Source organism: Streptomyces sp. SM18 (genome assembly GCF_002910775.2).
Taxonomy (GTDB): Bacteria; Actinomycetota; Actinomycetes; order Streptomycetales; family Streptomycetaceae; genus Streptomyces; species Streptomyces halstedii.
Genome location: NZ_CP029342.1, coordinates 4737033 through 4793889 on the forward strand (window position 1 = coordinate 4737033; position 56857 = coordinate 4793889).

The window sequence follows — 56857 nt, forward strand, 5'->3', positions numbered from 1 at the left end:
ACGGTCTTCGGCGGCGAGGCCGACGACCACCGGGGCCGCACGGTCGACGACTATCTGGCCCGCCCCGAGGCCGACCGGCTCTCGGCCACGCTCAAGCGCGTCCTGGACACGGGCGACTCCGTCACCGACCTCCAGCTCACCGGCACCACGCCCGGCTCCCTCGGCCGGCGCCACTGGTCCATGAACCTCTACCGGGTGCACAGCGGCTCCGGCCGGCCCGTCGGCGTCGCCGGGCTCGCCACCGACGTCACCCAACGGCACATCGCCGCCCGCGAGGCGGCCAGCGCCCGGCGCAACCTCGCCCTGCTCAACGAGGCCAGCGCACGCATCGGCAACTCCCTCGACCTGGAGACCACCGCCCGCGAACTGCTCGACGTCGCCGTCCCCGGCTTCTGCGACCTGGCCTCCGTCGACCTGTACGAGGGCCTGCTCACCGGCGACGAGGCCGCGCCCGGCAGCTGGGGCCGCCGCCACCGGGAATCCGGCAGCGGGTCGGCCGAGCTGCGGCGGGTGGCCCACGCCAGTGCCGTGTCCGACGTGCTGCCCGGCATGGTGGCGGGGGACGCCGCCCGGGGCGGGGACATGGGAGGGCCCGCGCTCGGGTCCGTACACCGCTACCCGTTCCGCTCGCCGTGCGCGGTGGCCCTGCGGGAGGGCCGGGTGACGGACGTGCCCGGCGACGAGCCGGGTTTCGTCCACTCCACCCTCGCCGTGCCGATGGTCGCGCACGACATCGTCGTCGGCCTCGTCCAGTTCTCCCGCACCAAGGGCAGCGAACCCTTCGGCGAGCGGGACCGCGTCCTGGCCACCGAGCTGGCGGGGCGCGCCGCCGTCTGTATCGACAACGCCCGCCTCTACCGCCGTGAGCACGAGCGGGCGCTGATCCTCCAGCGCAGCCTGCTGCCGCCCGGCGACCCGGAGGCCGCGGGCCTTGACATCGCCTGCCGCTACCTCCCCGGCAACACCGCCACCGAGGTGGGCGGCGACTGGTTCGACGTGATCGAACTCCCCGGCCACCGCACGGCGCTGGTCGTCGGCGACGTGATGGGCCGCGGACTGCGGGCGGCCGTCGCCATGGGCGAACTGCGCACCGCCGTCCGCACCCTGGCCCTGCTGGACCTGGAACCCGGCGAGGTGCTCGCCGCCCTGGACGAGGTCGCCCGCGGCCTCGGCACCCCGGGCGGCGGCGACCGTGGCGACGGCTTCGGCGGCGGCGTCCAGTGGCCGGGCCGGGCCGCGCACAAGTCCCGCGAGGCGGACCTCTCCGAGGTCTATCTGGCGACCTGCGTCTACGCCGTCTACGACCCCGTCACCCGGCGCTGCACCTTCGCCAACGCCGGGCACCTCCCGCCCGTCGTGGTCGAGCCCGGCGAACCGGCCCTGCTGCTCGACGTGCCCCCCGGCATGCCGCTCGGCGTGGGCGGCGAGCCCTTCGAGGAGGTCGAGGTGGAGCTGAAGGAGGGTGCCCTCCTCGCGCTGTACACCGACGGACTCGTGGAGTCCCGTGACCACCCGCTCGACGAGGGACTGGACTCACTGCGCCGCTCCCTGGCCGAACCGTCACAGCCCCTCGAAGACGTCTGCGACCACCTGCTGAGCACGCTCGACACCCGGCACGGTGAGGACGACATCGCGCTGCTGATGGCCCGTGTCCAGGGGCTGCCCGCGGAGGCCGTGGGCGACTGGGTGCTGCCGCGCAACCCCCGCTCGGTGGCCCGCGCCCGCGAACTGGCCAGGAGCCGGCTCCTGGAGTGGGGCCTGGGCGACCTGGTGGACACCACGGAACTGCTCGTCAGCGAACTCGTCACCAACGCCCTCCGCTACGGCGAGGGGGAGGTCCGGCTCCGGCTGCTGCGCGACCGCACCCTCGTCTGCGAGGTCTGGGACGCGGGCCTGGTCCAGCCCCGGCGGCGGCGGGCCCGCGACACCGACGAGGGCGGGCGCGGGCTGCAACTGGTCGGACTGCTCAGCGCCGCCTGGGGCTCTCGTCGCACCCCGCGCGGCAAGACGGTCTGGTTCGAACTCGCGCTGCCGGACGGCGAGCCGGGCCGCGAACTCTCCGTCGAGCAACTGCTGAGCATGTACTGATGGACCCTCAGGAACACACCTGCCCCGCAACCAGGAGCCGTTGATGGCCGTTCGCCGTGTCGTACCCAACTTCCGTACCCAGGCTCCGCCGGAGAACCGGGAGTTCTACGGTCTGCTGGGCTTCGACCAGGTCATGGACCTGGGATGGATCTCGACCGTCGCCTCCCCGGCCGAGCCGGCCGCACAGGTCAGCTTCATCACCGAGGACGCGACCGCGCCCGTCCACGCCGACCTGAGCGTCGAGGTGGACGACGTGGACGCGGTCTACGCGGCCGTGCGGGACAGCGGGGCGGAGATCGTGCACTCCCTGCGGGACGAGGAGTGGGGGGTGCGGAGGTTTTTCGTACGCGACCCCGAGGGCCGGGTCGTCAACGTGCTGACCCACGTGACCCACTGACCCACCGCTGACGCACGGGCGGGGCACGGTTGACCCACCGCTGACCCACCGCCGGCCGTCGCCGGCCCGGCCCCTCGGCGGCGCGGGGCCCGGGACGCCGGGCCCGAGAGCGCTGATCCGTGTCCCGGCCCCGGCGGCGGTTCGGCTCCGGCCCCGCCACCCGGCCGACGCTCAGACCCGCCCGCCGCCCCGCCGCCCACGGGTCGCGCCGCCGCCGAAGCTGCCCGGTCCGCCGGGGAACCCTCCCGCGCCGGGGCCCCCGCCCAGCTCACCGCCGTGGCCGCCCGCCCCCTCGCCGAACACACCGCCCAGGACGATGCCGCCCAGCACGGCTCCGCCCACCCCGCCCCCGATCCCCGGATCGCCGGGCCCCCGCCGTTCCTGGTACGCGCGCACGTCCCGCTCGGCCAGGTCCAGCGCCCGCACCGCCAGCGCCTCCGCCTGCCGGGCCTCGGGCAGCGCCCCCCGGGGGTCGTCCGCCGCCGCACGCTCCAGGGCCCGCTCCCAGTGGCGCCCCGCTTCCGCCAGCCGCGTACGGGCCTGGTCGCCGACCGCCCCCCGGTGCGTGCCCACGAAGTCCGTGGCGACGCCGAGCGCCGAGCGCGCGGTGAGCGACGACTGTTCCAGGAGTGCCCGCGTCCGCTCGTCGCCGCGCTCGGGCCCCCGTATCCCCGCGAGCACCCCGTCCAGCGCGGCACCCGCCTCCACCACCTCGTGGAGGGCGTCGATCGGGTCCGACGGGCCGGACGCCGTGTTCGCGCGGACCTCCCCGAGCGCCTCCTCGGCCCGCGCGACCCCGCCCGGCACGTCGTCCGCGGACCCCTTCAGCAGCGCTCCGGCGTCGGTCAGGTCCGTCTCCGCCCCGGTGAGCGCGTCCGGCAGCCGCTCCGCCGCCTCGGCCAGCTCGGCGGCCCTCCGCTCCACCCCGTCCACCAGGACGCGCGCCTGCGTGACGGCCCCTTCGGCGGCCCGCAGGTGGACCGCGGCCTCGGGGTGGCGGCCGGCGTCCACCGCCTGACGCGCCTGGTTGAGGCTCGACGTCGCGAAGACCAGCCGGTCCTGGGCCTGCCCGATGCTCCCGGCCACGGGCGCGTACGCGGACGGGGCGTACCGCTCGCGCATGCCGTCGAGCGCCGCCTCCGCCGCGGGCATCCGGTCGAGGAGGTCACGGAACGCGGCCTCGGCCCCGGCCACCGCCTCGGGCGCCTCTCGTTCCAGGGCGCGCAGCCGGTCGAAGTCACCGGAGACGGCGTCCAGGCGCGCGTTCGCGTCGGCGCAGCGGCGGATGATCTCGTCCAGCACACGGCGGCCCTCCGCCCCGTCCTCCGGGAAGGCGTCGTCCAGCCGCTGACGCGACCGGAAGGCTTTGGCCAGCTCGGCCCTGGCGTACGCGACCGCCTCGGTGAAGGGGGCCGCCGCCTGTCCGTGCCGGGCGACTGCGAAGTCCAGCTCCTCCTCGCTGGTACGGACGGCGTCGTCGGTGTCCACGAGGTCCGCCCGGGACCTGGCGTCGAGCGCGGGCGACATCCCCGGCTCGGCCGCTCCGGGGTGGGGGCCGCCCCACACGGTCACCGCCGGGGTGGTGCGGGTCGTCGTACGCCGCCTGCGGCGGGCCCAGGTGAACGCGGCCACCGCGAGGACGACGGCCACCACGGCCAGCGGTACGGCCAGGTTGTCGGTGCCACCGCTGACGGAACCGTCGGCCGGCCCCGGATCCCCGGCCCGCGCACCGTACGCCGTGGACAGGGCGAGCCCGTACCACGCCACGGGCCCGGCCAGGAGGAACCTGCCGGGCGTCGAGGGCCGACAGGACCGGTCACGGCTCGCGGGCGCTGTCACATGGGGGAGGGTATGTCCGCCCCGCCCGGTGCGCGACCGCGCGGGCCGAATCCGTTGCGCGGGACGACCGGGCGGGGCGGGCCCGAGGTGCGGGGCGCGCGGGTGAGGCGGGGCACGACCCGGTCCGGACACGTGTACGGGAGCCGCCGCCCCGTCAGGTGGCGGCGGCTCCCGTACCGGAGGGAGCGGTCAGGTGCTCCCGGTCCTGGGGGCCCGGCTCAGCGGGACGTGCGGGGCAGTTCGCGGGAGCGGCCCAGGGAGCCGAGCCACCGCGCGGAGGGCCGGGCGGTCCGCTCGAACGTCTCCCGGTCCACGGCGATCAGGCCGAAGGTTGGGGCGAACGAGCCCCACTCGTAGTTGTCCAGGGCGCTCCACGCCAGGTAGCCCTGGACGTTCAGGCCGTCCTGGATCGCGGCGGCGACCTCGTCGAGCGCGCCGGTGTAGTAGTCGACACGGCGGGTGTCGTCGGCGGTGGCGATGCCGTTCTCCGTGACGATCAGCGGCATGTCCGGGCCGATGACCTCGGCGGTGTGGCGCAGCGCGTGGCCCACCGCCGCCGGGTAGTACTCCCACTGCGTCAGGGTCCGCTCGACGCCCTCGGCCGCCGGGACCGGGCCGTCGGGGCCGATCTCGGTGCGGGTGTAGGACTGCACACCGATCCAGTCGTCGCCCCGGGCGGCCTCGATGAAGACGTCCTCGCGCGGCTGCCGGTAGGCGGCGGTGACGGCCTCGGCGCCGGGGCGTGCCTGGTAGACCTGGTTGGCGATGGTCCAGCCGACCTGGATACCGGCGTCCAGGGCCCGGATCTCCTTGACGGCCGCGTGGTGGGCGGCGATGACCGCCTGGGTGGTCTCGTCGTCCGGGGTGGGCAGCCCGGCGGGCGGGAAGCCGATGTCGCCGCGCTTGGCCTGGCCGGCCATGACCGCGATCATGTTCGGCTCGTTGATCGTGCAGACGTGGCTGACGCCTTCGGAGATCACGGGCGCGCAGGCCGCGACGTACCGGGCGAACAGCTCGGTGGCGCCCTCGGCGGTCCAGCCGCCGCGCTCCTCGAACCACTGCGGCACCGTGAAGTGGTGCAGGGTGACCATGGGGCGCAGGCCGCGGGCGATCGCGCCCTCGACCATCCGGCGGTAGTGCGCCAGCTCCGCCCGGGAGAATCGGCCCTCGACCGGCTCGACGCGCGCCCACTCGACGGAGAAGCGGTAGTCGGTGAAGCCGAGCCCGGCCAGCAGGTCCATGTCCTCGCGCCAGCGGTGGTAGCTGTCGCAGGCGTCGAGGCTGGGCTCCTGGATGTGGGTGCCGGCCGTGTGCTCCTTCACCCACCAGTCGGAGTCGGTGTTGTTGCCCTCGATCTGGTGGGCGGCCGTGGAGGCCCCCCACAGGAAGCCGTCGGGGAACGGGACCGGGGTGTGCGTCATCGCGGAATGTCTCTCTTCGTGCGGGGGTGGGGTGCGGCCGCGGGTGGGGTGCGGCCCGTGCGGTGCGAAGGGCGGGCGGGGCGGGCTACTTCATGCCCGCCGTGGCGATGCCCTGGGTGAAGTGCCGCTGCAGGGCGATGAAGAGGACCAGCACCGGCAGGACGACCAGGAAGGCCCCGGCCATCAGCATGCCGTTGGAGCCGCCCGCCTTGTTCGGGTCGGTGGCGAAGGTCGCCAGGGCGACCGGCAGCGTGTACTTGTCCGGGTCGTTGGTCGCGATGAGCGGCCAGACGAAGTTGTTCCAGGAACCGAGGAAGGTGAAGATCGACAGCGTCGCGAGCGCGGGCTTGACCAGCGGCATGACGATGCGCCAGAAGATGTACCACTCGCCGGCGCCGTCCATCCGGGCCGCCTCCAGCAGCTCGTCGGGGATGGACTGCATGAACTGCCGCATCAGGAAGACCCCGAAGGCCCCGGCGGCGAAGGGCAGCACCAGACCGGCGTACGAGTCGATCAGGTGGAGCTTGCTCATCAGGACGAACAGCGGCAGCAGCATCAGGTTCCCGGGCACCATCAGGGCGCCCAGGACCAGCCCGAAGATCTTGTCGCGGCCGACGAACCTCAGCTTGGCCAGCGCGTAGCCGAGCATGGAGCAGAACACCAGGTTCGAGACGGTGACCAGCACCGCCACGATCACGGAGTTCATGAAGTAGAGCGGCAGGTCCAGCTTGCCCAGCAGGTCCCGGAAGTTGTCCAGGGTCCATTCGGTGGGGAGCCACACCGGCGGACTGGCCGCGAGGTCGCTCGGCGTCTTGAAGGACGACAGGGCCATCCAGAGGAAGGGCGCCGACATGATCAGCAGGCCCAGCGAGAGCAGGACGTAGACCAGAGGGCGTTTCAGGTCACGGGAGTTCGCCGGCGCTTCGGCACCGGGTGCTCGGCCGACGGTCATTTCGTGTTGTCCTTCAGCAGTCGGAGCTGGAGCACCGTGATGCCCATGATCACCACGAAGAGGACGTAGGCCATGGCACTCGCGTAGCCCATGTGGAAGAAGTTGAAGCCCTCGCGGTACATGTTCAGCGAGACGGTCAGGGTGGAGTCCGAGGGGCCGCCCTGGGTCATCACGAACGGTTCCTCGAACACGTTGAGGTAGCCGATGGTGGTGATGACGGTGGCGTAGAGCAGGGTCGGCCGCAGCAGCGGGACGGTGATGCCCCGGAACTCCTGCCACATACCGGCACCGTCGAGCCGCGCGGCCTCCCGGACCTCGGTCGGGACAGCCTGGAGCCCGGCGATGAAGAGCACCATGACCGTGCCGACGTTGCGCCACACCGCCATCGCGATCATCGAGGGCATGGCCAGCGCCTCCGAACCGAGGAAGTCCGGTGCGGTCAGGCCCACTTCGGAGAAGAGGCCCGCGACGAGCCCGTCGCTCGGGTCGAGCACGAAGCGCCACACCACGGCGACGGCCACGATGGTGGTGACCACCGGGGCGTAGAAACCGACCCGGAAGAAGGTCCTGGCCCGGTCGATGCCGTTGTTCAGCAGGACGGCGACGACCAGCCCGAGGGCGATGGTCAGCGGGACGCCGACCACGACGAAGTACGCGGTGTTGAAAAGCGACTTCAGGAACTTCTCGTCGCCGAACAGCTGGACGTAGTTGTCGAAGCCGATGAAGCGCGCTTCCCAGGGACGCGTGACGTTGCGCAGCCCGAAGTCCGTGAAGCTCATCAGCAGCGTGGCGAGGATCGGGAACGCCATGAAGACGGTGAACAGGACGAGGAAGGGGGTGGAGAACAGCCACCCCGCCGCGTTCTGCACGCCCAGCTTCCCGCGGCGCGGCCGGCTCAGGGAGGGCCCGGGGCCGCCCCGCGTCGAGTCCGGCCGCGCCGGTGGCCGAGAGGTCGTGGTGCTCATGGCTCCTACTTCACGAGGCCTTCGATCTCGGACTGCGCGGTCTTCAGCGCGTCCTGGGCGGAGGCCTTGCCCTGTGTCACCTTCGCTATGGCCTGGTCGACCTTGTCGGTGATCTCCGTCCACTTGGCCAGGGACGGCGAGGACTGGGCGGTGTCCATCTGCTGCTTGAACACCTGGAGGTCCGCGTCGTCGGCGAGCTTGCCGGAGTCCCAGGCCGCGGTGTTCGCGGGGAGGTCCTTGGTGCGCTCGTACCAGTCGGCCTGGCCCTCGGTGCCGGTGAGGTAGCTGATGAACTCCGTCGCGGCGGCCTTGTGTTCGCTGTCCTTGGAGACCACCAGGGAGGAGCCGCCCGCCATGGAGGCGGAGGTCTTGTCGGCGGGGACCGGGGCCACGGCCCACTTGCCCTTGATCTGCGGCTGGCCCTCGTTCAGCAGGGTGACGTGCCAGGGGCCGCCGAAGAACATCGGGACCCGGCCGTTGCCGAAGTCCTTGACGACGTCGTAACCGGGCGGCACGGACTTGTTGGCGAGGCCCTTGTCGAAGTACGAGCCGTACTCCTCCAGCGCCCGGACGGCCTCGGGGCTGTCGATGACGGCCTCGCCCTTGTCGTCGACGATCGCGCCGCCGGCCGAGTAGAGGAAGGAGTAGAAGTTCTGCACCGTGTCCAGGCCGCTGGGCTGGATCGACAGGCCCCACTTGGTGCCCGCCTCCTTCTGGTACGCGGTGGCCAGCTCCCGCATCTCCTTCCAGTCGGTGGGCGCCTTGTCGACGCCCGCCTTCTCCGCGAGGTCGGTGCGGTAGTAGAGGACCCGGGTGTCGACGTACCACGGCACGCCGTACGCGGTGCCGTCCACCTCGCCCTGCTTCCAGCCGGCCGGGAAGAAGTCCTTCTCGTCGAACCGCCCGGTGTCGACCGGCTCCAGGACGCCGAGCTCGGCGAACTCGCCCATGTAGCTCCCGCCCATCTGCGCCACGTCCGGCAGGGTGCCGGCCGCCGCGGCGGAGACCAGCTTCTGGTGCGCGACGTCCCAGCCGACCGGGGTCACCTTCACGGTGATGTGGGGGTGGTCCTTCTCGTACTCCTTCGCCACATCCGCGAGCTTCTCGCCCTCGGCCCCCATGGCCCAGACGGTGAGCGTCTGCTTCGCGTCCGCGGCGACGTCGTCGCCCCCGGAGCCGCCACAGGCCGAGAGGCCGAGGGCGAGCGCGACCGCGACGGCGGAAGAGACGGTTCTGGCGGTGCGGGACATGGAGGGCTCCTCCTTGAGCAATCCGGATGTATGCGCTGCCTGTAAGCGCATACATCACTGTGGAGCAGCCTCCCGGTCATCCGCAAGGGGGTGCTGGGTCACACTCGTGCAACGTGCCCGACATCGGGGGATGCGCTCGTCGCACCGTAAGCACGCCGTTTGCGTATTTGAAGTGGATGTGACCGATTCCGCTTGTCCGGGGCGGTCGGCGAGCGGTCCGGCGCGACCGGCGAGCCCGTTACTGTCCTGCCATGACGCCGCGTTCCCCCGCCACGCCCGGCCCCCTCGCCCACGATTTCCCCTTCGACCCGGCCCACGGCTACGGGCTCGACGGGCTGCTGCGGATACCGGCGCCCGCCGCGCCCGAGGACTTCGCGGACTTCTGGTCCGCCCGGTACGCCGAGGCCAGGGCGGTCGACACCGCGCCGGAGATCGGCCCGGCGGAGGACGAGCGGGACGGGGTCCGGCTGCACGGCGTGTCCTTCACCTCCGTGGGCGGCGTACGCCTCGGCGGCTGGCTGGCGCTGCCCGTGGACGGCCCCGCCGAACACGGCTTCGTCATCGGCCACGGCTACGGCGGGCGGGACGCCGCGGCGCCCGAACTCCCGCTGCCGCTGCCCCGTTCCGCCGCGATCCTGCCCTGCGTCCGCGGCATGGGGACACGCGGTTCGCTGCCCGATGTCCCGGGCGACGCGGCCTCACACGTCCTGCACGGCATCACCTCGCGCGACACCTATGTCATCGGCGGATGCGTGGCCGACCTGTGGTGCGCGGCCTCCGCGCTCGGTGAACTGCTGCCGCAGGTGGCCGGAGCGGGCCTCGGATATCTGGGGGAGAGCTTCGGGGGCGGTCTCGGCGCGCTCGCCCTGCCCTGGGACGGGCGCTTCGCCGCCGCCCAGCTCACCGTCCCCACCTTCGGCAACCACCCGCTGCGGCTCACCCTGCCCTGCACGGGCAGCGGGGAGTCGGTCCGGGCGTACCACAGGGGGCACCCGGCGGTCACGGACGTCCTGCGCTACTTCGACGCCGCCACGGCCGCGGCCCGGCTGGAGCTGCCGACACTGGTGGCCGCCGCGCTCTTCGACCCCTCGGTGCCGCCGCCGGGGCAGTTCGCCGTGTACAACGCGCTGCCCGGCCCGCGTGAACTCCAGGTGCTGCGCGCGGGTCACTTCCGGTACGCGGACGAGGCCGAGGAGTCGGCGGAGCTGCGCGGGCGCCGGGAACGCTTCTTCGGGCAGTGGCTCCGGGCGTGACGGCGGCCCCTCTTCGCGGGTGCTGAGCGGGGGAGCGCGGACCTCGCCGGGCCTGGGTCAGGGGGCCTGGCCGCAGCCGCAGCTCGCCCGGCGGGCCAGGGAGACGGGAAGCTCCAGCGACACGGGAGGCCGGTTGCCGTCGGCGAGGCGTTGCACCAGCAATTCGACGGCCTGCTCGCCCAGGTGCCGTATCGGCTGCCGCACGGTCGTCAGCGAGGGCCGCACGATCCGGCTCAGCGGGATCCCGTCGAAGCCGGTCACGGCGATGTCCTCCGGCACCCGCACCCCGCGCCGCTCCAGCGCCCGCAGCGCGCCCACCGCCATCTGGTCGTTGGCGAAGAGCATCGCGTCCGGGCGCCCGGGGCCCCGGTCCAGCAGGGTCTCGGCGGCGCGCGCGCCCTCGGCCTGGGTCATCATCGCCGTCCGTAGGTCCGGCGCGTCCGGAACCGGGAGTCCGGCGTCCTGGCAGGCCTGGCGGAACCCCCGGAACCGGGCCTCGGCGTCCGGGGACTCCGGGTCGCCGCCGACGAAGGCGAGATCGCGCAGCCCGTGGTCCTCGATCAGATGGCGGGCCAGCTCGCGCTCCCCGGCGGCGTTGGCGACGACCACGTGGTCGAGATGGTCGATCTCGCGCGGACCGGCGAGCATCACCACCGGCAGCCGGCGCGATATCACCTCCAGGTCCCGCGTCGGCACGGTCTGCGCCAGTACGGCGAAGCCGTCCACCCGCCCCGCCACCTTCGCGACGAGACTCTCCGGCCCGCCCTCCAGGGAGGCGGCGATCAGGAGCGCGTACCCGTGCCGGCGTGCCGCCCGCTCCATGCCCCGGATGATCTGGTCGGAGTAGAGCATCGCGGCGTCGTCGGCGTCGCTGTCGGCCTCCGCGTCGGCCTCGGCGTCCGGGTCGGCGTAGTCGGGGAAGCAGAGGCCCAGCACGCCGGTGGTCCGGCTGGCCAGGCCCCGGGCGTTCCCGCTCGGTACGTAGCCCAGCTCGCGGGCCGCCTCCAGGACGCGTTCGCGCGTGCGGTCGCGTACGGAGGCGGGGTTGCGGTACACGCGGGAGACCGTGGCGATGGAGACGCCCGACCGCTCCGCGACGTCGTACACCGTGGGCGCGCTCACGTGAGGGACCGTCCGCTTCTTCGTCCGTACCGGGATGCCCGCCGGTATCGGCATTCACCTGTTCTGAAAGCGCATTCACCCTAGAGCGCGCGCCCGCGGGCGGGCAAGGCGGGCCGGTGCGGGGCGTGGCGCGGACGTGCGTGTACCGGAGACGGGCGAGGGGCGCCGACGGTGTGCCGTGACCCGAGAACAGACAGGCAACCTTGCAAGGTGTACTGGCCATCTTTATCGTGGGCCGTATGAGCGCCGCACCACAGCACCCCCAGCAGCCGACGCCGGACGATCCGGCCGCCGAGCGGGTGGCCGCCGAGCTGGCGGCCGTGGTCGGCCGGCTGTCGCGGCGGATGCGGACCGTGCGGCCGGCCGGGCCGCTCACACCGTCCCAGCGGTCGGTGCTGGCCCGGCTGGACGAGAGCGGCCCGGCCACCACGGCGGCGCTGGCCCGCGCCGAGTTCGTACGCCCGCAGTCGATGCGGCTGACCCTCGGGGCGCTGGAGGAACGGGGTCTGGTGGCCCGTGCCCCCGACCCGTCCGACGGCCGCAAGTCCCTCGTGTCGGCCACGGACGAGGGCCTCGTCGCGCTGGCCGGGGCACGGGCGGTCACCCGGGGCTGGCTGGCGGAGGCGATCGCCGGCGAACTGGACGGGCGGGAGCGCCGCACCGTCGCCGAGGCCGTGGCGCTGATCAGCCGCCTGGCCGAGGAGTGACCCGGCGCGGGCCGGAATCGCCTGCTCCCACCCGCGCGGGCCGCGACCGCCGGCCCCGCCCGGCGCGGGCCGGAACCTCCGCCCGCCCCCCACACCACCAGCCCCCGCACCGCACCGGCGCCCGCCCGCCCCCGCAGCCCGCCCCGACCACCGCGCCCCGCGCGCCCGTACCTGGAACACCGCACCCGCGAGGAGTACCCGTATGACCGCCACCACCCTGGACCCGACGACCGCCCTGATCGTCGTCGACCTCCAGAAGGGCATCGTGGGCCTGCCCACGGTCCACCCCGCCGCCGACGTCGTCGCCAACGCCGCGACCCTCGCCGGCGCCTTCCGCGCCAGGGGTCTCCCGGTCGTCCTCGTCCGGGTGACCGGCGGCGCCCCCGGCCGTACGGAGGCCGGGCGGGCCGGGTCCGGCGGGCAGCCGCCGGCCGACTGGGCGGACCTCGCGCCCGAGCTGGGCCACCACGAGGACGACATCGTCGTCACCAAGCAGCGGTGGGGGGCCTTCCACGGCACCGACCTCGACCGGCGGCTGCGCCGGCTGGGCGTCACCCAGGTCGTCCTGGCCGGTATCGCCACCTCCATCGGCGTCGAGTCCACGGCCCGAGCCGCCTACGCGCACGGCTACCACGTCACCGTCGCCACCGACGCCGTCACCGACAGGGACCCCGACACCCACCGCGTCAGCGTCGAGAAGATCTTCCCGAGGCTCGGCGAGACCGACACCACGGCGGCGATCCTCGCCCTGCTCGGCTGAGTACCCCGGCCCGGCACGACCGGGTACGACCGCCGGGGCCGCACGGGTGACACACAGGCCCGTACCGGCCGCGCCTGCGCCCCCTCGCGCGTGATGGTGAGTTCAGTGGATCAACACATCAGTGTGATCAGCTGCAAATGCCACCAAAACGTTCGTCATCCGGTCCATTCCGGTACGGGTGGGCCGGGCCGGCCCCGGAGGTTTCAGCCATGGCCCACCTCGGCGTCCCGCGCGGGACGGCCCGACAGCGCCGCTCGGTCGCACTCCTGGCGACGGGCGTGCTCACCATCCCCGCGCTGGCGGGCTGCTCCTCGGACAGCGGCGGCCGCGTGCCGGTGGCCATGGGACAGGACATCGCGCCCGCCGCCCGCGACCGGCTGGCCGACGGCTCCACGCTCACCTGGGCGATCGACGCCGTACCCGCCACCCTCAACGCCTTCCAGGCCGACGCCGACGGTGCGACCACCCGGATCACGGGCGCCCTGCTGCCGACCCTCTTCCCGCTGGACGAGCGCGGCGAGCCCCGGCTCGACCCCGACTACCTGGAGTCCGCGAAGGTCATCGAGCGGGAACCCAGACAGGTCGTGCTCTACAAGCTCAACCAGCGGGCCGTGTGGAGCGACGGCCGGGAGATCGGGGCGCCCGACTTCGTCGCCCAGTGGCGGGCGCTGAGCGGCAAGGACTCCGCGTTCTGGACCGCCCGCAACGCGGGCTACGAACGGATCGAGAAGATCGAGCGCGGCAAGGACGACCTCCAGGTCCGCGTCACCTTCTCCAAGCCGTACGCGGACTGGCGCGGGCTCTTCTCGCCGCTGTACCCGAAGGAGGTGACCGGCGCCGCCGGCACCTTCAACGACGGTGCGCGCACCACGCTCAAGAACACCGCGGGACCGTTCCGGCTGGGAAGCGTGGACAAGGACAAGGGGACCGTCACCCTCGTCCGCGACCCGCGCTGGTGGGGGGACCTGCCCAAGCTCGACTCGCTCGTCTTCCGGGCCGTGAAGCCCGAGGACCGGGCCGCCGCCCTCACCGAGGGCAGCGTGGACGTCGCGGACGTGGACCCGGCGGCGGCGAGCAGCGTCGCCCGGGCCGCCCGTTACCGCACCGGCAACGGACAGCCCGCCCACGGCCCCGGGGCCGACATCACCCCGGCGGCGGCCCTGCGCTCCTGGGCGGTGGCGCACGGGTCGGACGAGAAGGCGGCCGCGGCCGCCCAGGCCGCGCGCGCCGAGAACCGGGAGGCGGTCGCGGCGTACGCGGCCGAGCAGAAGGCCCTGAACCGCTTCGCCGTACGCAAGTCGCTGGAGCCCGCCTACACCCAGCTGGCGCTGAACGGCGAGTCCGGGCCGCTCTCCGACGACCGGGTCCGCCGGGCGGTCGCCCGCGCCCTGGACCGCCAGGAGCTGGCCGACGCCGTGCTGAAGCCGCTGGGCCTGGCCGCGAAGCCGCCCGGCAGCCACCTGGCGCTGGCCGGGCAGCCGGTGTACAAGGATGCCAGCGGGGCGCTGGGCGACCAGGACGCCAAGGAGGCGCGGGCGCTGCTGGCGGACGCGGGCTGGACGACCGGCGGCGCGGTCCAGAAGCCCGGGGACACCAAGGCGGGCAGCGAGGCCGACAAGAAGGCCGAGGAGAAGGCCGGCGAGAAGACGGACGGGGACGCGGAGGACGCCGGGAAGAAGCCCGCCGACGAGGCGAGCGGCAAGGCCACGGACGAGGACAAGGACAAGGACGCGACGGCGGACAAGGCCGGCAAGGACACCGACGCGACTGCGGACAAGGCCGCGGACAAGGCCGCGGACAAGGACGAGAAGGACGACAAGGCCTCCCGCGACGAGGGCCTGTACATCGTCGGGGACGAGAAGCCGGGCGACCGGGACCCCGCTCCCCGGGCCCTCGCCACCGCCCCGGCCGCCGCCGCCCAGAGCGCCGCCGTGCTGCGCCAGGTCGCGGCCGTCACCGGCGAGGGCACCACCCGGGCCGGCACCCAGGACAAGCAGCCCGGCGGAGCGCCCGGCGCCTACGCGCCCCAGGGCACGGCCGCCCCGGCCCCCGCCCCGGCCAGCAACCGCCTCGGCAAGGACGGCAAGCCGCTCACCCTGCGCTTCGTCCTGCCCTCCGGCCCCGGCTCGCAGTCGTTGCGCGGCGTCGGTGAGAAGATCGTCGCGATGCTGGACGCGGTCGGCATCGGGGCCCAGATCACCAAGGTCTCCGACGAGAGCTACTTCAAGGACCACATCGCCTCCGGCGACTACGACATGGCGTTGTACTCCTGGCCCGCCACCGCCTATCCGGCGACCGACGGACGCCCGCTCTTCGCCAAGCCGGAACCCGCCACGGACGGATCCCTGCTCGTCGAGCAGAACTACACCCGGATCGGTTCCGACCACATCGACCAGCTCTTCGACCGCGCGGTCTCCGAGCTCGACGCCAAGACCTCGGGGGACCTGCTGAAGCAGGCGGACGCACGGATCTGGGCGGCCGCGGGATCGATTCCGCTGTACCAGCGGCCGCAGCTCGTCGCGGTCGACAAGAAGCTCCGCAACGTCGGCGCCTTCGGCTTCGCCTCGCCCCGCTACCAGGACATCGGTTTCCTCAGGGGCCAAGCGGCCGGTTCCACCGCTTCCCCCGCCAAGGGGACGAAGTAGCAGGTCACAGCGCGATCCGAAGCTCAGATCCCGCTCAATTCCCTTGCCCGCCGGCGTGCCGGCGGGCAAGGTGGCGTCTGCCTGGACCCGGGCTCCGCGCTCTCCCCACCCCCTTTGCCGTCCGCCCTCGTCACCCGCCGGACGATGCCGTGGCGACGGCTGAACGCGGGCTGAACACTGCCCGGCGAACGCCTTCGCGGACCGGGCAGGGAAGCCCTGGGCGCGTCGTGCCCGTACCATTGGACCAGCCGTGGCGTGTCCGCCCGGCGGGGCGTACGAGGACCGAGACCGACAAAGACGCCTGATCCCACGATCGAGAGAAGCGCAAGCCACCCATGCCCACGCGCCACGACATCCGTAACGTAGCCATTGTTGCCCACGTCGACCACGGCAAGACCACCCTGGTCGACGCCATGCTCAGGCAGGCGGGCGCGTTCGCGGCCCACGCCGCCGAGAACCTCGACGAACGCATGATGGACTCGAACGACCTGGAGCGTGAGAAGGGCATCACGATCCTCGCCAAGAACACGGCGGTGAAGTACCACCCCAAGGACGGCGGGGACCCGATCACGATCAACATCATCGACACCCCCGGCCACGCCGACTTCGGCGGCGAGGTCGAGCGCGGTCTGTCGATGGTCGACGCGGTCGTCCTGCTCGTCGACTCCTCGGAAGGCCCGCTCCCGCAGACCCGGTTCGTGCTGCGCAAGGCGCTCACGGCCAAGCTGCCGGTGATCCTCTGCATCAACAAGACGGACCGCCCGGACGCCCGTATCGCCGAGGTCATCGACGAGACGTACGACCTCTTCCTCGACCTGGACGCCGACGAGGACCAGATCGAGTTCCCGATCGTCTACGCCTGCGCGCGTGACGGCGTCGCCTCGCTGACCAAGCCCGAGGACGGCAGCGTCCCGCCGGACAGCGAGAACCTGGAGCCGTTCTTCAACACGATCCTCTCCACGGTCCCGGCCCCCGAGTACGACGAGGAGGCCCCGCTCCAGGCGCACGTCACCAACCTCGACGCCGACAACTTCCTCGGCCGTATCGCGCTCTGCCGTGTCGAGCAGGGCGAGCTGCGCAAGGGCCAGACGGTCACCTGGATCAAGCGCGACGGCACCATGTCCAACGTGCGCATCACCGAGCTGCTGATGACGGAGGCGCTCACCCGCCAGCCCGCCGAGAAGGCCGGTCCGGGCGACATCTGCGCCATCGCCGGTATCCCGGACATCATGATCGGTGAGACCCTGGCCGACCCCGAGAACCCGATCGCGCTGCCGCTGATCATGGTCGACGAGCCGGCCATCTCGATGACCATCGGCACGAACACCTCGCCGCTGGTCGGCAAGGGCGGCAAGGGCCACAAGGTCACCGCGCGCCAGGTGAAGGACCGCCTGGACCGCGAGCTGATCGGTAACGTCTCGCTCCGCGTCCTGGACACCGAGCGCCCCGACGCCTGGGAGGTCCAGGGCCGCGGTGAGCTCGCTCTGGCGATCCTCGTCGAGCAGATGCGCCGTGAGGGCTTCGAGCTGACCGTCGGCAAGCCGGAGGTCGTCACCAAGCAGATCGACGGCAAGACGCACGAGCCGGTCGAGCGTATGACGATCGACTCCCCGGAGGAGCACCTCGGCGCCATCACGCAGCTGATGGCCAGCCGCAAGGGCCGTATGGAGACGATGACGAACCACGGTTCGGGCTGGGTCCGCATGGAGTGGATCGTCCCCTCCCGCGGCCTCATCGGCTTCCGTACGGAGTTCCTGACCCAGACCCGCGGCACCGGCATCGCGCACTCCATCTTCGAGGGCCACGAGCCGTGGTTCGGCGAGCTGCGCACCCGTCACAACGGCTCCCTGGTCGCGGACCGCGCGGGCGCGGTGACGCCGTTCGCGATGGTCAACCTCCAGGAGCGCGGTGTGATCTTCACCGAGGCCGGCACCGAGGTCTACGAGGGCATGATCATCGGCGAGAACTCCCGCGCCGACGACATGGACGTGAACATCACCAAGGAGAAGAAGCTCACCAACATGCGTGCGGCTTCCGCGGACACCACGGAGAACGTGGTGCCCGCCCGCAAGCTCTCGCTGGAGCAGTCCCTGGAGTTCTGCCGCGACGACGAGTGCATCGAGGTGACCCCGGAGACGGTCCGCATCCGCAAGGTCGTCCTGGACCAGAAGCAGCGCGGCCGCTCGGCCTCGCGCGCCAAGCACGGCTGATCCGGCCGGGGGCGCCGGCCTCCGCCGGCGAACCGTCGGAATGAGCCATTGACATGAGACCCGGGCCTCCACAGAAACTGTGGGGGCCCGGGTCTTTCGTCAACCCGTTTATCCGACCGAGGTGTCCGCATATCGTGCGTCGCTCTCCGGAACATGTGTTAACGGTCCGTTTCGGGGGTGTCTGTCTGGGATCGCTTTGTCCGGATTTCGGTCTTCCGGGTGATCTCGATGTTGTCAAACCGAGACCCTTTAAGTGTGGTTTACAGCCCGGTGTTCCTTAATAGTTGGCTCCATTGAGCTCGGGTCAATGGGTCAGCGCACTGTGGGGAGTGCCGACTCACGAGCACACTCGGGGCACTGAAACGATCGCCGTCAGGGGTGTCGGTGGATCTCTCCAGTGCCCCTCTTGTAGTCAAAAGTGGACTCATGAGGAGGAAACCCATGCGCGGTGCCAAGAGCGCCAAGTGGGTCGCGGGAGCGGCAATCATCGCCCTGGCCGCGACCGCCTGTGGTGGCGGCGACAGCGACGGCGGAGGCAAGAGCGCCAAGGGCGCCGTCGACGCGGACGGCATATTCTCCGTCGAGGTCGGTGAGCCGCAGAACCCGCTGCAGCCGGCCAACACGATGGAGTCGAACGGCAGCATCGTCACCGACGCCATCTTCTCGCAGCTCGTCGACTACGACCCCGACGGCAAGCTTGAGATGATCAACGCCGAGTCCGTCGAGACGACCGACAGCAAGCTGTGGACGGTCAAGCTCAAGAAGGACTGGAAGTTCCACGACGGCACCCCCGTCACCGCCGACTCCTACGTCAAGGCCTGGAACTGGGCCGCGAACATCGAGAACGCGCAGACCAACGCCTCGTGGTTCGCCGACATCAAGGGCTTCGCGGACGTCCACCCCGACGGTGAGGGCGCCAAGCCCAAGTCGGACGCCATGTCCGGCCTGAAGAAGGTGGACGACTACACCTTCACCATCGAGCTCAGCGACCCGCTGCCGTACTTCTCGTACAAGCTCGGCTACACGGTCTTCTCGCCGCTGCCCGAGTCCTTCTACGCGGACCCGAAGGCCGCCGGTGAGAAGCCGGTCGGCAACGGCGCGTACAAGTTCGTCAGCTGGGACCACAAGAAGCAGATCAAGGTCGAGCGCAACGACGACTACAAGGGCCCGGACAAGGCGAAGAACGGTGGTGTGATCTTCAAGAACTACACCACCCTGGAGACCGCCTACGAGGACCTCAAGTCCGGCAACGTCGACGTGCTCCGCCAGATCGGCCCGAAGGACCTCCCGGTCTACCGTGCCGACCTCGGTGACCGCGCCGTGGACCAGGCGTACTCCGCCATCCAGACGCTCGGTGTCGCCATGTACACCGACCAGTGGAAGAACACGGACCCGAAGGTCCTCCAGGGCCTCTCGATGGCCATCGACCGGGACACCATCACCAAGACGGTGCTCCAGGGCACCCGCGAGCCGGCCACGGGCTGGGTCGCCAAGGGCGTTCTCGGTTACCAGGAGAACGTCGCCGGCGACGTGACCAAGTACGACCCGGCCAAGGCCAAGGCCCTCATCAAGGAGGGTGGCGGTGTTCCGGGCAACGAGGTCTTCATCCAGTTCAACGCCGACGGCGGCCACAAGGAATGGGTCGAGGCTGTCTGCAACAGCATCACCCAGGCCACCGGCGTCAAGTGCACCGGCGACTCGAAGGCCGACTTCCAGGCCGACCTGAACGCCCGTGACGCCAAGCAGGTCAAGTCGTTCTACCGCGGCGGCTGGGTGCTCGACTACCCGGTCAACGCCAACTTCATCAGCGACCTGTTCCGCACGGGCGCGGCCGGTAACAACGGCTTCTTCTCCAACAAGGACCTCGACGCCAAGATCAAGGCCGCGGACACCGCTCCGAGCCTCGACGAGTCGGTCAAGGGGTACCAGGAGGTCGAGAAGGAGCTGGTCAACTACATGCCGACCATCCCGCTCTGGTACTACAAGGTCAACGCCGGTTACTCGGAGAAGGTCCAGAACGTGAAGTACGCGCAGGACGGCGACCCGATCCTGACCGAAGTCCAGGTCACCAAGTAACGACCGACGTAGTCCGTGGGCCGGTGCGGGACCGACACTCACATCGGTTCGCACCAGTCCGCAGCCGTGGCCGGGGGGCCCTTCCGTACCGCTGACCGTCCTGAGGGACGTCCGCGGTGCGGGAGGGCCCGTCGGCTGCCGCTTGCCTATTACATGGAGGCATGATGGGGCGCTATGTCGCACGACGACTGCTCCAGATGATCCCGGTCTTCCTCGGGACAACTCTGCTGATCTTCCTGATGGTCTACACGCTGCCCGGTGACCCCGTGCGGGGACTTTTCGGGGACAAGGGCGCCGACCCGGCCACTCTCGAAGCGATGCGGCACAAGCTGGGCCTCGACCAGCCGATCCTGGTGCAGTACTGGGAGTACATGAAGGGCATCGTCTTCCACTTCGACTTCGGCACGCAGATAGCCAGCGGACGCCCCGTCACCGACGTGCTCGGCGACGCGTTCCCGGTCACCCTGCGGCTCGCCGGTATGGCCTTCGTACTCGAGATCGTCGTCGGTATCTCCCTGGGCGTGTACGCCGGTCTGCGTGCGGGACGGCTGAGCGACAACATCGTTCTGGTCTTCACCCTGCTGATCATCTCGATCCCGGTGTTCGTCCTCGGCTTCATCGTCAAGTCGGTCTTCGCCTTCCAGCTCGGCTGGATCTCGCCCAACGTCTCGAACGACGCGACGTGGAGCGAACTCATAGCCCCGGCCGTCGTGCTCGGCTCCCTGTCGCTCGCGTACGTGGCCCGGCTGACCCGTACGACGATGGCGGAGAACCTGCGCGCCGACTACATGCGTACAGCTGTGGCCAAGGGGCTGCCCAGGCGCCGCATCGTGGGTGTGCACCTGATGCGCAACTCGCTGATCCCGGTCGTCACCTTCCTCGGCACCGACCTCGGCGCCCTGATGGGCGGCGCGATCGTCACCGAGGGCCTGTTCAACGTGAAGGGCATCGGCGGCACCATCTTCGAGTCGATCACCCGGCGTGAGGGCACGACCCTCGTCGGGCTGGTCACCGTTCTGGTGATCGTCTACCTCTTCATGAGCCTTATCGTCGACCTGCTGTACGCGGTCCTGGACCCGAGGATCCGGTATGCCTGATGTGACCAAGACCGCTCCCGCTCCCGAGAAGGCCGAAGCGCCTCTCGCCGGACCGCAGGTCGACGTCAGCGCGGAGAAGGCCCGCAGCCTGTGGGGCGACGCCTGGCAGGACCTCCGCCGGAACTGGTACTTCATCATCTCGGCCGCGCTGATCGTGCTGCTGCTGGTGATCGCGGCGGTCCCGGGCCTGTTCACCAGCGCCTCGCCCACCGTGGGTGACCTGGCGCACCACTTCCTGAGCAAGCCGGAGCTGGGCAAGGTCGGTTCGCCCGAGTGGCTCGGCTACGACGGTCAGGGCCGCAGTGTCTACGCGCGTGTCATCTACGGCACCCGCGCCTCGGTGATCGTCGGTATCTCGGTGACGCTCCTGGTGACCCTGTTCGGTGGTCTGATCGGCATGCTGGCCGGCTACTTCGGCGGCTGGGTCGACGCGGTGCTCTCCGGATTCACCAACGTCTTCCTCGGGCTGCCCTTCCTCCTCGGCGCCATGGTCGTGCTCCAGGCCTTCACCGACCGCACGGTCCTGGTGGTCATCTTCGCCCTCGCCTTCCTCGGCTGGACGCAGATCGCGCGTGTCATGCGCGGTGCCGTGATCACCGTCAAGCAGGCCGACTTCGTCCAGGCGGCCAGAGCGCTGGGCGCCGGTACGAGCCGGATCCTCTTCCGGCACATCCTGCCGAACGTCCTGGCCCCGGTCATCGTCGTCGCGACCATCTCGCTCGGTGTGTACATCTCCGCCGAGGCGACCCTGTCCTACCTCGGTCTCGGCCTGGCCTCGCCGACCGTCTCCTGGGGTATGGACATCTCCGGTGGAGCGAGCCAGATCCGGGTGGCCCAGCACATCCTGATCTACCCGTCGATCATGCTCAGCATCACCGTTCTGGCGTTCATCATGCTCGGCGAAGCCGTCCGTAACGCCCTCGACCCGAAGACGCGATAAGGAGGGCGCACGTGACCACCATCGACAAGACCGCAACAGTCCCGTCCGCGCGCTCGGGAGACGACCACGTCGGCCCGCTGCTCGAAGTCCGCGACCTGCACGTGGAGTTCCACACCCGCGACGGCATCGCCAAGGCCGTCAACGGCGTCAACTACAGCGTGGACGCGGGTGAGACGCTCGCCGTCCTCGGTGAGTCCGGCTCGGGCAAGTCCGTGACCGCCCAGGCGATCATGGGCATCCTCGACATGCCGCCCGGAAAGATCCCGCAGGGCGAGATCCTCTTCCGCGGCCAGGACATGCTCAAGATGTCGGCCGAGGAGCGCCGGGGCATCCGTGGCCGGAAGATCGCGATGATCTTCCAGGACGCGCTGTCCTCGCTGAACCCGGTCCTCACCGTCGGCTACCAGCTCGGTGAGATGTTCCGGGTCCACCAGGGCCTGTCCAAGAAGGAGGCCAAGGCCAAGGCCATCGGCCTCATGGACCAGGTGAAGATCCCGGCCGCCGCGGCCCGTGTCTCGGACTACCCGCACCAGTTCTCCGGCGGTATGCGCCAGCGCATCATGATCGCCATGGCGCTGGCCCTGGAGCCGGACCTGATCATCGCGGACGAGCCCACCACGGCGCTCGACGTGACGGTCCAGGCCCAGGTGATGGACCTGCTCGCGGAGCTCCAGCGCGAGTACAACATGGGGCTCATCCTCATCACGCACGACCTCGGTGTCGTCGCGGACGTGGCCGACAAGATCGCGGTGATGTACGCGGGGCGGATCGTCGAGACGTCTCCCGTCCGCGAGATCTACGAGGCGCCCGCGCACCCGTACACCAAGGGTCTGCTGGCCTCGATCCCGCGCCTGGACCAGAAGGGCCAGGAGCTCTTCGCGATCAAGGGCCTGCCGCCCAACCTGCTGCACGTCCCCTCGGGTTGCGCCTTCAACCCGCGCTGCACGATGGCGCAGGACATCTGCCGTGCCGACATCCCGCCGCTGCTGCCGGTGACGGGCACGGACGGCACCGAACTGGTCGGCCGCCACAGCGCCTGCCATTTCTGGAAGGAGACGCTCCATGGCTGACATCCGCAAGGAGCCCGCCGACGCCACCCCCAACGTCACCGAGGTGGCCACGGTCGACGCGGCCACCGAGGAGGCGGCGGTCGCCGCCATCGACGCCCCGGTGTCCCAGGGCGAGCCGATCCTCCAGGTGCGCAACCTCGTCAAGCACTTCCCCCTGACCCAGGGCATCCTGTTCAAGAAGCAGGTCGGCGCGGTCAAGGCGGTCGACGGCATCTCGTTCGACCTGTACGCGGGGGAGACCCTCGGCATCGTCGGCGAGTCCGGCTGCGGCAAGTCCACGGTCGCCAAGCTGCTGATGACCCTGGAGCGGGCCACCGCCGGTGAGGTCTTCTACAAGGGCCAGGACATCACCAAGCTGTCCGGCCGGGCGCTGAAGGCCGTACGCCGCAACATCCAGATGGTGTTCCAGGACCCGTACACCTCGCTGAACCCGCGTATGACGGTCGGCGACATCATCGGGGAGACCTTCGAGATCCACCCCGAGGTGGCCCCGAAGGGCGACCGGCGCCGCAAGGTGCAGGACCTCCTGGACGTCGTCGGGCTGAACCCGGAGTACATCAACCGGTACCCGCACCAGTTCTCCGGCGGTCAGCGCCAGCGCATCGGCATCGCCCGCGGTCTCGCGCTCAACCCGGAGATCATCATCTGCGACGAGCCGGTCTCCGCGCTCGACGTGTCGGTGCAGGCGCAGGTCATCAACCTGATGGCGAAGCTCCAGGACGAGTTCAACCTCTCCTACCTCTTCATCGCGCACGACCTGTCGATCGTCCGGCACATCTCGGACCGTGTCGGCGTCATGTACCTCGGCAAGATGGCCGAGATCGGGACGGACGTCCAGATCTACGACCACCCGACGCACCCCTACACCCAGGCGCTGCTGTCGGCCGTCCCGGTACCGGACCCGTCCGTCCGTGACAACCGCGAGCGGATCATCCTCTCCGGGGACGTTCCCTCGCCGGCCAACCCGCCGTCCGGCTGCCGCTTCCGCACGCGGTGCTGGAAGGCGCAGGACAAGTGCTCCACCGAGATCCCGCTGCTGGCGATCCCGGAGCGCTTCAAGGGCGGCGAGACGCCCGCCTCGCACGAGTCGGCCTGTCACTTCGCCGAGGAGAAGGACGTCGTGCACGCGGCCTAGCCCGCGACACGCCGAACGAAAGGCGCCCGGCCCCCTTCGAGGGGCCGGGCGCCTTCGTGTGTTCCGGGAGCCCGTACGGAGGACATGAACATGCGTCATACCGGCATATGGAGTGATATGGGGCATTGAGCTACTCAAGGGAACCCTAGGAGGCACTCCATGCGCGGAGCCACACGAGTCAGGTGGGCCGCCTGCGCCGTCGCCGTCGCCCTGGCGGCGACGGCCTGCGGTGGCGGGGGCGGCAGTGGGGGCGGCAGTGGCGCCAACGGAATCGTCAGCTCCTCCTGGGGAGACCCGCAGAACCCGCTGGAGCCCGCGAACACCAACGAGGTGCAGGGCGGCAAGGTCCTCGACATGGTCTTCCGGGGACTCGTCCGGTACGACCCGAAGACCGGCGAGGCCAAGAACGAGATCGCCCAGTCGATCGAGTCGAAGGACTCCCAGAACTTCACCGTGAAGATCAAGGACAACTGGACCTTCAGCAACGGCGAGAAGGTCACCGCCACGTCCTTCGTGGATGCCTGGAACTACGGCGCCGCGCTGAAGAACAACCAGAAGAACGCCTACTTCTTCGGTTACATCGACGGTTACGACAAGGTCCACCCCGACACCGGCAGCGCGTCCGCCACCACCCTCTCCGGGCTCAAGGTGGTCGACGACACCACCTTCACCGTCAAGCTCGCGCAGAAGTTCTCGCTCTGGCCCGACACCCTCGGCTACGCGGCCTTCGTACCGCTGCCCAAGGCCTTCTACACCGACCACGCCGCCTGGCTCTCCAAGCCGATCGGCAACGGCCCGTACACCATCGAGAAGTACGCCAAGGGCTCCTCGATGAGCCTGCGCAAGTGGAACGACTACCCCGGCACGGACAAGGCGCAGAACGGCGGCATCGACCTCAAGGTCTACACGGACAACAACACCGCCTACACGGACCTGACGGCGGGCAACCTCGACCTCGTCGACGACGTCCCCGCCTCCCAGCTCAAGAACGTCAAGGCGGACCTGGGCGGCCGGTACATCAACACCCCGGCCGGCATCATCCAGACCCTCGCCTTCCCGTTCTACGTGCAGGCCTGGGACACCCCCGACGCGGCCAAGGTGCGCCAAGGCCTGTCGATGGCGATCAACCGTGATCAGATCACCAACCAGATCTTCCAGAAGACGCGCACCCCGGCCACCGACTGGACCTCACCGGTCCTCGGGGCGGACGGCGGCTTCAAGAAGGGCCTGTGCGGCTCCCCGTGCGAGTACGACAAGGCCGCGGCCAAGAAGCTGATCGACGAGGGCGGCGGCATCCCCGGCGGCCAGCTCAAGATCTCGTACAACGCGGACACCGGCTCCCACAAGGAGTGGGTCGACGCGGTCTGCAACAGCATCAACAACGTCATGGGCAACAACAAGGCCTGCGTCGGCGCCCCCATCGGCACCTTCGCCGACTTCCGCAGCCAGGTCTCCAGCCAGAAGCTCACCGGGGCCTGGCGGGCCGGCTGGCAGATGGACTACCCGCTGATCCAGAACTTCCTCCAGCCGCTCTACTACACCAACGCCTCCTCCAACGACGGCAAGTGGAGCGACAAGAAGTTCGACGACCTGGTGGACAAGGCCAACGCCGAGAGCGACAAGGCCAAGGCCGTCGGCACCTTCCAGGACGCGGAGAAGGTGCTCGCCGACCAGATGCCGGTCATCCCGCTCTGGTACCAGAACGGCAGCGCCGGCTACTCGGACCGGGTGGAGAACGTCACGCTGAACCCCTTCAGCGTCCCCGTCTACAACCAGATCAAGGTCAAGTGACCAGGGTCTCCCGCCCGCCAGGGCCCTGACCGAGGCCGGGTGGCCGGTGCGCCCTCCGCGCACCGGCCACCCGGCCTCCGTATCCCGCCCCGCCCGTTCGCCCCGACCCCCCGGAGCCCTGCATGGGACGTTATGTGATCCGGCGGCTGCTGCAGATGATCCCCGTCTTCTTCGGCACCACGCTGCTGATCTTCCTCATGGTGAACGTGATGGGTGACCCCATCGCGGGCCTCTGCGGCGACCGTCAGTGCGACCCCGCGACCGCCGCCCAGTTGCGCACCGAGTTCGGCCTCGACAAGCCCGTCTGGCAGCAGTACGCGACCTACATGGGCAACATCTTCACCGGCGACTTCGGCACCGCGTTCAACGGGCAGAAGGTCACGGAACTGATGGGCACCGCCTTCCCCATCACCATCCGGCTCACCGTCATCGCGATCGTCTTCGAGATCGTCATCGGCATCAGCCTCGGCGTGGTCACCGGGCTGCGACGCGGGCGGCCCGTCGACACGGTGGTGCTCATCCTCACGCTCGTCGTCATCGCCGTGCCGACCTTCGTCACCGGCCTGCTGCTCCAGCTCCTCCTCGGGGTCCAGTGGGGCGTCATCAAGCCCTCCGTCTCCCCGGAGGCGCCGTTCGACGAACTCCTCGTGCCCGGACTCGTCCTGGCCTCCGTCTCGCTCGCCTACGTCACCCGGCTCACCCGGACGTCGATCGCGGAGAACTCCCGGGCGGACTACGTGCGTACCGCCGTGGCCAAGGGGCTGCCCCGGCGCCGCGTGGTCGTGCGACACCTGCTGCGCAACTCCCTCATCCCCGTCGTCACCTTCATCGGGACGGACGTGGGGGCCCTGATGGGCGGGGCCATCGTCACCGAGCGGATCTTCAACATCCACGGAGTCGGCTACCAGCTGTACCAGGGGATCCTGCGCCAGAACTCCCAGACGGTCGTCGGGTTCGTCACCGTCCTGGTCCTCGTCTTCCTGGCGGCGAACCTGATCGTCGACCTCCTGTACGCCGTACTCGACCCGAGGATCCGCTATGCCTGAGCAGCAGCCGTGGGAAGACCCCAGCGGGGCGGTCGCGGGGACCGGGGCCGGCGGGGCCACCGACCTCGCGATGGAAGAGGGCGGCAGCCTGGAGAAGCCCCCCGGGGGCGACGAGGGCGGACCGGCCGGCAAGCCGCGCAGCCTGTGGTCCGACGCCTGGCGCGACCTGCGCCGCAACCCGGTCTTCATCATCTCCGGGCTGATCATCCTCTTCCTGGTCGTCATCTCGATCTGGCCTTCGCTGATCGCCTCCCAGGACCCGCTCAGCTGCGACCTGGGCAAGGCCCAGGAGGGCTCCCAGCCCGGACACCCCTTCGGCTTCGACGGGCAGGGCTGCGACGTCTACACCCGTACCGTGTACGGCGCGCGGACCTCGGTCACCGTCGGCGTCTGCGCCACCCTCGGCGTCTCGCTCCTGGGCAGTGTGCTGGGCGGCCTGGCGGGGTTCTTCGGGGGCGCCTGGGACGCGGTCCTCTCCCGCATCACGGACGTCTTCTTCGGCATCCCGGTGGTCCTCGGCGGCCTGGTCTTCCTCTCCGTCGTGACCAGCTCCACCGTCTGGCCGGTGATCGGTTTCATCGTGCTGCTGGGCTGGCCGCAGATCGCCCGTATCGCCCGCGGCTCCGTCATCACCGCCAAACAGAACGACTACGTCCAGGCGGCGCGGGCCCTGGGGGCCTCCAACACCCGGATGCTGCTGCGGCACATCACCCCCAACGCGATCGCGCCGGTGATCGTCGTCGCGACCATCGCCCTGGGGACGTACATCTCGCTGGAGGCGACCCTGTCGTTCCTCGGGGTGGGCCTGAAGCCGCCGGCGGTCTCCTGGGGGATCGACATCTCCGCCGCCTCGCAGTACATCCGCAACGCGCCGCACATGCTGCTCTGGCCCGCCGGAGCCCTGGCGATCACGGTGCTCGCCTTCATCATGCTCGGCGACGCGGTGCGCGACGCCCTCGACCCCAAACTGCGCTGAGGAGCCCGCTGCCATGTTGCTCGAAGTGCGCGATCTGCACGTGGAGTTCCACACCCGCGACGGGGTGGCCAAGGCCGTCAACGGGGTCGACTACAGCGTGGACGCGGGGGAGACGCTCGCCGTCCTCGGTGAGTCCGGTTCGGGCAAGTCCGTCACCGCGCAGGCGATCATGGGCATCCTCGACACGCCTCCCGGGAAGATCAGCGGCGGGGAGATCCTCTTCAAGGACCGCGACCTGCTGACGCTCAGACCCGAACAGCGCCGGCGGATCCGCGGCCAGGAGATGGCCATGATCTTCCAGGACGCGCTGTCCTCGCTGAACCCGGTGCTCAGCGTGGGCGAGCAGCTCGGTGAGATGTTCGTCGTGCACCGGGGGATGTCCCGGTCCGACGCCAAGGTCAAGGCGATCGAGCTGATGGACCGGGTGCGCATCCCGGCGGCCCGGCAGCGGGTGGGCAACTTCCCGCACCAGTTCTCCGGCGGTATGCGCCAGCGCATCATGATCGCCATGGCGCTGGCCCTGGAGCCGGACCTGATCATCGCGGACGAGCCCACCACGGCGCTCGACGTGACGGTCCAGGCCCAGGTGATGGAGCTGCTCGCGGAGCTCCAGCGGGAGCTGAACATGGGGCTCATCCTCATCACCCACGACCTGGGGGTGGTGGCCGACGTCGCCGACAAGATCGCGGTGATGTACGCGGGGCGGATCGTCGAGACGTCTCCGGTCCACGACATCTACCGGGCGCCCGCGCACCCGTACACCAAGGGTCTCCTGCGGTCGATCCCGCGCCTGGACCAGAAGGGCCAGGAGCTGTACGCGATCAAGGGTCTGCCACCCAACCTGCTGCACATCCCGCCCGGTTGCGCCTTCCACCCGCGCTGCCCGATGGCCCAGCCGGTGTGCCGTACGGACATCCCGCCGCTCTACACCGTGGACGAGCACCGCAGGAGTGCCTGTCACTTCTGGAAGGAGACGCTCGATGCGCGCTGACGGGACGGGCCGCGGGGGCGGCGGCTCCACGCTCCAGGCCGAGGCGCCGGTGCCCCCGCTCGCCGGGGGCGAACCGATTCTCCAGGTGCGCGGCCTGGTCAAGCACTACCCCCTGACCCAGGGCATCCTCTTCAAGAAGCAGATCGGCGCGGTGAAGGCCGTCGACGGCGTCGACTTCGACCTGGCGGCCGGTGAGACGCTCGGCATCGTGGGGGAGTCCGGCTGCGGCAAGTCGACCGTCGCCAAGATGCTGGTGCACCTGGAGCCGCCGACCGAGGGCGCCATCCTCTACAAGGGCCAGGACGTCACCAAGCTGTCCGGCCGGGCGCTGAAGGCCGTGCGCCGCAACATCCAGATGGTGTTCCAGGACCCGTACACCTCGCTGAACCCGCGGATGACGGTCGGCGACATCATCGGGGAGCCGTACGAGATCCACCCCGAGGTGGCGCCCAAGGGAAGCCGCCGGCAGCGGGTGCGGGACCTGCTCGACGTGGTCGGGCTGAACCCGGAGTACATCAACCGCTACCCGCACCAGTTCTCCGGCGGTCAGCGCCAGCGCATCGGCATCGCCCGCGGCCTCGCGCTCAACCCGGAGATCATCGTCGCGGACGAACCCGTCTCGGCCCTCGACGTCTCCGTGCAGGCGCAGGTGGTCAACCTGCTGGACCGGTTGCAGGCGGAGTTCGACCTGAGCTTCGTGTTCATCGCGCACGACCTGTCGATCGTCCGGCACATCTCGGACCGGGTCGGCGTCATGTACCTCGGCCGGATCATGGAGATCGGTACCGACGCGGAGATCTACGACCACCCCACGCACCCGTACACCCAGGCCCTGCTGTCGGCCGTGCCCGTGCCGGACCCGACGGCCCGCGACCACCGTGAGCGGATCATCCTGCACGGCGACGTGCCCTCGCCCGCGAACATCCCGTCCGGCTGCCGCTTCCGTACCCGCTGCTGGAAGGCGCAGGAGCGGTGCGAGCTGGAGGTGCCGCTGCTGGCGGTGCCCGCGGTGTTCCGGGACACGGCGACGCCCGCCCGGCACGACTCGGCCTGCCACTTCGCCGAGGAGAAGCGGGTGGTGCCGCCGGAGGGGCTGCTGGAGACCCCGGAGCCCGCGGACGCGCCGCCGCCGCGGGGCGAGGGCGAGAGTCAGGGACGGGGCGAGAGTGAGGGGCGGGACGGGCCGGAGTGACGGGCCGGATCCGTTGACACGCGGGTAATCCGGCTGTCGCCGCACCGACACACGCCCGCCCCATCATGGACGTCGTACGGCCGTGCGGGTGCCGTGGGCCGGCCGGGGCGGCGTGTCACGTCGCCCCGGCCGTTCGCCCGTGCGCCGCGCCCCTGGGCGGGGCTCCACGGCTCTGCCCCGACGGGTTCCCCGGTGACCTTCCGGGGCCCCGGCACGGCCTACGGGCGGGGCAGCCCCAGCGAACGCCGCAGGAAGTCCACCTGGAGCAGGAGCAGGTTCTCCGCCACCTGTTCCTGCGGTGTCATGTGCGTCACCCCGCTCAGCGGCAGCACCTCGTGCGGCCGGCCCGCCGCCAGCAGCGCCGAGGAGAGCCGCAGGGCGTGGGCGACCACCACGTTGTCGTCCGCGAGGCCGTGGACGATCATCATCGGCCGTACCTCGTCCGTGGCGTGGGAGAGCGCACCGTCCACCACCAGGGAGTTGGACGCGTACACCTCCGGCCGCGCGGTCGGGTCCCCGAGGTAGCGCTCGGTGTAGTGGGTGTCGTACAGCCGCCAGTCCGTCACCGGGGCGCCCACCACGGCCGCGTGGAAGACGTCGGGGCGGCGCAACACGGCGAGGGCGGAGAGGTAGCCGCCGTAGGACCAGCCGCGCATGGCGACCTTCGACAGGTCCAGCGGGAAGCGTCCGGCCAGCGCGTGCAGGGCCTCCACCTGGTCGTCCAGGGTGAGCGGGAAGTCGTCCCTGATCGCCTTCTCCCAGCCGGGCGAACGCCCCGGGGTGCCCCGGCCGTCCGCGGTGATCACGGCGAAGCCCTGGTCGGCGAACCACTGGGACGTGAGATGCGCGTTGTGCGCGGCGACGACCCGGCGGCCGTGGGGGCCGCCGTAGGGGTCCATCAGGACCGGAAGGGGACCGTCCGATTCCTTGTATCCGGCCGGGAGCAGCACGGCGCACGGAATTCGCTGTGCGCCCCCCTCCGTGAGCCGCACTCCGGCCGACAGGACGGGTGTCTCGGAGTGGTTGGCCACGGTGGCGACGCTCGTGCCGTCCCGTAGCACCCGCACGGTCGTTCCCGGGTGGTCGAGGGAGGAGGAGACCATGACCGTCACCCCGCCGGCGCGGACCGCCGAGTGCACTCCGACGCCCTCGCTGAGGCGCTCGACGCCCAGTTCGGCGACCCGGTACACATGCGTCTCGCCGGTCTCCGGCCGCTCCGCCAGCTCGCCCGCGGTGGCGGACACCAGGATGTCCGACTCGCCGATGTCCAGCACCGCCTGGATGTGCAACTGGCCCCCGGTCAGCGGCCGGTCGCCGACCGAGAGCACCCGCGCGCCGCCCTCGTCGGCGATGCGCACGAGCCGCCCGTCCGGCGCCCAGGCGGGCACTCCGTCGAAAAGATCCAGCCAGATCTCGTCCTCGTCCACATGGACCGTGCGGGTCGCCCCACTCTCGGTGTCCACCGCCAGATACCGCTGACTGCGCTGGTCACGGGCCTGCACCAGAAGCAGCGGGGCCCCGTGGGAGGACCAGTGGACCCGGGCCAGATACGGGAACAGGGTCCGGTCCCAGACAACTTCCGTACGGGCACCGTCGAGGTCCGTCAGGAAGAGCCGCACCTCCGCGTTGGGCGTCCCGGCGGCCGGGTAACCGATCTCGGAAGGGGCGCTGTCCGGGTTCGCCGGGTCCGCGATCCACCACCGCCGCACGGCGCTGTCGTCGGCGCGGGCGACCAGCAGCCGGTCCGACTCCGGCGACCACCAGAAGCCGCGGTGGCGGGCCATCTCCTCGGCCGCCACGAACTCCGCGAGGCCGTACGTGGTGTGCTCGTCCTCCGGCTCGGCGACGGCGCGGTCACCCTCGCCGTCCGCTCCCACGACCCGCAGCGCGCCCCGGGTGACGTAGGCGACGTGCCGGCCGTCGGGCGAGGGGCGCGGGTCGAGCACCGGTCCCGGCACCGGCAGCGCGCGCGCCGTGTCCGCCCTCAACTCGGCCACGTACACCTTCCCGGAGAGCGCGAACGCCGCCAACTCGGCCGCCGCGTCCACCGCGTAGCCGACGATGCCCGCGGAGCCCTCCCGGGCGCGTTCCCGGCGGGCCCGCTCCTGCGGGGACAGCTTCTCCCCCGAACCGCCCAGCAGGGCCCGGGGATCGGCGGCGACCCGCTCCTCGCCGGTGCGCGTGTCCAGCACATGGAGGCGGTTCGTCCGGTCCGTGCCGGAGCCGGACCTGAGGAAGATCACCCTCGTCCCATCCGGTGAGACGGTGAAGGCCCGGGGTGCGCCGAGAGTGAACCGCTGGGTCCGGGCGTGCTGGCGGGGAAAAGACAACTTGTGCGAGGTCATGGCAGTGAACCTAGTCGCGTGGACCCGTTCCGTGCGCCCCTCGTGCTGCTGTGCCCCGATCAATGCGTCGGCACGGATAGTTATGATCCGTAGCGCTCGGTGGGTATGAACCTGCTGGCTCCATGTGTGCTGCCCGTCCCGACCGTACTGATGGAGGTGAACCGCCGTGGCACTCTCGATTTCGGCGGTGGTGCTGCTGGCGATCGTCGTCTTCCTGCTGATCCGGAAATCCGGACTGAAGGGCGGACACGCGGTGGTCTGCATGTTGCTCGGGTTCTATCTCGCGAGCTCGTCGATCGCCCCGACCATCTCGGAGGTGACTTCGAACGTGGCGGGCATGATCGGGGGGATCAAGTTCTGATCCGGGTACCCGCGCCGGGCCCCTTCATGCCCGCCGGCCCCGTGGGGCGGTCGGGCCGGAGGGCGGGCGGCTCGTAGGCTGGTCCCATGAAGGACCTTCCCGCCCGCCGTCTGCTCCTGGTGCACGCGCACCCGGACGACGAGTCGATCAACAACGGCGCCACCATGGCCAGGTACGCGGCCGAGGGCGCCCACGTCACCCTCGTGACGTGCACACTCGGCGAAGAGGGCGAGGTGATCCCGCCGGACCTGGCCCACCTCGCCGCCGACCGGGACGACACCCTGGGCGCCCACCGCGTCGGTGAACTGGCCGCCGCGATGCGGGAGCTGGGGGTCACCGACCACCGCTTCCTGGGCGGCCCCGGACGGTACCGCGACTCCGGGATGATGGGCACCGGGCAGAACCACCGCCCCGGTGCCTTCTGGGACGCCGACCTGGACGAGGCGGCCGGACACCTGGTCGAGGTGATCCGCTCGGTGCGCCCCCAGGTCCTCGTCACCTACGACCCCGACGGGGGCTACGGCCACCCGGACCACATCCAGGCCCACCGGGTCGCGACGCGGGCGGCCGAGCTGGCCGCCGACCCCGCGTACGACGCGTGTCCCCAAGACCCGCACACGATCGCGAAGACCTACTGGAACCGGGTGCCCCGCACGGTGGCCGAGGAGGCCTTCGCCCGGCTGCGGGAGAGCGCCCCGGACGCCTTCGGCGGGATCGCCGCCGTGGACGACGTGCCGGGGGTGGTGGACGACGGGCGGATCACCGCGGAGATCGACGGCTCGGCCCACGCGGCGGCGAAGACCGCCGCCATGCGGGCGCACGCCACCCAGATCGCGGTGGACGGCCCGTTCTTCGCTCTTTCGAACGACCTCGGCCAGCCCGTCTTCACCACCGAGTACTACGAGTTGGTACGCGGCACCCCGGGCGGCGGCCCTGGTGCCAGGGAGTACGACCTCTTCGCGGGCGTGCCGGACGCGGCCGCCGCACCGGGAGCACGGACATGAGCAGCAGGCAGCAGAGGCAGCGCGCCGCGTCGCGGGCGCCGCGCACCAACGCCCCGCCCAGGGCCCCGGAGCCCACCGGGCTCGCCGCCCGGCCGAACCCCGCCAGGATCGCCGTGTACACCGGCCTCGCGGTCCTGGGCGCCGCCGTGGGGGTCGCCGGGACCCTCGTGCAAGCGGCCCTGTTCCCGGGCGGGTTGATCCTCGCGCTGGTGGCGTCGGCCGGGCTCTTCTACGGTGGCAGGGTCCTCACCGGCACGCAGCTCGGCGCCCTGGCGCCGGCGGTGGGCTGGTTCGTCGTGGTGGTGCTGCTGCTCGGTGGGCGGTCCGAGGGCGACTACGTCTTCGGTGACGAGATCGGTCTGGCGCTCTTCATGCTCGGCTCGATGGCCGTCGCTGTGATGTGTGCCACCATGGCACGCCTGCCCGATCCGGCCAACGACAGCCGCCCACCCGGCGCGTGATGTGCTGTGTCCGCCGCCGGACCGCCGCTCGGGGCGAGGCGGGGTACGCCGTCGTCACCCCCGTGGGCGGAGAGTGCCGGGGCGGCGGCCAGTAAGGTAGTGCGCGCGCCGAGCCGTCCCCTGGCCTGCGGCATGGGGGAAGTACGGGCGGCGGAGCCAATCGGGAGAACCTGCTTTGAGTCGTGAAACTGACAGTTCGTCCTCCGGGCCCCAGAGGCGCGGCGGAGCCGCGTACCCGTCGGGTACGCCGCCGTACGGATCACGCCAGTATCCGTCGCTGCACCCGTCCGAGGCAGGGCCGGGAGAGGCTCCGGAGCCTGCCGACCCGCCCCGGCCCGAGGAGCCCAGAACAGAGACGACGCTGACGACCCGTATCCGGATCAACATCCCGGGTTCGCGTCCGATTCCGCCGGTCGTCATGCGTACGCCGATGAGCGACACCGAGCCCTCCGGGGCCGGTGCGGACGCCGAGCGCACCGCCACGGTCCCGAGGCCGGGCGCGCCCGGGTCCCCGGCGACCGGCGCGGGCGAGCGCGGCGCCGCGGGGCCCCAGGCGCGTGACGGCGGCCAGGACGCGGACGACGCCCCCGCCGAGAAGCCGGCCAAGGAGAAGAGCGCCAGCGACTGGTTCGCCCCGCGCAAGCCGGTGGCGCCCACCCTGGCGGTACCGGCGGGCGACGGCACCGGGCCGGACTCCGGCCCGGGTCCGGGTGCCGGTCCGGACTCCGGTTCGAGTTCCGGTCCGGGTTCCGGTCCGGCCTTCGGCTCCGGTGCGGGCACGGGTTCCGGTCCGGGCGGTCCGGCCCCCGGTGACGGTTCCGCTTCGGGGCCGCCGCGCGCCGATCTGCCGTACCGCTCCGACGGGGAGGCGCCCCGCAGCGCCCTCGACGCCCTCGACGTCTTCGGGGACGGCCCCGGCGGCCGGGGAGGCTCGCCCGCGTCCGGGGGGTCCGCCTCGGCGCCGTCCGGTCCCACCGGTCCCACCACGGGGCCGGTCACCGGGAGTTCGTCCCTGACCCCGGACCTCGACAAGCTCACCGGCAGGACCGGCGGCTCCGGCGGACCCCGCCCCGGCCCCGGTGGCCCCGGTGGCCCCGGTGCGGCGGGTCCCGGTGGTCCGGGCGCGTCCGGCCCCGGCGGCCCTGGCGGTCCCGGCGTGCCCGGTGGCGTACCGCCGCGGCTGTCCGACGACACGGCGATCCTCACACCGCAGGCCCCCGGTCCCGCGCGCGGGCAGGGCGGCCATGTCTCCGGCGACACCCTCACCAGCGGCATCCCCGTCGTGCCCCCCGGAGCGCGCCAGGGGTTCCCGGGCGGCCCCGGCGAGCCGGGCGGGCGTCCGGGCGACGGTCCCGGGGGCAGGGGCCCCGCGGGTACCGCCGCGGCACCCGCGCCCCGTCCCGAGCCGAAGGCCGCGCCGCCCGCCAAGAAGGGCCGCTCCAAGCTGGTCCTGCTCTGCGTCGGCCTCGTCGCGCTGCTCGGTATCGCCTACGGCGCCGGACTGGTGATGAACCACTCCGAGGTGCCCAAGGGCACCACCGTCCTCGGTGTGGACATCGGCGGCGGCACCAAGGAGGAGGCCGTCACCAAGCTGGACGCCGCCTTCGGGAAGCGGGCCCAGGCCCCCCTGACGCTGTCGGTGGACGGCAAGGAGGAGAAGCTCGACCCGGAGAAGGCCGGACTCACCCTGGACAGCCAGGAGACCGTGCGGGCCGCCGCGGGCAGCGACTACAACCCGGTCTCCGTGATCGGCTCGCTGTTCGGCGGAGCGCGCCCGGCCGACCCGGCGATCCCGGTCGACGAGGAGAAGCTCGGCCTCGCGCTGAGCGAACTGGCGGGGGTCTCGGGCTCCGCCAACGACGGCACCATCACGTTCGAGCCGAACCGGGCCGTGCCGGTCAAGGGCAAGTCGGGCAAGGCGCTCGACGTCAACCGCTCGATGATCTCGGTCCGCGACGCCTACCGCGCGCAGGTCGAGACCGGGAAGGCCGCCGTCGTCGAACTCCCCGTCGCCACCACGGAACCCACCATCGACCAGGCCGAACTGGACCGGGCGATGAAGGAGTTCGCCGAACCGGCGATGTCGGGCCTGATCACCGTCAAGGCGGGCCCCAAGCAGATCGACTTCGGTCCCGCGAAGTCCCTGCCGCAGATCCTCTCCATGAAGCCGGTCGACGGCCGCCTGGTCGAGGTCTACGACACGAAGGCGATCGACACCCTGCTGGACGGGGTCTTCGACGGTGTCATGATCACCAAGGAGGACGGCACCCAGCACGAGGTCGGCGCCGACGACGTGGCCAAGGCCATGGGAAGCGCACTGCTCGGCAAGACCCCCGCCGAGCGCACCGTCACCATCGACCTCGGAGGCAACGGCTGACCGTCCGCCTCACGCCCCGGCCGGGCCCGCGAAGCCCCGCCGGCGCGTGAACGGCACGGCGCGTCCGCGAAGGCCCGCCGCACACGCCCCGTCGGCGCGTGCGGCGGGCCTTCGCCCGTGACCGCCCCCGTCCGGACCCCGGGCGGGGGCGGTGTCATGTCGCGCGTATGACATCCGTCATGCCGGGATCACGACGGGCGGCACTGCCGGAGGGGCACCCCCGGCGGCCAGGCTGTACGCATGACAACGACAGCCGCCGGACCCACCGCCGGACCCACCGCCGCCCCGGACACCGCCGTGGTGAGCTTCGAAGACGTCAGCAAGTCCTACGGCGACGTACGCGCCGTCGAAGGGCTCACCCTGTCCCTGCACCCGGGCGAGACGGTGGCCCTGCTCGGCCCGAACGGCGCCGGCAAGTCCTCCACCCTCGATCTGCTCCTCGGCCTGCGGCACCCCGACTCCGGCCGCGTCCGGCTCTTCGGCACCAGCCCCCGGGAGGCCGTCGTGGCCGGCAGGATCGGCGCGATGCTCCAGTCCGGCGGCCTCATGGAGGACGTCACGGTCGCCGAACTGGTCGGCCTGGTCGTCTCCCTGCACCCCCGTCCGTATCCGGTGGGTGAGGTGCTGGCCCGCGCCGGGGTCACCCAGATCGCCGACCGCATGGTCAACAAGCTCTCCGGAGGCCAGGAACAGCGCGTGCGCTTCGCGCTCGCCACGGCCGGCGCCAACGACCTGATCGTGCTGGACGAGCCGACCACCGGCATGGACGTCACCGCCCGCCAGGCCTTCTGGGCCACCATGCGCGAACAGGCCGACGCGGGCCGCACGGTGCTGTTCGCCACCCACTACCTCGAAGAGGCCGACGCCATCGCCGACCGCGTCCTCGTCCTCCACAAGGGCCGGCTGCTCGCCGACGGGACCGCCGCCGAGATCAAGGCCAGGGCGGGCGCCCGCCACGTCTCCTTCGAGCTGGCGGACGCCGCCGACGCGGCCCCGCTGCGCGAACTCCCCCTCCTGACCTCGCTGGAGATCACCGGGGGCCGGGTCCGCATCCAGTCGCGCGACGCCGACGAGACCGTGCGCGCGGTGTACGCGCTCGGACTGCGCCCGCGCAACCTCGAAGTCACCGCACTCGGCCTGGAGCAGGCCTTCGTCGCCATCACCGAGGCCGAGGAGGCCCGCACCGCATGAACGCCCTGATCCGGCTCGAAGTCCTGCGCACCCTGCGGAACAAGAAGTTCATGTTCTTCTCGGTCGTCTACCCGTCGGTGATCTACCTGCTGATCTCCGGCACCCAGTCCGGCGCCGGGAACGTCCCGGGCACCGACCTGCCGCTCCAGGCCTTCTTCATGGTCTCGATGGCCTCCTTCGGCGCGCTGACCGCCGTCCTCATGGGCAACAGCGAACGCATCGCGAAGGAACGCGAGAAGGGCTGGGTCCGCCAGCTCCGCCTCACCGCGCTCCCCGGCCACGGCTACGTCCTCGCGAAGATCGCGGGCGCCGCCGTCGTGACCCTGCCGTGCGTCGTGGTGGTCTTCGTCGTCGCCGCGGTGGCCCAGCACGTCCGGCTGGAGGCCTGGCAGTGGCCCGTGCTGACCCTGGTCGTCTGGGCGGGATCACTGGTCTTCGCCGCGCTCGGCGTCGCCATCGGCTACCTGGCGAGCGGGGACGCCGTACGGCCCCTCACGATGATCGTCTACTTCGGCCTGTCGATCCTCGGCGGCCTGTGGATGCCCGCCGCGACCTTCCCGCAGTGGCTCCAGAACATCTCCGAGTGGCTGCCCACCCACGCGTACGCTGCTCTCGGACAGGCCGTCGAGACCGGCGGAGCACCCGGGGCCCGGGACGTCGCCCTGCTCTGCGCCTACTTCCTGCTCTTCGCGGGCGGCGCCGCCTGGCTCTACCGGAAGGACGCGGTGAAGGCGTGAGCCACGAGGACGGCAGCGAGGTCCTCCTGCGGGACGGCCCGCCCTACGGCCGGCGGCAGTACGTCGTCAAGCTGCTGTGGATCGGTGTCTGGCTCGCCTTCATGAGCGCACCGGTGAAGGACCTCGTCGTCGGCCGCCACACCCCCGTCGAGCGTGCCCTGGGCGGCGCGGGGCTCGCCCTGTTCGTCGCCGTCTACCTGGTGCTGCTCTTCCGCCACACGGCCCGCCCGCTGGGCCGGCGGCGGCTCCTGGGCACCCTCTCCCTGCTCGGGGCCGTGGCACTCCTGCTCGGGCTGACGCTCGGCGTCCCCTGGCTGGTGCTCTTCGTGTACGTCTCCGTCTCGGCCGGGGCCACCCTGCCCATCCGGACGTCGCGCCTGCTGATCCCCCTGATCTGCGCGGTCATGGCGGGCGCCGGACTCCTCCTGCACGACGCCCGGGACACCGTCGTCGCCCTGCTCTTCCCGGCGCTGCTCGGCGGGTTCGCGATGTCCGGTGTACGGCAGCTGATCCGTACGACCGTCGAACTGCGCGAGGCACGGGCGACCGTCGCCGAACTCGCCGCCAACGAGGAGCGGCTGAGGCTCGCCCGGGACCTGCACGACCTGCTCGGGCACTCCCTCTCGCTGATCACGCTCAAGAGCGAACTGGCCGGCCGTATGCTCCCCGACCACCCCGGACGGGCGGCCGAGCAGGTCGCCGACATCGAACGCGTCAGCAGGCAGGCGCTCGTGGACGTACGCGGTGCCGTCAGCGGGTACCGCCGGCCGACGCTCCCCGGCGAACTGGCCGGGGCCCGCACCGCGCTGGCCGCCGCCGGCATCACCGCCGACGTCCCGGCCGAGGCGCCCGACGACCTGCCGGAGGGGCCCGAGGAGGCGCTGGCCTGGGGGCTGCGGGAGGCCGTCACCAACGTCGTACGGCACAGCGGCGCCCGCCGCTGCGAGGTGCGCCTCCTGCGGCGCGAGACCCTGGACGGGCCGCAGGCCGAGCTGACGGTCACCGACGACGGGCGGGGCGCGCCGGGGAGCCTGCCGGGCAACGGGCTGACCGGTCTCGCCGAACGCCTGACGCACGTCCACGGCTCGCTCACCACCGGACCGGCCACCGGCACCGGGGCCGCGGGGAAGGGCTTCGCACTCGTCCTCCGGGTGCCCGTGGGCGGCGGTCGGGACACGGCCTAGGATCGCGTCGATGAGGACGATCAGACTTCTTCTCGCCGAGGACCAGTCCATGGTGCGGGAGGCGCTCGCCGCGCTCCTCGGCCTGGAGCCGGACATCGAGGTGGTCGCCCAGGTCGCACGCGGCGACGAGGTGCTGGCAGCGGCCCGCGCCCACCGCCCGGACGTGGCCCTCCTGGACATCGAGATGCCGGGCCGTACGGGCATCGAGGCCGCCGCCGACCTGCACCGCGAACTGCCCGGGGTGAAGGTCGTGGTCGTCACCACCTTCGGCCGCCCCGGCTACCTCCGCCGCGCCATGGAGGCGGGCGCGGACGCCTTCCTGGTCAAGGACGCCCCGGCCTCCCGGCTCGCCGCGGCCGTCCGCACGGTGCTCGCCGGAGAACGCGTCATCGACCCGGCGCTGGCCGCCGCCGCGCTCGCCGAGGGCGCCGACCCGCTGACCCAGCGCGAGCGCGAGGTGCTGCGCGCGGCGGCGGACGGCGCGACCAACGCGGAGATCGCCGGCTCCCTGCACCTCTCGCCGGGGACGGTGCGCAACTACCTCTCCACGGCGATCCAGAAGCTGGCGGCGCGCAATCGCGCGGAGGCCGTCCGGGTGGCCCGCGAGAAGGGCTGGCTCTGAGGGAGACGGGAAGAGCCCGGCCACCACCGTGGCCGGGCTCCTCCCGAGCAGGTGCCCGCTAGGCCGTGTTTCGAAAGTCCCGCCTGGCCCGCGACGCCCGGCACGCACGCTCGCCGCGTTGTCGGAGTCGCCCAAGTACGTCCAGTACGAGGGCGATCCTCCGCCTTGCGATCGCACGCACCGGACGCCGCGGGCCCCGCCCTCCGGGCGGACGGCGCTACTTTCGAAACACGCCCTAGGGGAAGGACACCACCTGTGAGGGGATCGTGGTGTCACCCGAGGTGGGGGATCCGATGTCGTTGATGACGTGCTCGTACTGGCCCTTGCCGCCCAGGGAGACGACGAGCAGGTCGTGGAACGTCACGCCGGGCTTCACCGGAGCCTGGAAGCCGTGCTGCTGACGGATGTCCGGGTTCACGTTGAAGTAGCAGTAACTGCCCATGCCCCAGCCCTCATGGGTGGTGACCGAGTCGTCCACCTTGTAGGCGGCGTACCCCTTGATGTCGCCGTTCTGGATGGCGGCCTGGTCGGGGGCGTCGTACGCCTTCTCGTTCTGGTAGAAGACCGTCCTGCCGTTCTCACCGGACCACCGGACGTCGTACTTGTTGAAGTGCTCGACGAACAGGCCGGTGGCCAGCACGTCGTCGCCCTTCACATGGACGCCGTAGTCGGCCCGGTTGGTCTCCCAGCCGACGCCCTCGCCGTGGTCGGCGCGCCAGACCCAGGTGTGGTCGATGATCGCGTCGTCGCTGTTGACGACGATGCTGGTGGTCGCCTTGCCGGGGCCGGCGCCGCCGATGCGCACGAACACGTCCTGGAGGGACGTCGGATTGGCCGCGTGGTCGGCGGAGGCGCCGTCGGGGCCGACCTCGACCAGGGTCTCGGAGTTGACCGGGCCCGCGTCGATCAGCAGACCGGCGACCTTGACCCCGTCCACGTCACCGGTCTTGAGGGCGGTCACTCCGTTGTCCGGGATGATCGTGGCGAAGCCCAGGCCGAGTGCCACGGTGTCCGGGCGGTCGATCTCGATCGGCTGGTCCACGTGGTAGACACCCGGCGTGAACAGCAGGTGCAGACCCTGGTCCACGGCCGCGTTGATGGTCTCGGCGGTGGCGCCCGGCTTGACCACGTAGAACTGGTCGAGCGGCAGGGACTCGCCCTCCGGGGTGCCGTCGGCCCAGGTGGTGCCCCGCGCGTTGGTGCGCTTGGCGGGGACGAAGACCTTGTAGTCGTCCCCGTCCAGGTAGAGGAAGGGCTTCTCCCGGGAGACCGGGGTGGTGTCGAGCGTGGTGTACGGAGGCTCCGGGAAGCTCTGCGCGGGTGCGCCCTCGACGCCGGAGAAGGTCATGTTCCAGACGCCGTTGCCCCAGCCGCCGATGGAGCTGTCCCGGGTGTACCACTGCTGCTGCGAGTACGGGTCCACCTGGCCGTCGATCTTGCTGTCGGCGATGTAGCCGCCGCTGGCCCAGCCGTAGCCGTCGGGGGCGAGGTTGAGGCCGCCCTTGACGTGCATCCGGCGGAAGGGGGCCGCCTGGGAGACGGCCCAGCGGTCGGTGCCGTTGACCGGGTTCAGCGCGAGGTTCTCGGCCGAACGCCAGAAGTTCTGGGTGGCGTTGCCGTCGAACCAGCCCGCGTCGACGGTCACGTCGCCGTTGAAGGTGGTGTCGTCGGGGTTCAGCCCGAGGCCCGCGATCGAGGTGTAGAAGCCGATCTGCGCGTTGATGTCGTCGTACGTGCCCGGCTTGAACATCAGCGCGTAGCGTTCGGTGCCGAACTGGTTCGACTCCTGCTTACGGAAGACCTCGTCCACCGTGCCCTGGATGTCGGGGGTGGACGGGTCGAAGACCAGCACGTTGGGCCCGAGGTCGCCGCCGCCGACCACCTCCTGGACGCCGGCGGGTGCGGCGTCGCTGCCGAACGCCGCCTGGGTGGTGGGGACGGCCATGAGCAGGGCGGCGGCGAGGGCGGTGAGTCCGAGCGCCTTGGGGCGGCGCCGGTGGGGGGTGGGGGGCGCGGAACGCGCGGGATCCGTGGGGGGAACGGGCATGAAGGGTGTCTCCTGGGTCGTGGTAGGGGCACGACGGACGGACGGGAGAGGCGAGAGAGCGCTCTCACGTGGCGCCGATGTAACCGTCATGGTCCGGTACACGTCAAGAGGTGTGCGTCAGGAGGCGCTTCCGGATGCCGTGTCGGCAACACATAAAGGCTCTCGCTGGGCAATTGGCCCGCTATGGGCCCGATTCCGGGAGGCGCCGGCTTCACAGGGTGATACCCCGAGGGCGGCGGCGCGGGCCGTTTTGCGCCGCCTGACACCGCGCTTTCCGGGGCCGCTTCCCGGCGTAACGGTCGTGGTCACCGGGGGGCGCGCCCGGCGGGCCGGTCGATCGGCACCGCGTCCCGGCGGGCCGCGTTCAGTTCAGCAGCGCCCGCGCGGCCTGGGCGTGCCGGCGGATCTCCTCGGCCGCCGCCGGCTCCACCCCGTCGACGATCTCCGCGTACTCCTCCATCTCGGCCGCCCCGCGCAGGAACTCCCCGCGCCGCACGAGGAGCTCGGCCCGCTCGTAGCGCAGCCGGGCCGGGTGGGAGGGCAGCAGCAGCGACAGCTCCAGCGCCCACAGCGCCACATCCGTGCGCTCGGGCCGGGCCGCTGCCCACGCCCTGACGTTGTTCAGGATCCGCAGCACCGTCTCCTGCGGCGCGGCGGGCACCGGGGTCAACGGCTCCGGCCGCGCCCCGGTCGCGCCCGCCACCAACAGGGCGGCGTCCTGGCCGCTCAGCGGGGCACCCCCGGCGAACGGGTCGGCCATCACCCCCTCCGCCGGATCGCCGAACCCCACGACGTAGTGGCCGGGCAGCGCCACCCCGTACACCGGCGCCCCGGCTCGCCGGGCGACCTCGGTCCACACCACCGACAGCAGGATCGGCAGGCCCCTGCGGCGGTGCAGGACCCGCTGGAGCAGCGAGGACTCCAGCCGCTGGTAGTCGGCCGGTCCGCCCGCGAAACCGCAGCGCGTGCCCAGGAGTTCCTGGAGGGCCGCCACCCAGGCGCGGGGCGAACGGGCCCCGTACGGCAGGAGGCCCGCCAGCCGGTCCAGCTCGATCTGCGCGGCGTCCACGCCGTACGGGTCGGCGGGGGCCGCCGGGTCGGCCGGACCCTCCTCGGCGCCGAGCAGCAGGCAGAGCAGGGCGAGGTCGGGCCGTTCGGCGCGCGCCTCGTCGGCGAACCTGCGGCGGCGTCCGGCCGTACCGGGATCCTGAGCGCTCATACGGGGTGTACTCCTGCGGCTGGTGTGCCCGCTACGCGGACCGGAAGTGGTGGTACAGGTGGTGGGTGGCGAAGCCCATGCCGTCGTACAGCGCGCGGGCGGGCTCGTTGTCCGTCTCCACCTGGAGCCAGGCGGCCGACGCCCCCTCGTCGAGCGCCCGGCGGGCCAGCGCCGCCATCACGGCCGTGGCCAGACCCCGGCGCCGGTGCCCGGGGGCGACCTCCACGGCCATGAACCCGGCCCAGCGGCCGTCCACCACGCAGCGCCCGATCGCGGCGGGGGCCCCGCCGGACCCCGTGCCCGTCCCCTCAACCATCTCCTCGCCGGGAACCGACGCGAACCACACCGAGGGGCCGCCGCCCAGCACCTTCCGGACCTGGGGGCCCGGCGTGCCGGACCGCTGGTACCGGGAGAGCCACGTGTCGTCCGCCGTACGGGCCAGCCGTACCCCGGAGTCGTCCGCGCCCAGGTCGGCGAGGGGCGCCAGCGCGGCGATCCGTGTCTCCGCCGACACCTCGCGGCGCCACCCGTGCTCCTCCAGTACGGCGCAGAGCCGCTCCTGCGCGCCTTCGGCACCCGTGCCCGCCTGCACGTAGGCGGGCAGCCCGCGTTCCCCGTACCACCGCTTCGCGCGCTCCAGCGCCTCGGCCAAGGGGACCCCAGGGTCGCCCAGCGGGAGCACGGAGTTGGCGCGCCGGGTGAACCCGGAGGAGGCGCGCAGCAGCCAGTCGCCCAGCGCCTCGCTCTCCACCGGGGGCCAGGCGCGCGCCGCGACACGGGTGAGTTCCTCGAAGGAGGCCGCCGGTCCGCGACGGCGCGCCGGGGCGGGGGGCACCACCTTGCCCGCGACCAGGGAGGACTCCGACACGCGGACACGCGCGCCGCTCCGGGGTGTGATCCACAGCACACCGTCGTCCCATGATGTGAGAACGCCGACCGTGTCGGTGAACTTCGCGCCCGCTCCGCCCCCCTGCACAACCTGCCGCACGGAGACGCGTTTGCCCACGTCATCCGGCGTCATACGGACCTCGAACCGTCCGCCGACCGTGAATTCCACAGGTCTCTCCGCCCCTCCTGTTCGGATCGTGCCCCGGAACGGAGATACTAGGGGCGGGCATCGACGACGCCGCGCTCCCGCGCGAGAGCCAACGCCCTACCGAGGAGGAACGACAGCGTGACCTACGTCATCGCGCAGCCTTGTGTCGACGTGAAGGACAAGGCCTGCATCGAAGAGTGCCCCGTCGACTGCATCTACGAGGGCCAGCGGTCCTTGTACATCCACCCGGACGAGTGTGTCGACTGCGGAGCCTGTGAGCCGGTCTGCCCGGTGGAGGCCATCTTCTACGAGGACGACACCCCGGACGAGTGGAAGGACTACTACAAGGCGAACGTCGAGTTCTTCGACGACCTCGGCTCGCCGGGTGGCGCCTCCAAGCTGGGTCTGATCGAGCGGGACCACCCGTTCGTCGCCGCGCTGCCGCCGCAGAACCAGTAGCGGCAGGCCCCGCGAACGCCGCCCGGTCCCGTACGGCTCGCCGCCGTGCGGGACCGAGGTGTTCCCCGGCGCCGTGCCCGCGCCACACCCCCGTACGAGAAAGCAGAGTTCCGTGTCCGCAGCACCCGTCTCCTCACGCCTCCCGGTCTTTCCCTGGGACAAGCTCGTGCCCTACAAGTCGACGGCCGCTGCCCATCCGGACGGGGTCGTGGACCTGTCCGTCGGCACCCCGGTCGACCCGGTGCCCGAGCTGATCCGGCGGGCGCTGGTCTCGGCCGCCGACAGTCCGGGCTATCCGACGGTGTGGGGGACCGAGGCGCTGCGTGACGCGCTGACCGGCTGGGCCGGGCGGCGGCTGGGCGCGGCCGGGCTGGAGCACGCCAACGTCCTGCCGGTCGTGGGCTCCAAGGAACTGGTGGCCTGGCTGCCGACCCAGCTCGGCCTCGGCGCGGGCGACAAGGTCGCCCACCCGCGGCTGGCCTACCCGACGTACGAGGTCGGCGCGCGCCTCTGCGGTGCCGAGCCCGTCGCCTACGACGACCCGACCGAGCTGGACCCGTCCGGGCTGCGGCTCCTCTGGCTCAACTCGCCGTCCAATCCGACCGGCCGCGTGCTGTCCCGCGAGGAGCTGACCCGGACCGTCGCGTGGGCGCGCGAGCACGGCGTCCTGGTCTTCAGCGACGAGTGCTACCTGGAGCTGGGCTGGGAGGCCGAACCCGTCTCCGTGCTCCATCCGGACGTCTGCGGCGGCACCTACGAGGGCATCGTCGCCGTCCACTCGCTCTCCAAGCGCTCCAACCTCGCCGGTTACCGCGCGGCGTTCGTCCTGGGCGACGCGGCGGTGCTGGGCGAGCTGCTCCAGATCCGCAAGCACGGCGGGATGATGATCCCCGCTCCCGTCCAGGCGGCGACCGTCGCGGCGCTGGGCGACGACACCCACGTCGCCGAGCAGCGCGCCCGGTACGCGCGGCGCCGCACGGTGCTGCGCGCGGCGCTGGAGGGCCACGGCTTCCGCGTCGAGCACAGCGAGGCCGGCCTCTACCTGTGGGCCACCCGCGACGAGCCGTGCTGGGAGACCGTGGCCCATCTGGCGCGGCTGGGCATCCTGGTGGCGCCGGGCGACTTCTACGGGCCGGCCGGTGACCGCTTCGTACGGGTCGCGGTGACGGCGACGGACGAGCGGGTGGACGCGGCGGTCGAGCGGCTGGCCAAGGCCGTCTCCGCGTAGTCCGGGCCGCGCCGCCCGTGCGTCCGGGACGTCCCGGAGACACCTGGTTCCGCCCGGGCGGTCCGTCCGGTACGCGAGGGGCCCCAGGGAGTTCGCGCTCCCGGGGGCCCCTCGTCGTACGCGCGGCGTGTGCGCCGGTGGATCAGCCGAGCGGCAGGCCCTTGGTGGGCAGGGTGTCGCCGGCCAGCTCGCCGCTGGTCACCGCGGTGCCGGCCTTCTTGAGGGTCTTGCCCGCGGCCGGGAGGGTCGTGCCGACGACCTTGCCGCCGGTCTCACCGGCCACTTCGGCGCCCTGCTTCGAGGCGGAGTCCAGCGTGTTGCTCACACCGGCGCCGTCGAGCGAGGTCAGGCCGCCGAGGGCGGGGGTCTGCGGGAGCCCGGCGGCGCTCGCGGCACCGGCCGCGCCGACCACGGGGGCCGCCGCTGCGACGATCAGCGCGGCACGGGCGATCCGACGGGTCAGGGAGAGGGACATGATGCTCCTTCGACGGGACGTCAACGGGAAACGGGACGTCAACGGCGCTCAGGACGCCCGCGGGTGGCGGGGCGTCAGCGGGTCACGGCGGATGCGGAATCCACCTGTCCGGTGCTCGGACGCCCTGACAACCGGTCGAAGGGCGGGGAAGGTTGCGGGGCCCCCGGGTAAAGAGTGGGTAATGCGTCCGATAATCCGCTCCGGAGAGGGGTGTTGAAGCCGTAAGGAGGACGCCCCGGACTACTGAGCGAGCCGCATCCGGACCGAGGTGGCGCCGGATTCACCGCTCTCCGTCCGCCAGCCGGAACCCGCCCGCCACACCCGGCCGTCGTAGGAGACCTCGGCGATGCGCAGGGTGCCGGCCCGTGCGACGGCCCAGTGGGCGAGTTCCCAGCCGCGCCGGGACTCCTCCCCGTCCTCGGCCCGCGCCCGCGCGCCCACGGGCACCGACACCGTGGTCGACGCCGAGGCGCCCGCGGCCCCGGTGGCCGGCAGCACGGCCTTGCCGAAGGAGCGCACCAGATCGGCCCGAACCTCGTCGGCGTCCCCGGGGAGGCTGTCGGCGACGGTCGGCAGCGTGCAGGTCAGGGAGGCCGGGGCCCGTCCGGTCAGCGCGGCGGCGAGCAGGGCGGCGTCCGGCTCGTGCTTCGCGTACGCGTACGGGAAGGCGCTCTTCTGCACCCGCTGCGCGGCGTCGGTGAGCGGCAGCCGCGCGTAGTCCGGAACCTTCGCCAGGTGCGTGTAGAACTCCCCGGCGGAGTACACCGGGTCCATGATCTGCTCCGGCGTGCCCCAGCCCTGCGAGGGACGTTGCTGGAAGAGCCCCAGCGAGTCCCGGTCGCCGTGGTCGATGTTGCGCAGCGAGGACTCCTGGAGCGCGGTCGCCAGGGCGATGGTCACCGCCCGCTCCGGCAGCCCCAGGGTGGTCCCCACGGCCGAGATGGTCGCGGCGTTGGCGGCCATCTCGGGACTCAGCTCGTAGCTGCCGCCGTCGCCCCCGCCGACGGCCCGCACCGTGCAGCGGGCCGAGCCCTCGCGGCCGGTGACGTACTGCAGGGCCAGATAGCCGGCCAGGGCCGTGAGCACGGCGAAGGCGGCCGCGACGCGGAAGAGGCGGCGGGGGCGGGCGGAGTCTGCGGTCCGGGGCACGGGGCCCACCGTACTGGAGGGTACGGGCGGGTCCGGGAGGCCAGTCGCCTAGAGTCGTGACCATGGACGGACACAGGCTTGACCTCACCCTGGGCGGCCCGGCGCTCACCGCCGCACTCGTCGACTTCCCGTCGGTCAGCGGGCAGGAGAAGGACCTGGCCGACGCGATCGAGGCGGCCCTGTGCGCACTGCCGCACCTGAAGGTCGACCGGCACGGCAACAACGTCGTCGCCCGGACGGACCTGGGCCGTGCCGAGCGTGTCGTGCTGGCCGGGCACATCGACACCGTACCGATCGCGGACAACGTGCCCTCGCGGCTGGACGACGACGGGGTGCTCTGGGGGTGCGGGACCTCCGACATGAAGGCGGGTGTCGCCGTGCAGCTGCGGATCGCGGCGACCGTGCCGGAGCCCAACCGCGACCTGACGTTCGTCTTCTACGACAACGAGGAGGTCGCCGCCCACCTCAACGGCCTCGGACATGTGGCCGAGGCCCACCCGGACTGGCTGGAAGGGGACTTCGCGGTCCTTCTGGAGCCCTCCGACGGCGAGGTCGAGGGCGGCTGCCAGGGCACGCTCCGGATGCACCTGCGGCTGGACGGCGAACGCGCCCACTCGGCGCGCGGCTGGATGGGGTCCAACGCCGTCCACGCCGCGGCGCCGGTGCTGGCGAAGCTGGCCGCGTACGAGCCGCGCCGGCCGGTCATCGACGGCCTGGAATACCGCGAGGGCCTCAACGCGGTGGGCATCCAGGGCGGAGTGGCGACCAACGTGATCCCTGACGCCTGCACCGTGGTGGTCAACTACCGCTACGCCCCCGACCTCTCGCCCGAGGACGCGGAGGCGCACGTGCGCGAGGTGTTCGCGGACTGCGGCGTCGCCGCCTTCACGGTCGACGACCACTCCGGCGCCGCGATGCCGGGCCTCTCGCACCCGGCGGCCAAGGCGTTCATGGACGCGGTCGGCGGCACGGCCCGGCCCAAGTTCGGCTGGACCGACGTCTCCCGGTTCGGCTCCCTGGGCGTCCCCGCGGTGAACTACGGCCCCGGCGACCCGCTCTTCGCCCACAAGCGCGACGAGCACGTCCGGACCGAGCGGATCACCCACTGCGAGGAGCGGCTGCGCTCCTGGCTCACCAGCTGACCCACGGCATTCCCCCGCGCGTAACCTCCGCCGATCTACGCTGAAGCGAGTACGTACATCGCAGGTCGGCGGAGGGAGCAGGTCATGGGCAACCCGGAGGACGCACGGATCCCCGAGGGCGCGCAGATTCCCGAGGGCGCGGTCAAGCCCGAGGAACAGCGGATGGGCCCGGTACTGCGCCGCAGGGACCAGGTACAGCCGGGCACGACCGATCAGCGGCTGCTCGACTCCGAGGGCGACTCCGAGTGGGTGCACACCGACCCCTGGCGGGTCATGCGCATCCAGTCGGAGTTCGTGGAGGGCTTCGGCGCCCTCGCCGAACTGCCCAGCGCGATCAGCGTCTTCGGCTCGGCCCGCACCCCGGCGGGCGGCCCGGAGTACGAGGCGGGCGTCCAGATCGGCAAGGCGCTGGTCGAGGCGGGCTTCGCGGTGATCACGGGCGGCGGGCCCGGAGCGATGGAGGCGGCGAACAAGGGCGCCCGGGAGGCCGACGGCGTCTCCGTCGGACTGGGCATCGAGCTGCCCTTCGAGTCGGGGCTCAACCCGCACGTCGACATCGGCGTCAACTTCCGCTACTTCTTCGTGCGCAAGACGATGTTCGTCAAGTACGCCCAGGGCTTCGTCGTCCTCCCGGGCGGCCTGGGCACGCTGGACGAGCTGTTCGAGGCGCTGACGCTGGTGCAGACCGGCAAGGTGACCCGCTTCCCGATCGTGCTGTTCGGCTCGGCGTACTGGAACGGGCTCGTGGACTGGCTGCGGGACACGGTGGTGGCCCAGGGCAAGGCGTCCGAGCGCGATCTGCTGCTCTTCCACGTCACGGACGACGTGGACGAGGCGGTGCGGCTGGTGACGAAGGAGGTCGGCCGCTGAGCCGCCACCGGGCCAACCCGCCCTGAGGCGGCCGGCGGGCACACGTCCCGCGTCGCCCCTTCGCGGGCGGTGCGGGGGCCTCGTGGACACGCCCCTTCGCGACGCGTGCGGGGCCTCGCGGGCGCGCCCGGGAGCGCCCGCACAGGGCGGGGCCGGGGCGCCGGAGCGGGCCCCGTGCCTACGCCAGGCCCCGCCGGGCCACCGCCGGTGCGCGGTGACCCGCGATGGACGCGACCATCTCCAGGACCTGCCGCGTCTCCGCCACCTCGTGGACCCGGTACACCCGGGCACCCAGCCACGCCGACACCGCGGTCGTCGCGAGCGTACCGATGAGCCGCTCCTTGACCGGCCGGTCGAGCGTCTCCCCGACGAAGTCCTTGTTGGACAGCGAGACCAGCACCGGCCAGCCCGTCGCGGTCATCTCGTCCAGCCTGCGCGTCGCCTCCAGCGAGTGCCGGGTGTTCTTCCCGAAGTCGTGACCCGGGTCGATCATGATCCCGTCCGGCCGGACGCCGAGCTCCACGGCCCGCTCGGCGAGCCCGACGGTCACCCGCAGGATGTCCGCCGTCACGTCCTCGTACGCCACCCGGTGCGGTCGGGTACGGGGGCGCGCCCCGCCCGCGTGGGTGCACACCAGACCCGCCCCGTACCGCGCGGCGACCTCCGCCAGCTTCGGGTCCACCCCGCCCCAGGCGTCGTTCAGCACATCCGCCCCGGCCTCGCAGACGGCCTCGCCCACGTCGTGCCGCCAGGTGTCCACGCTGATCACCACGTCCGGGTGGCGGCGGCGGACCTCGCGGACGAAACCGACCGTACGGCGCGCCTCCTCCTGGGCCGTCACCTCCTCGCCCGGTCCGGCCTTCACCCCGCCGATGTCGATGATCGCGGCGCCCTCCAGGACGGCCCGCTCGACCCGGGAGAGCGCGGGCTCGTCGAGGAAGGTCGCGCCCTGGTCGTAGAAGGAGTCGGGGGTCCGGTTCACGATCGCCATGATCAACGGCTCGTGCGCGCCGAACTCCCGCCGCCCCAGCCTGAGCGCACCGCTTCGCATGCCTGGTTCCTCCTCGATGGGTCGCCTGTGGCCTCGGGGCCTGTGGTCCGGATCATGCCCGGCCCGCGTGCTCCGGCGCCGTGTCCCACGGCTCCGGACCCCGCTTCCCGGTCCACCTGATCCAAACGAAAGACCCTAACTGTCGGTGGCGCATGGCACGATCTGACCCGGACAGGTTTCCGCTTCCGGGGAGATGTACGTGTTCTGGTTCTTGCTGCTCACGATGGCCGTGGTGGTCGCGGGGGTCACGCTGGCCGTGGTCGGCGGTGGCGGAAGCCCGGTCCTTCAGGACGTCGCGCCCGAGCGGCTCACCGACCCGCTGCCGGCGGACCGCCCGCTGGGCCGCGCCGACGTCGAGGCCATGCGGCTGCCGATGTCGGTGCGCGGCTACCGCATGGCCGACGTGGACGAGGCGCTGGACAGACTCGGTGCCGAGCTCGCCGAGCGGGACGCCAGGATCGCCGAGCTGGAGTCGGCCCTCGCCGGTGCCCAGGCGACCGCGGCGGGCGGCCCCGACCTGTTCAAACGGCCCGGGGAGCCGCTGAGCGGGCAGGCCTGGTCCGGCGAACGGACGGGCGAGCAGACCGGCGAACGGCCCGAGGACGAGCACCGGCCGGAAGACGGAGGGGACGGGCGATGAGCGACGCCCTGCCCGCGGCGGACGGCCGGCTGCGCTGCCCCTGGGGCCTGTCCACCGAGGACTACCTCGTCTACCACGACACGGAGTGGGGCCGCCCCGTCCACGGCGACGACGCCCTCTTCGAGCGGCTGTGCCTGGAGGCGTTCCAGTCGGGTCTCTCCTGGCTGACGATCCTGCGCCGGCGCGAGGGTTTCCGCCGGGCGTTCTCCGGGTTCGGGATCCCGGCGGTGGCGCGGTTCACGGACGCCGACCGGGAACGCCTCCTCGCCGACCCCGGGATCATCCGCAACCGCGCGAAGATCGACGCCACCCTGGCCAACGCCAAGGTGCTGGCCGGCTGGGAGGCGGGCGAACTGGACGCCCTCATCTGGTCGTACGCCCCCGATCCGGCGGACCGCCCGGCCCCGCGCAAGCTCGGCGACGTCCCGGCGGTCACCCCGGAGTCCACGGCGCTCGCCAAGGAGCTGAAGAGGCGCTCCATCCGGTTCGTCGGCCCCACCACCGCCTACGCCCTGATGCAGGCGTGCGGCCTGGTCGACGACCATCTGGCCGACTGCGTGTCCCGGGGCCGGGGCTGACCGTCCGCCGCTACCGGCCGAGGTACTGGGGCGGCCGCTTGGCCAGGAACGCCTCGACCGCGATCGTGTGGTCGTGCGACGCGCCCGCCTTCGTCTGGAGTTCGTCCTCCTTCTCCAGCGCCTCGGAGAGGGTGTGCCCCGCCCCGTAGGCGATCGAGGCCTTGAGCGCCGCGTACGCCACCGTGGGACCGTCCGCCAGGGCGCGGGCCACCGCCCGTGCCTCCTTCGCCAGGTCGGCGGCCGGCACCACCTTGTTGGCGATGCCCAGCTCGTAGGCGTCCTGTGCCGAGATCGAGCGCGGGAAGAAGAGCAGGTCCGCGGCGCGGCTCGCACCGATGAGCCGGGGCAGGGTCCAGGAGACGCCCGAGTCGGCGGTGAGCGCCACACCCGCGAACGAGGTGTTGAAGGTGGCGGTGGCGGCGACCACGCGGTGATCCGCGGCCAGCGCGAACCCGAAGCCGGCCCCCGCCGCCACGCCGTTGACGCCCGCGACCACGGGCTTCTCCATCTCGGTGATCGCGCGCACGATCGGGTTGTAGTGCTCCCTGACCGTGCTCAGCGCGTTTCCGCCTCCCTGCTCACGGGCCTCCGTGAGCTTGGACACGTGCTCCTTGAGGTCCTGGCCCACACAGAAGGCGCGCCCGGTGGCGGTGAGCAGAACCGCTCGTACGGCGGCGTCGTCCGCGACGGCCCGCAGCGCGTCGCGGAGGGCGACCTTGGCCGCCGTGTTCATGGCGTTCATCGCGTCGGGGCGGTTGAGCGTGATCGTGGCGAGCCCGTCGCTCACGTCCACGAGCACGGTGTCAGCCATGGTGTCGGCCATTCCTGGGTCCCCTTACGGCTCGGACAATGTGCTGTCCAGGCAAGCATGGCCGACTCCGGCCGTACCGGAAATGTGACCCACGTCTAACAATTGGCTCTCGGCTGAGGGGCGGCAGCGGCGCAGTATCGCAGCCGGATCGCCGAATTGGGTGGTTTTGAGAGAGCGCGTTGCGCAAGCGATGCCGGCCGATGTTGGTCATCGGGGTCTCTGATGCGGGATAATGCGGAGGAAGCATTGTGTTCGACGCCGGTGAGGCAGCGCCTGTCATGGGGCCGCCGGTTGCGATGAGCTGGTTTCAGGAAGGGGAACGAGCATGGCGGCCATGAAGCCGCGGACGGGCGACGGCCCGCTCGAGGTGACAAAGGAGGGGCGGGGCATCGTCATGCGCGTTCCGCTCGAAGGCGGCGGTCGGCTCGTCGTCGAGCTGACTCCGGACGAGGCCGACGCACTCGGCGATGCCCTGAAGAAGGTCGTCGGCTGAGGCGGAGGCGCCCACACTTCACCACTGCCCCGGCACGTCGGACGTGCCGGGGCAGTGGTGCGTCCGCGGGCCGGGCCGGTGTGCCGAGGGGGCCGGAGTCGGGCCGGGGCCGGAGCCGGACCAGGGGTTCGTACGGCGCGGTGGGCGGTCAGCCGCGTCGTACCGCGCACAGCAGCCCGTCGCCCACCGGCAGCAGCGTCGCCATGAGTTCCTGGCTCTCCCGCACGGCCCGCAGCAGCTCGCGCAGGCGCAGCACCTCGGCTGGCTGTGCGGCGGAGTCGACCGTGCGGCCGTCCGCGAAGACACCCTCGAAACAGACCAGGCCACCGGGGCGCAGCAGACGCAACGATTCGGCGAGGCAGTCCATGCTCTCCAGCCGGTCGCCGTCGCAGAACACCAGGTCGTACCCGCCGTCCGCGAGCCGCGGCAGTACGTCCAGGGCGCGGCCCGGGATGAAGCGGGCGCGGTTGGTGGCGAACCCGGCGGCCCGGAACGCCTCGCGCGCGAACTGCTGGCGCTCGGGCTCCGGGTCAACCGTGGTCAGCACGCCGTCCGGCCGCATTCCCTGGAGCAGGTAGATGCCGGACACGCCGGTCCCGGTGCCGATCTCCGCCACGGCTTTCGCGTCGGCGGTGGCAGCGAGCAGGCGCAGCGCGGCGCCGGTGACCGGGGACACCGGGCGGAGCCCCGAGTCGTGGGCCCGGTCCCGGGCCCAGAGCAGAGCTTCGTCCTCGGCGACAAAGGCGTCGGCGAACGCCCAGCTCGTCTGCCGGTTGGCGGTAATGACCCTCTCCTGTCCCCGTAGTTGGCGCAACGGTGACTGTATCGGCTGAACCCGGGAACCCGCAGATGGGACCGGGCGTTAGGAAGAGGCAGGGGAAAACGCCGGGACCAGGCCTTGTGGCCGGGCCCGGAATGTTCCTTTGCGCCCGGGGCACTCCCGGGTCCCAGCAGGGAATAAGGCTTATCCGGAGCTAACGGGCGAGGTGGCTATGGTAGGGGCTCCACTGGACACCACCAGAGCCGATAGGGGAGGTGCGGCTGCGCCTGTGGATCGGGGAGGAGTGCTGCGGCGCTTTCTCAGGTCGGCGGGTGAGCCGAAATCCGTGACCGACACCGCTGACCGTTCTTCCAACGCTTCCGCACCGACCGCGACCTTCGCCGCAGACGCGGAATCTCAGGCGTGGACCCCGCCCACATGGGAAGAGATCGTCAGCACGCACAGCGGTCGCGTGTACCGCCTCGCCTACCGGCTGACGGGCAACCAGCACGACGCCGAAGATCTCACGCAGGAGGTCTTCGTCCGGGTGTTCCGGTCGCTGTCGACCTATACGCCCGGCACCTTCGAGGGCTGGCTGCACCGCATCACCACCAACCTCTTCCTGGACATGGTGCGCCGCAAGCAGCGGATCCGCTTCGACTCGCTCGGCGACGACGCAGCGGAGCGGCTGCCGAGCCGTGAGCCGTCGCCGCAGCAGGTGTTCAACGACACACACTTCGACGCGGACGTGCAGCAGGCGCTGGACACCCTCGCCCCGGAATTCCGTGCGGCGGTCGTGCTCTGTGACATCGAGGGCCTTTCGTACGAGGAGATCGCCGCCACACTCGGCGTGAAGCTCGGCACCGTGCGCAGCCGTATCCACCGCGGCCGCTCCCACCTGCGCAAGGCCCTGCGGCACCGTTCGCCCGAAGCCCGCGCCGAGCAGCGCTCCCTGGCGGACGCCGTCGTCGCGGGGGAGGGCGGAACGGCGTGAGTCTCACAGGTCCGACACCCGCGGAGCAGCATCTGGGGGACCGGCTCGCCGCGCTCGTCGACGGCGAGCTCAAACACGACGCCCGCGAACGGGTCCTGGCCCACCTGGCGACCTGTTCCCGGTGCAAGGCGGAGGCGGACGCCCAGCGGCGGCTGAAGAGCGCCTTCGCCACCGCCACCCCGCCGCCGCCCTCCGAGGGGTTCCTCGCCCGCCTCCAGGGCCTCCCCGGGGGCACGGACGGTGACGGCGAGGGCCCCCGCGAACCCTTCGGCGGCGGCCGGGGGTTCGGCGAGGACGTCTTCCCGGTGCATCCCCCCTCCCGGACCCGCACGCGCGCCGACTCACGTCCCTCACCGCTGGGCGGCTTCGGCTATCTGCCCACCCTCCACGGCCCCACAACCGCCCTGCCGGGCGGTGCCTCGCGTTCCGCGTTTCCGGTGCACGCGGTGGGCCGGGAGGCGGATCGTTCCCCCTGGCGCGGCCGTCGCTTCGCGTTCGCCGCGGCCAGCGCCGTGTCGCTGGCGGCCATCGCGCTCGGCGGCGCTCTGCCCTTGGAGTACGGCCCCGAGCCGCCGCTCAGCGCGGAGGGCGCCGGCAGCAGCGCGACCGCGGCCGGCACCGAGGTCCGCGCGGGCGGCGCCGCCGCCACGGCGAGCCGCGGCGGCGGACTCACCTTCGGCGACCGGCCCGGCCTGTCCGCGTCGGCACCGGCGCTCTCCGCGTCCGCACGGCCCGTGCTCGCCACGGCGCCCCCCGCGCTCCTCGGCACGACGGGGTTCGTGGGACAGTCCTTCGCCTTCCCGGTGCTGAACGTGAGCGTGCCGCCGCTGATACGTCCCACCGACGCGGGACCCCTGCTGTCGGCGCCGCCGGGAGGCGCGGCCGATCCCCGGGGGACCGCGCCGTCGGCGACGGCCTCCGCCTCACCGCCGCGCACCGACCACGCGTTGCCGCTTTCGCCGTTGCGCTGACCGGACCTCCGCGCACGGGTTCGCAAACCTGGTTGAATTCCGGGGGGAGCGCCTCCGCGAGGGCGCTCAATGGCCAGTGGCGGGGAGAGCATGGACGACGGGAAGCCCAGCGGGCCCAAGGCGAAGTGGTGGAGCCGCCCCTCGGCGGAACGTGTCCGCCCCGCCGAGCCGGAGGGCCCGGCACCGGGCGCCGAGGCCGGGACCGGGGCCGCGCCGGCCGACGCGGTGACCGCGTCCGGCTCCGGCGGGGACGACTCGTTCACCCTCGCACCTCCGGTGCCCGGCCCCGGAGCGTCGGTCACCGGCACGGGCGCACGGCCCTTCACCGACGCGCCGTCCACGGGGGCTGCTGATCGGACGGAGACGGAGACGGAGCCGGGGCCCGTACCCGCCGTACCGCCGTCCGCCGACGCCCCGCCGTCCGAGCCCGCCGACGCCCCGCCGCACGCGCGGGCCGTACTCGCCGGCGCTCCGGTGCCCGAGGCATCCGGCGACGGCCCGGTGGCACCCGGTGTGGGCGCCCCCGGTCCGTCCGGGCCCGGCGCTCCGTCCGCGCCGGGTGAGCCGGTCGCGTCCGCTCCCCGGGCGCCCCTGCACACCCCCGACGAGTACAGCACCCCGCCCTACGGCGGCCCCGGGCCGTGGGCGCCCGCACCGCCGGTCCAGCGTCCGGTGCCGACCCCCGCCCATGGCACCCCCGTGCCCCCGCCCTACGCGGGAGGCGGCGGC

Annotated in this window: 50 protein-coding genes (2 of these 50 only partly in view); 35 read left to right on the forward strand and 15 right to left on the reverse strand. The window is 71.9% G+C overall.

The features are described from left to right. Together B9S64_RS21585 and B9S64_RS21590 are read left to right on the forward strand one after the other, a co-directional pair. On the forward strand, nt 1-2088 hold the 3' portion of the coding sequence (locus tag B9S64_RS21585) for a SpoIIE family protein phosphatase (protein ID WP_103492668.1). Its footprint begins 474 nt before the window's first position; only the last 2088 of its 2562 coding nucleotides appear in the window; the start codon falls outside the window, past its left edge; it ends in the stop codon at nt 2086-2088. A 43-nt stretch (nt 2089-2131) separates the two neighbouring features. Next, nucleotides 2132-2485 (forward strand): VOC family protein, encoded by a 354-nt coding sequence (locus B9S64_RS21590; RefSeq protein WP_103492619.1) that lies wholly within the window; start codon nt 2132-2134, stop codon nt 2483-2485. A 171-nt stretch (nt 2486-2656) separates the two neighbouring features. On the opposite strand, the gene B9S64_RS21595 is transcribed toward B9S64_RS21590, so the two are convergent. The 5 genes from B9S64_RS21595 to B9S64_RS21615 all read right to left on the reverse strand — a co-directional run bounded on the left by B9S64_RS21595 (nt 2657) and on the right by B9S64_RS21615 (nt 8912). Then, on the reverse strand, nt 2657-4324 hold the full coding sequence (locus B9S64_RS21595) for a fibrillarin (RefSeq protein ID WP_109492087.1): 1668 nt from the start codon (nt 4322-4324) through the stop codon (nt 2657-2659). Nucleotides 4325-4542: 218 nt separating this feature from the next. Further along, complete coding sequence (locus B9S64_RS21600; RefSeq protein ID WP_103490526.1) at nt 4543-5745, reverse strand: glycoside hydrolase family 1 protein; 1203 nt, start codon at nt 5743-5745, stop codon at nt 4543-4545. A gap of 85 nt (nt 5746-5830) precedes the next feature. Continuing rightward, a complete protein-coding gene (locus B9S64_RS21605; protein WP_103490527.1) occupies nt 5831-6697 on the reverse strand; it encodes a carbohydrate ABC transporter permease in 867 nt (288 codons plus the stop codon). Beyond that, the gene (locus B9S64_RS21610) at nt 6694-7662 is read right to left on the reverse strand and encodes a carbohydrate ABC transporter permease (protein WP_103490528.1); all 969 of its coding nucleotides are present in this window, start codon (nt 7660-7662) and stop codon (nt 6694-6696) included. Before B9S64_RS21610 ends, B9S64_RS21605 begins: the two co-directional genes overlap by 4 nt. 5 nt (nt 7663-7667) lie before the next feature. Next, entirely contained in the window at nt 7668-8912 is a 1245-nt protein-coding gene (locus B9S64_RS21615) for a sugar ABC transporter substrate-binding protein (protein ID WP_103490529.1), read from the reverse strand. 251 nt (nt 8913-9163) lie between these two features. Between B9S64_RS21615 and B9S64_RS21620 the strand changes: the two genes are divergently transcribed. Then, the gene (locus B9S64_RS21620) at nt 9164-10165 is read left to right on the forward strand and encodes an acetylxylan esterase (protein ID WP_103490530.1); all 1002 of its coding nucleotides are present in this window, start codon (nt 9164-9166) and stop codon (nt 10163-10165) included. A gap of 57 nt (nt 10166-10222) precedes the next feature. On the opposite strand, the gene B9S64_RS21625 is transcribed toward B9S64_RS21620, so the two are convergent. After that, complete coding sequence (locus B9S64_RS21625; protein ID WP_103490532.1) at nt 10223-11287, reverse strand: LacI family DNA-binding transcriptional regulator; 1065 nt, start codon at nt 11285-11287, stop codon at nt 10223-10225. A 239-nt stretch (nt 11288-11526) separates the two neighbouring features. Between B9S64_RS21625 and B9S64_RS21630 the strand changes: the two genes are divergently transcribed. The 14 genes from B9S64_RS21630 (at nt 11527) to B9S64_RS21695 (ending at nt 29923) form a co-directional block, all read left to right on the forward strand. Further along, complete coding sequence (locus B9S64_RS21630; RefSeq protein WP_103490531.1) at nt 11527-11994, forward strand: MarR family winged helix-turn-helix transcriptional regulator; 468 nt, start codon at nt 11527-11529, stop codon at nt 11992-11994. Nucleotides 11995-12196: 202 nt separating this feature from the next. Beyond that, on the forward strand, nt 12197-12754 hold the full coding sequence (locus B9S64_RS21635; protein WP_103492713.1) for an isochorismatase family protein: 558 nt from the start codon (nt 12197-12199) through the stop codon (nt 12752-12754). Between the two features lie 209 nt (nt 12755-12963). After that, on the forward strand, nt 12964-15399 hold the full coding sequence (locus B9S64_RS21640; RefSeq protein ID WP_103492714.1) for an ABC transporter family substrate-binding protein: 2436 nt from the start codon (nt 12964-12966) through the stop codon (nt 15397-15399). 335 nt (nt 15400-15734) lie between these two features. Continuing rightward, on the forward strand, nt 15735-17609 hold the full coding sequence (gene typA / locus B9S64_RS21645) for a translational GTPase TypA (protein ID WP_103492715.1): 1875 nt from the start codon (nt 15735-15737) through the stop codon (nt 17607-17609). Between the two features lie 441 nt (nt 17610-18050). Continuing rightward, nucleotides 18051-19685: an ABC transporter substrate-binding protein gene (locus tag B9S64_RS21650; RefSeq protein ID WP_103492716.1), complete on the forward strand. Its 1635-nt coding sequence runs from the start codon at nt 18051-18053 to the stop codon at nt 19683-19685. 164 nt (nt 19686-19849) lie between these two features. After that, nucleotides 19850-20782 carry an ABC transporter permease gene (locus B9S64_RS21655; protein ID WP_028438950.1) on the forward strand — a complete coding sequence of 311 codons (933 nt, stop codon included), beginning with the start codon at nt 19850-19852 and terminating at the stop codon, nt 20780-20782. Further along, entirely contained in the window at nt 20775-21722 is a 948-nt protein-coding gene (locus B9S64_RS21660) for an ABC transporter permease (protein ID WP_028438949.1), read from the forward strand. The genes B9S64_RS21655 and B9S64_RS21660 overlap by 8 nt, the downstream gene beginning before the upstream one ends. A gap of 11 nt (nt 21723-21733) precedes the next feature. Then, entirely contained in the window at nt 21734-22792 is a 1059-nt protein-coding gene (locus B9S64_RS21665; protein WP_028438948.1) for an ABC transporter ATP-binding protein, read from the forward strand. Continuing rightward, the gene (locus B9S64_RS21670; RefSeq protein ID WP_103492717.1) at nt 22785-23927 is read left to right on the forward strand and encodes an ABC transporter ATP-binding protein; all 1143 of its coding nucleotides are present in this window, start codon (nt 22785-22787) and stop codon (nt 23925-23927) included. Before B9S64_RS21665 ends, B9S64_RS21670 begins: the two co-directional genes overlap by 8 nt. A 159-nt stretch (nt 23928-24086) precedes the next feature. Further along, nucleotides 24087-25718, forward strand: coding sequence for an ABC transporter substrate-binding protein (locus B9S64_RS21675; RefSeq protein WP_103492718.1), 1632 nt, complete (start codon nt 24087-24089; stop codon nt 25716-25718). A 122-nt stretch (nt 25719-25840) separates the two neighbouring features. Next, nucleotides 25841-26764, forward strand: a complete 924-nt coding sequence (locus B9S64_RS21680) for an ABC transporter permease (RefSeq protein WP_028438945.1) — start codon at nt 25841-25843, stop codon at nt 26762-26764. Further along, nucleotides 26757-27740 (forward strand): ABC transporter permease, encoded by a 984-nt coding sequence (locus tag B9S64_RS21685; RefSeq protein WP_103492719.1) that lies wholly within the window; start codon nt 26757-26759, stop codon nt 27738-27740. Before B9S64_RS21680 ends, B9S64_RS21685 begins: the two co-directional genes overlap by 8 nt. Before the next feature lie 13 nt (nt 27741-27753). After that, nucleotides 27754-28731: an ABC transporter ATP-binding protein gene (locus tag B9S64_RS21690; RefSeq protein ID WP_103492720.1), complete on the forward strand. Its 978-nt coding sequence runs from the start codon at nt 27754-27756 to the stop codon at nt 28729-28731. Then, nucleotides 28721-29923, forward strand: a complete 1203-nt coding sequence (locus B9S64_RS21695; protein WP_109492088.1) for an ABC transporter ATP-binding protein — start codon at nt 28721-28723, stop codon at nt 29921-29923. The genes B9S64_RS21690 and B9S64_RS21695 overlap by 11 nt, the downstream gene beginning before the upstream one ends. 218 nt (nt 29924-30141) lie before the next feature. Here the strand turns inward: B9S64_RS21695 and B9S64_RS21700 are convergent, their stop codons facing one another. Then, nucleotides 30142-32268, reverse strand: coding sequence for an alpha/beta fold hydrolase (locus tag B9S64_RS21700; RefSeq protein WP_103492722.1), 2127 nt, complete (start codon nt 32266-32268; stop codon nt 30142-30144). 166 nt (nt 32269-32434) lie between these two features. Here B9S64_RS21700 and B9S64_RS21705 point away from each other — a divergent pair, with 166 nt between their 5' ends. The 8 genes from B9S64_RS21705 to B9S64_RS21740 all read left to right on the forward strand — a co-directional run bounded on the left by B9S64_RS21705 (nt 32435) and on the right by B9S64_RS21740 (nt 40205). Further along, complete coding sequence (locus tag B9S64_RS21705; RefSeq protein WP_014154257.1) at nt 32435-32629, forward strand: hypothetical protein; 195 nt, start codon at nt 32435-32437, stop codon at nt 32627-32629. Nucleotides 32630-32715: 86 nt separating this feature from the next. Next, complete coding sequence (mshB, locus tag B9S64_RS21710; RefSeq protein WP_103492723.1) at nt 32716-33633, forward strand: N-acetyl-1-D-myo-inositol-2-amino-2-deoxy-alpha-D-glucopyranoside deacetylase; 918 nt, start codon at nt 32716-32718, stop codon at nt 33631-33633. Further along, a complete protein-coding gene (locus tag B9S64_RS21715) occupies nt 33630-34094 on the forward strand; it encodes a DUF6113 family protein (protein WP_103492724.1) in 465 nt (154 codons plus the stop codon). Before mshB ends, B9S64_RS21715 begins: the two co-directional genes overlap by 4 nt. Nucleotides 34095-34524: 430 nt before the next feature. Further along, nucleotides 34525-36471 (forward strand): hypothetical protein, encoded by a 1947-nt coding sequence (locus B9S64_RS21720; RefSeq protein ID WP_375153032.1) that lies wholly within the window; start codon nt 34525-34527, stop codon nt 36469-36471. Between the two features lie 240 nt (nt 36472-36711). Further along, nucleotides 36712-37662 carry an ABC transporter ATP-binding protein gene (locus B9S64_RS21725; protein ID WP_103490997.1) on the forward strand — a complete coding sequence of 317 codons (951 nt, stop codon included), beginning with the start codon at nt 36712-36714 and terminating at the stop codon, nt 37660-37662. Continuing rightward, the gene (locus tag B9S64_RS21730; protein ID WP_103490998.1) at nt 37659-38399 is read left to right on the forward strand and encodes an ABC transporter permease; all 741 of its coding nucleotides are present in this window, start codon (nt 37659-37661) and stop codon (nt 38397-38399) included. The genes B9S64_RS21725 and B9S64_RS21730 overlap by 4 nt, the downstream gene beginning before the upstream one ends. Beyond that, nucleotides 38396-39583 carry a sensor histidine kinase gene (locus B9S64_RS21735; RefSeq protein WP_258037833.1) on the forward strand — a complete coding sequence of 396 codons (1188 nt, stop codon included), beginning with the start codon at nt 38396-38398 and terminating at the stop codon, nt 39581-39583. Before B9S64_RS21730 ends, B9S64_RS21735 begins: the two co-directional genes overlap by 4 nt. Nucleotides 39584-39593: 10 nt before the next feature. Next, the gene (locus B9S64_RS21740; RefSeq protein WP_103490999.1) at nt 39594-40205 is read left to right on the forward strand and encodes a response regulator transcription factor; all 612 of its coding nucleotides are present in this window, start codon (nt 39594-39596) and stop codon (nt 40203-40205) included. A 235-nt stretch (nt 40206-40440) separates the two neighbouring features. On the opposite strand, the gene B9S64_RS21745 is transcribed toward B9S64_RS21740, so the two are convergent. The 3 genes from B9S64_RS21745 to B9S64_RS21755 form a co-directional block, all read right to left on the reverse strand. Then, complete coding sequence (locus B9S64_RS21745) at nt 40441-42252, reverse strand: coagulation factor 5/8 type domain-containing protein (RefSeq protein ID WP_103491000.1); 1812 nt, start codon at nt 42250-42252, stop codon at nt 40441-40443. A 364-nt stretch (nt 42253-42616) separates the two neighbouring features. Continuing rightward, nucleotides 42617-43471: a transglutaminase-like domain-containing protein gene (locus B9S64_RS21750; RefSeq protein WP_103491001.1), complete on the reverse strand. Its 855-nt coding sequence runs from the start codon at nt 43469-43471 to the stop codon at nt 42617-42619. Nucleotides 43472-43502: 31 nt separating this feature from the next. Continuing rightward, complete coding sequence (locus tag B9S64_RS21755; protein ID WP_103491002.1) at nt 43503-44528, reverse strand: GNAT family N-acetyltransferase; 1026 nt, start codon at nt 44526-44528, stop codon at nt 43503-43505. 117 nt (nt 44529-44645) lie between these two features. Here B9S64_RS21755 and fdxA point away from each other — a divergent pair, with 117 nt between their 5' ends. Next, nucleotides 44646-44966 carry a ferredoxin gene (fdxA, locus tag B9S64_RS21760; RefSeq protein ID WP_028438930.1) on the forward strand — a complete coding sequence of 107 codons (321 nt, stop codon included), beginning with the start codon at nt 44646-44648 and terminating at the stop codon, nt 44964-44966. Nucleotides 44967-45078: 112 nt separating this feature from the next. Beyond that, nucleotides 45079-46194, forward strand: a complete 1116-nt coding sequence (gene dapC / locus B9S64_RS21765) for a succinyldiaminopimelate transaminase (protein WP_103491003.1) — start codon at nt 45079-45081, stop codon at nt 46192-46194. 142 nt (nt 46195-46336) lie between these two features. Here the strand turns inward: dapC and B9S64_RS21770 are convergent, their stop codons facing one another. Both B9S64_RS21770 and B9S64_RS21775 read right to left on the reverse strand, forming a co-directional pair. Beyond that, entirely contained in the window at nt 46337-46669 is a 333-nt protein-coding gene (locus tag B9S64_RS21770) for an ATP-binding protein (RefSeq protein WP_103491004.1), read from the reverse strand. A gap of 240 nt (nt 46670-46909) precedes the next feature. Then, nucleotides 46910-47818: a hypothetical protein gene (locus tag B9S64_RS21775; protein ID WP_103491005.1), complete on the reverse strand. Its 909-nt coding sequence runs from the start codon at nt 47816-47818 to the stop codon at nt 46910-46912. Nucleotides 47819-47880: 62 nt separating this feature from the next. Here B9S64_RS21775 and dapE point away from each other — a divergent pair, with 62 nt between their 5' ends. Next, nucleotides 47881-48960, forward strand: coding sequence for a succinyl-diaminopimelate desuccinylase (dapE, locus tag B9S64_RS21780; protein ID WP_103491008.1), 1080 nt, complete (start codon nt 47881-47883; stop codon nt 48958-48960). 84 nt (nt 48961-49044) lie between these two features. Then, entirely contained in the window at nt 49045-49830 is a 786-nt protein-coding gene (locus B9S64_RS21785; protein WP_103491006.1) for a TIGR00730 family Rossman fold protein, read from the forward strand. Nucleotides 49831-50008: 178 nt separating this feature from the next. On the opposite strand, the gene folP is transcribed toward B9S64_RS21785, so the two are convergent. Continuing rightward, nucleotides 50009-50881, reverse strand: coding sequence for a dihydropteroate synthase (folP, locus tag B9S64_RS21790; RefSeq protein ID WP_103488571.1), 873 nt, complete (start codon nt 50879-50881; stop codon nt 50009-50011). Nucleotides 50882-51074: 193 nt separating this feature from the next. Between folP and B9S64_RS21795 the strand changes: the two genes are divergently transcribed. Continuing rightward, nucleotides 51075-51521, forward strand: coding sequence for a DivIVA domain-containing protein (locus B9S64_RS21795; protein ID WP_258037666.1), 447 nt, complete (start codon nt 51075-51077; stop codon nt 51519-51521). Further along, a complete protein-coding gene (locus tag B9S64_RS21800; protein ID WP_103488570.1) occupies nt 51518-52099 on the forward strand; it encodes a DNA-3-methyladenine glycosylase I in 582 nt (193 codons plus the stop codon). The genes B9S64_RS21795 and B9S64_RS21800 overlap by 4 nt, the downstream gene beginning before the upstream one ends. A gap of 10 nt (nt 52100-52109) precedes the next feature. Here the strand turns inward: B9S64_RS21800 and B9S64_RS21805 are convergent, their stop codons facing one another. Then, entirely contained in the window at nt 52110-52922 is an 813-nt protein-coding gene (locus B9S64_RS21805; protein ID WP_103488569.1) for an enoyl-CoA hydratase/isomerase family protein, read from the reverse strand. A 313-nt stretch (nt 52923-53235) separates the two neighbouring features. Here B9S64_RS21805 and B9S64_RS21810 point away from each other — a divergent pair, with 313 nt between their 5' ends. Then, nucleotides 53236-53403 (forward strand): DUF3117 domain-containing protein, encoded by a 168-nt coding sequence (locus B9S64_RS21810; RefSeq protein WP_003966491.1) that lies wholly within the window; start codon nt 53236-53238, stop codon nt 53401-53403. Nucleotides 53404-53551: 148 nt separating this feature from the next. On the opposite strand, the gene B9S64_RS21815 is transcribed toward B9S64_RS21810, so the two are convergent. After that, nucleotides 53552-54217: an O-methyltransferase gene (locus B9S64_RS21815; RefSeq protein ID WP_103488568.1), complete on the reverse strand. Its 666-nt coding sequence runs from the start codon at nt 54215-54217 to the stop codon at nt 53552-53554. A gap of 178 nt (nt 54218-54395) precedes the next feature. On the opposite strand from B9S64_RS21815, the gene sigE reads away from it, so the two are divergent. The 3 genes from sigE to B9S64_RS21830 all read left to right on the forward strand — a co-directional run. Then, nucleotides 54396-55157 carry an RNA polymerase sigma factor SigE gene (gene sigE / locus B9S64_RS21820; RefSeq protein WP_203633046.1) on the forward strand — a complete coding sequence of 254 codons (762 nt, stop codon included), beginning with the start codon at nt 54396-54398 and terminating at the stop codon, nt 55155-55157. Then, nucleotides 55154-56128 (forward strand): anti-sigma factor, encoded by a 975-nt coding sequence (locus tag B9S64_RS21825; RefSeq protein WP_109492090.1) that lies wholly within the window; start codon nt 55154-55156, stop codon nt 56126-56128. The genes sigE and B9S64_RS21825 overlap by 4 nt, the downstream gene beginning before the upstream one ends. Nucleotides 56129-56218: 90 nt before the next feature. Next, a protein-coding gene (locus B9S64_RS21830; RefSeq protein ID WP_109492091.1) for a trypsin-like peptidase domain-containing protein crosses the window boundary here: on the forward strand, nt 56219-56857 show its beginning. The gene runs 1434 nt beyond the window's last position; the window shows 639 of its 2073 coding nt (coding positions 1-639); its start codon is at nt 56219-56221; the stop codon falls past the right edge of the window.

Excerpts from the sequence above, each read along its gene's own strand:
- B9S64_RS21720 (WP_375153032.1), top strand. The coding sequence starts at position 34,525 with ATGAGCGACACCGAGCCCTCCGGGGCCGGTGCGGACGCCGAGCGCACC.
- B9S64_RS21695 (WP_109492088.1), top strand. The coding sequence starts at position 28,721 with ATGCGCGCTGACGGGACGGGCCGCGGGGGCGGCGGCTCCACGCTCCAG.
- B9S64_RS21600 (WP_103490526.1), bottom strand. The coding sequence starts at position 5,745 with ATGACGCACACCCCGGTCCCGTTCCCCGACGGCTTCCTGTGGGGGGCC.
- B9S64_RS21680 (WP_028438945.1), top strand. The coding sequence starts at position 25,841 with ATGGGACGTTATGTGATCCGGCGGCTGCTGCAGATGATCCCCGTCTTC.
- mshB (WP_103492723.1), top strand. The coding sequence starts at position 32,716 with ATGAAGGACCTTCCCGCCCGCCGTCTGCTCCTGGTGCACGCGCACCCG.
- B9S64_RS21700 (WP_103492722.1), bottom strand. The coding sequence starts at position 32,268 with ATGACCTCGCACAAGTTGTCTTTTCCCCGCCAGCACGCCCGGACCCAG.
- typA (WP_103492715.1), top strand. The coding sequence starts at position 15,735 with ATGCCCACGCGCCACGACATCCGTAACGTAGCCATTGTTGCCCACGTC.
- B9S64_RS21685 (WP_103492719.1), top strand. The coding sequence starts at position 26,757 with ATGCCTGAGCAGCAGCCGTGGGAAGACCCCAGCGGGGCGGTCGCGGGG.
- B9S64_RS21805 (WP_103488569.1), bottom strand. The coding sequence starts at position 52,922 with ATGGCCGACACCATGGCTGACACCGTGCTCGTGGACGTGAGCGACGGG.
- B9S64_RS21635 (WP_103492713.1), top strand. The coding sequence starts at position 12,197 with ATGACCGCCACCACCCTGGACCCGACGACCGCCCTGATCGTCGTCGAC.
- B9S64_RS21605 (WP_103490527.1), bottom strand. The coding sequence starts at position 6,697 with ATGACCGTCGGCCGAGCACCCGGTGCCGAAGCGCCGGCGAACTCCCGT.
- B9S64_RS21650 (WP_103492716.1), top strand. The coding sequence starts at position 18,051 with ATGCGCGGTGCCAAGAGCGCCAAGTGGGTCGCGGGAGCGGCAATCATC.
- B9S64_RS21610 (WP_103490528.1), bottom strand. The coding sequence starts at position 7,662 with ATGAGCACCACGACCTCTCGGCCACCGGCGCGGCCGGACTCGACGCGG.
- B9S64_RS21740 (WP_103490999.1), top strand. The coding sequence starts at position 39,594 with ATGAGGACGATCAGACTTCTTCTCGCCGAGGACCAGTCCATGGTGCGG.
- B9S64_RS21675 (WP_103492718.1), top strand. The coding sequence starts at position 24,087 with ATGCGCGGAGCCACACGAGTCAGGTGGGCCGCCTGCGCCGTCGCCGTC.
- B9S64_RS21670 (WP_103492717.1), top strand. The coding sequence starts at position 22,785 with ATGGCTGACATCCGCAAGGAGCCCGCCGACGCCACCCCCAACGTCACC.
- B9S64_RS21770 (WP_103491004.1), bottom strand. The coding sequence starts at position 46,669 with ATGTCCCTCTCCCTGACCCGTCGGATCGCCCGTGCCGCGCTGATCGTC.
- dapE (WP_103491008.1), top strand. The coding sequence starts at position 47,881 with ATGGACGGACACAGGCTTGACCTCACCCTGGGCGGCCCGGCGCTCACC.
- B9S64_RS21690 (WP_103492720.1), top strand. The coding sequence starts at position 27,754 with ATGTTGCTCGAAGTGCGCGATCTGCACGTGGAGTTCCACACCCGCGAC.
- B9S64_RS21730 (WP_103490998.1), top strand. The coding sequence starts at position 37,659 with ATGAACGCCCTGATCCGGCTCGAAGTCCTGCGCACCCTGCGGAACAAG.
- sigE (WP_203633046.1), top strand. The coding sequence starts at position 54,396 with ATGGTAGGGGCTCCACTGGACACCACCAGAGCCGATAGGGGAGGTGCG.
- B9S64_RS21660 (WP_028438949.1), top strand. The coding sequence starts at position 20,775 with ATGCCTGATGTGACCAAGACCGCTCCCGCTCCCGAGAAGGCCGAAGCG.
- B9S64_RS21795 (WP_258037666.1), top strand. The coding sequence starts at position 51,075 with ATGTACGTGTTCTGGTTCTTGCTGCTCACGATGGCCGTGGTGGTCGCG.
- B9S64_RS21785 (WP_103491006.1), top strand. The coding sequence starts at position 49,045 with ATGGGCAACCCGGAGGACGCACGGATCCCCGAGGGCGCGCAGATTCCC.
- B9S64_RS21615 (WP_103490529.1), bottom strand. The coding sequence starts at position 8,912 with ATGTCCCGCACCGCCAGAACCGTCTCTTCCGCCGTCGCGGTCGCGCTC.
- B9S64_RS21800 (WP_103488570.1), top strand. The coding sequence starts at position 51,518 with ATGAGCGACGCCCTGCCCGCGGCGGACGGCCGGCTGCGCTGCCCCTGG.
- B9S64_RS21745 (WP_103491000.1), bottom strand. The coding sequence starts at position 42,252 with ATGCCCGTTCCCCCCACGGATCCCGCGCGTTCCGCGCCCCCCACCCCC.
- B9S64_RS21655 (WP_028438950.1), top strand. The coding sequence starts at position 19,850 with ATGGGGCGCTATGTCGCACGACGACTGCTCCAGATGATCCCGGTCTTC.
- B9S64_RS21590 (WP_103492619.1), top strand. The coding sequence starts at position 2,132 with ATGGCCGTTCGCCGTGTCGTACCCAACTTCCGTACCCAGGCTCCGCCG.
- B9S64_RS21630 (WP_103490531.1), top strand. The coding sequence starts at position 11,527 with ATGAGCGCCGCACCACAGCACCCCCAGCAGCCGACGCCGGACGATCCG.
- B9S64_RS21810 (WP_003966491.1), top strand. The coding sequence starts at position 53,236 with ATGGCGGCCATGAAGCCGCGGACGGGCGACGGCCCGCTCGAGGTGACA.
- B9S64_RS21715 (WP_103492724.1), top strand. The coding sequence starts at position 33,630 with ATGAGCAGCAGGCAGCAGAGGCAGCGCGCCGCGTCGCGGGCGCCGCGC.
- B9S64_RS21725 (WP_103490997.1), top strand. The coding sequence starts at position 36,712 with ATGACAACGACAGCCGCCGGACCCACCGCCGGACCCACCGCCGCCCCG.
- B9S64_RS21750 (WP_103491001.1), bottom strand. The coding sequence starts at position 43,471 with ATGAGCGCTCAGGATCCCGGTACGGCCGGACGCCGCCGCAGGTTCGCC.
- B9S64_RS21640 (WP_103492714.1), top strand. The coding sequence starts at position 12,964 with ATGGCCCACCTCGGCGTCCCGCGCGGGACGGCCCGACAGCGCCGCTCG.
- folP (WP_103488571.1), bottom strand. The coding sequence starts at position 50,881 with ATGCGAAGCGGTGCGCTCAGGCTGGGGCGGCGGGAGTTCGGCGCGCAC.
- B9S64_RS21620 (WP_103490530.1), top strand. The coding sequence starts at position 9,164 with ATGACGCCGCGTTCCCCCGCCACGCCCGGCCCCCTCGCCCACGATTTC.